At 67.2% G+C, this 55252-nt stretch carries 56 protein-coding genes (2 of these 56 running past the window's edge); 27 read left to right on the forward strand and 29 right to left on the reverse strand.

Going from position 1 to position 55252, the window contains the following annotated elements; translation table 11 throughout:
- From P5W99_RS23305 to phaP, 7 genes are all read left to right on the forward strand, one after another.
- Window positions 1-826, forward strand: the 3' portion of a protein-coding gene (locus P5W99_RS23305; RefSeq protein WP_421025744.1) for a UDP-glucuronic acid decarboxylase family protein. It extends 233 nt beyond the left edge of the window; 826 of the gene's 1059 nt are visible here — the last part of the coding sequence; its start codon lies off the left edge, out of view; it ends in the stop codon at window positions 824-826.
- Window positions 827-883: 57 nt separating this feature from the next.
- A complete protein-coding gene (locus P5W99_RS23310; RefSeq protein WP_434663171.1) occupies window positions 884-1519 on the forward strand; it encodes a UdgX family uracil-DNA binding protein in 636 nt (211 codons plus the stop codon).
- A 203-nt stretch (window positions 1520-1722) separates the two neighbouring features.
- A complete protein-coding gene (locus P5W99_RS23315) occupies window positions 1723-2190 on the forward strand; it encodes a DUF3005 domain-containing protein (protein WP_434663174.1) in 468 nt (155 codons plus the stop codon).
- Window positions 2187-2447: a DUF1488 domain-containing protein gene (locus P5W99_RS23320; protein WP_421025747.1), complete on the forward strand. Its 261-nt coding sequence runs from the start codon at window positions 2187-2189 to the stop codon at window positions 2445-2447. Before P5W99_RS23315 ends, P5W99_RS23320 begins: the two co-directional genes overlap by 4 nt.
- Window positions 2448-2929: 482 nt before the next feature.
- Entirely contained in the window at window positions 2930-3463 is a 534-nt protein-coding gene (locus P5W99_RS23325; RefSeq protein ID WP_421025748.1) for a hypothetical protein, read from the forward strand.
- A gap of 223 nt (window positions 3464-3686) precedes the next feature.
- Window positions 3687-3884 (forward strand): hypothetical protein, encoded by a 198-nt coding sequence (locus P5W99_RS23330; RefSeq protein WP_421025749.1) that lies wholly within the window; start codon window positions 3687-3689, stop codon window positions 3882-3884.
- 65 nt (window positions 3885-3949) lie between these two features.
- On the forward strand, window positions 3950-4510 hold the full coding sequence (gene phaP / locus P5W99_RS23335) for a TIGR01841 family phasin (RefSeq protein ID WP_421025750.1): 561 nt from the start codon (window positions 3950-3952) through the stop codon (window positions 4508-4510).
- A gap of 130 nt (window positions 4511-4640) precedes the next feature.
- On the opposite strand, the gene P5W99_RS23340 is transcribed toward phaP, so the two are convergent.
- The 8 genes from P5W99_RS23340 to P5W99_RS23375 form a co-directional block, all read right to left on the reverse strand.
- Complete coding sequence (locus P5W99_RS23340) at window positions 4641-4796, reverse strand: DUF3309 family protein (protein ID WP_421025751.1); 156 nt, start codon at window positions 4794-4796, stop codon at window positions 4641-4643.
- A 139-nt stretch (window positions 4797-4935) separates the two neighbouring features.
- Complete coding sequence (locus P5W99_RS23345) at window positions 4936-6156, reverse strand: MFS transporter (protein ID WP_421025752.1); 1221 nt, start codon at window positions 6154-6156, stop codon at window positions 4936-4938.
- A 253-nt stretch (window positions 6157-6409) separates the two neighbouring features.
- A complete protein-coding gene (locus tag P5W99_RS23350; RefSeq protein WP_434663180.1) occupies window positions 6410-7435 on the reverse strand; it encodes an SDR family oxidoreductase in 1026 nt (341 codons plus the stop codon).
- Window positions 7436-7653: 218 nt separating this feature from the next.
- On the reverse strand, window positions 7654-11739 hold the full coding sequence (locus P5W99_RS23355) for a CheR family methyltransferase (protein WP_421025754.1): 4086 nt from the start codon (window positions 11737-11739) through the stop codon (window positions 7654-7656).
- 188 nt (window positions 11740-11927) lie between these two features.
- Window positions 11928-12497: a chemotaxis protein CheB gene (locus tag P5W99_RS23360; RefSeq protein ID WP_421025755.1), complete on the reverse strand. Its 570-nt coding sequence runs from the start codon at window positions 12495-12497 to the stop codon at window positions 11928-11930.
- Between the two features lie 135 nt (window positions 12498-12632).
- Entirely contained in the window at window positions 12633-12914 is a 282-nt protein-coding gene (locus tag P5W99_RS23365) for a hypothetical protein (protein WP_421025756.1), read from the reverse strand.
- Window positions 12898-13344 (reverse strand): DUF3564 family protein, encoded by a 447-nt coding sequence (locus P5W99_RS23370; RefSeq protein ID WP_421025757.1) that lies wholly within the window; start codon window positions 13342-13344, stop codon window positions 12898-12900. The genes P5W99_RS23365 and P5W99_RS23370 overlap by 17 nt, the downstream gene beginning before the upstream one ends.
- Before the next feature lie 241 nt (window positions 13345-13585).
- Window positions 13586-14542: a hypothetical protein gene (locus tag P5W99_RS23375; RefSeq protein WP_434663185.1), complete on the reverse strand. Its 957-nt coding sequence runs from the start codon at window positions 14540-14542 to the stop codon at window positions 13586-13588.
- Between the two features lie 264 nt (window positions 14543-14806).
- Between P5W99_RS23375 and P5W99_RS23380 the strand changes: the two genes are divergently transcribed.
- The 4 genes from P5W99_RS23380 (at window position 14807) to P5W99_RS23395 (ending at window position 18278) form a co-directional block, all read left to right on the forward strand.
- Entirely contained in the window at window positions 14807-15169 is a 363-nt protein-coding gene (locus tag P5W99_RS23380) for a hypothetical protein (RefSeq protein WP_421025758.1), read from the forward strand.
- 201 nt (window positions 15170-15370) lie between these two features.
- Window positions 15371-15625 (forward strand): hypothetical protein, encoded by a 255-nt coding sequence (locus P5W99_RS23385; protein WP_421025759.1) that lies wholly within the window; start codon window positions 15371-15373, stop codon window positions 15623-15625.
- Window positions 15626-15701: 76 nt separating this feature from the next.
- Complete coding sequence (locus P5W99_RS23390; RefSeq protein ID WP_434663190.1) at window positions 15702-17750, forward strand: ATP-binding protein; 2049 nt, start codon at window positions 15702-15704, stop codon at window positions 17748-17750.
- Between the two features lie 102 nt (window positions 17751-17852).
- A complete protein-coding gene (locus P5W99_RS23395; protein ID WP_421025761.1) occupies window positions 17853-18278 on the forward strand; it encodes a hypothetical protein in 426 nt (141 codons plus the stop codon).
- Between the two features lie 30 nt (window positions 18279-18308).
- Here the strand turns inward: P5W99_RS23395 and P5W99_RS23400 are convergent, their stop codons facing one another.
- Together P5W99_RS23400 and P5W99_RS23405 are read right to left on the reverse strand one after the other, a co-directional pair.
- On the reverse strand, window positions 18309-19001 hold the full coding sequence (locus P5W99_RS23400) for a helix-turn-helix domain-containing protein (RefSeq protein WP_434663193.1): 693 nt from the start codon (window positions 18999-19001) through the stop codon (window positions 18309-18311).
- Between the two features lie 145 nt (window positions 19002-19146).
- Window positions 19147-19368: a dodecin family protein gene (locus P5W99_RS23405; RefSeq protein WP_421025763.1), complete on the reverse strand. Its 222-nt coding sequence runs from the start codon at window positions 19366-19368 to the stop codon at window positions 19147-19149.
- 175 nt (window positions 19369-19543) lie between these two features.
- On the opposite strand from P5W99_RS23405, the gene P5W99_RS23410 reads away from it, so the two are divergent.
- On the forward strand, window positions 19544-20527 hold the full coding sequence (locus tag P5W99_RS23410; protein WP_434663196.1) for a glycosyltransferase family 2 protein: 984 nt from the start codon (window positions 19544-19546) through the stop codon (window positions 20525-20527).
- Here the strand turns inward: P5W99_RS23410 and P5W99_RS23415 are convergent.
- The 3 genes from P5W99_RS23415 to P5W99_RS23425 form a co-directional block, all read right to left on the reverse strand.
- On the reverse strand, window positions 20524-21267 hold the full coding sequence (locus P5W99_RS23415) for a PIG-L family deacetylase (protein ID WP_421025765.1): 744 nt from the start codon (window positions 21265-21267) through the stop codon (window positions 20524-20526). The two genes, P5W99_RS23410 and P5W99_RS23415, sit on opposite strands and share 4 nt — an antisense overlap.
- 186 nt (window positions 21268-21453) lie before the next feature.
- Complete coding sequence (locus P5W99_RS23420; RefSeq protein ID WP_421025766.1) at window positions 21454-21885, reverse strand: CBS domain-containing protein; 432 nt, start codon at window positions 21883-21885, stop codon at window positions 21454-21456.
- Window positions 21886-21954: 69 nt separating this feature from the next.
- The gene (locus tag P5W99_RS23425; protein WP_421025767.1) at window positions 21955-22440 is read right to left on the reverse strand and encodes a GNAT family N-acetyltransferase; all 486 of its coding nucleotides are present in this window, start codon (window positions 22438-22440) and stop codon (window positions 21955-21957) included.
- A gap of 190 nt (window positions 22441-22630) precedes the next feature.
- On the opposite strand from P5W99_RS23425, the gene P5W99_RS23430 reads away from it, so the two are divergent.
- The 5 genes from P5W99_RS23430 to P5W99_RS23450 all read left to right on the forward strand — a co-directional run bounded on the left by P5W99_RS23430 (window position 22631) and on the right by P5W99_RS23450 (window position 26763).
- On the forward strand, window positions 22631-23143 hold the full coding sequence (locus P5W99_RS23430) for a PRC-barrel domain-containing protein (RefSeq protein ID WP_421025768.1): 513 nt from the start codon (window positions 22631-22633) through the stop codon (window positions 23141-23143).
- Window positions 23144-23190: 47 nt separating this feature from the next.
- Window positions 23191-24123, forward strand: a complete 933-nt coding sequence (locus tag P5W99_RS23435) for a hypothetical protein (RefSeq protein WP_421025769.1) — start codon at window positions 23191-23193, stop codon at window positions 24121-24123.
- Window positions 24120-24863 carry a gluconate 2-dehydrogenase subunit 3 family protein gene (locus P5W99_RS23440; RefSeq protein WP_421025770.1) on the forward strand — a complete coding sequence of 248 codons (744 nt, stop codon included), beginning with the start codon at window positions 24120-24122 and terminating at the stop codon, window positions 24861-24863. Before P5W99_RS23435 ends, P5W99_RS23440 begins: the two co-directional genes overlap by 4 nt.
- A complete protein-coding gene (locus tag P5W99_RS23445) occupies window positions 24853-26514 on the forward strand; it encodes a GMC family oxidoreductase (RefSeq protein ID WP_421025771.1) in 1662 nt (553 codons plus the stop codon). Before P5W99_RS23440 ends, P5W99_RS23445 begins: the two co-directional genes overlap by 11 nt.
- A 96-nt stretch (window positions 26515-26610) precedes the next feature.
- Complete coding sequence (locus P5W99_RS23450) at window positions 26611-26763, forward strand: DUF6496 domain-containing protein (RefSeq protein ID WP_167556472.1); 153 nt, start codon at window positions 26611-26613, stop codon at window positions 26761-26763.
- A gap of 218 nt (window positions 26764-26981) precedes the next feature.
- On the opposite strand, the gene P5W99_RS23455 is transcribed toward P5W99_RS23450, so the two are convergent.
- Complete coding sequence (locus P5W99_RS23455; protein ID WP_434663203.1) at window positions 26982-27536, reverse strand: DUF4142 domain-containing protein; 555 nt, start codon at window positions 27534-27536, stop codon at window positions 26982-26984.
- Window positions 27537-27706: 170 nt separating this feature from the next.
- On the opposite strand from P5W99_RS23455, the gene coxB reads away from it, so the two are divergent.
- The 4 genes from coxB to P5W99_RS23475 are packed head-to-tail and all read left to right on the forward strand — an operon-like array spanning window position 27707 to window position 33282.
- Window positions 27707-28912, forward strand: coding sequence for a cytochrome c oxidase subunit II (gene coxB / locus P5W99_RS23460; RefSeq protein WP_434664477.1), 1206 nt, complete (start codon window positions 27707-27709; stop codon window positions 28910-28912).
- Window positions 28913-28925: 13 nt separating this feature from the next.
- Window positions 28926-31571, forward strand: coding sequence for a cytochrome c oxidase subunit I (gene ctaD, locus P5W99_RS23465; RefSeq protein ID WP_434663206.1), 2646 nt, complete (start codon window positions 28926-28928; stop codon window positions 31569-31571).
- Window positions 31568-31990 (forward strand): hypothetical protein, encoded by a 423-nt coding sequence (locus tag P5W99_RS23470; RefSeq protein WP_434663208.1) that lies wholly within the window; start codon window positions 31568-31570, stop codon window positions 31988-31990. The genes ctaD and P5W99_RS23470 overlap by 4 nt, the downstream gene beginning before the upstream one ends.
- Complete coding sequence (locus P5W99_RS23475) at window positions 31981-33282, forward strand: c-type cytochrome (RefSeq protein WP_421025775.1); 1302 nt, start codon at window positions 31981-31983, stop codon at window positions 33280-33282. The genes P5W99_RS23470 and P5W99_RS23475 overlap by 10 nt, the downstream gene beginning before the upstream one ends.
- 91 nt (window positions 33283-33373) lie before the next feature.
- On the opposite strand, the gene P5W99_RS23480 is transcribed toward P5W99_RS23475, so the two are convergent.
- Complete coding sequence (locus P5W99_RS23480; protein WP_434663213.1) at window positions 33374-33823, reverse strand: hypothetical protein; 450 nt, start codon at window positions 33821-33823, stop codon at window positions 33374-33376.
- Between the two features lie 207 nt (window positions 33824-34030).
- Between P5W99_RS23480 and P5W99_RS23485 the strand changes: the two genes are divergently transcribed.
- Window positions 34031-34750 carry an MgtC/SapB family protein gene (locus tag P5W99_RS23485; RefSeq protein WP_421025777.1) on the forward strand — a complete coding sequence of 240 codons (720 nt, stop codon included), beginning with the start codon at window positions 34031-34033 and terminating at the stop codon, window positions 34748-34750.
- Window positions 34751-34965: 215 nt separating this feature from the next.
- On the opposite strand, the gene P5W99_RS23490 is transcribed toward P5W99_RS23485, so the two are convergent.
- Both P5W99_RS23490 and P5W99_RS23495 read right to left on the reverse strand, forming a co-directional pair.
- Window positions 34966-36762, reverse strand: coding sequence for a thiamine pyrophosphate-requiring protein (locus tag P5W99_RS23490; RefSeq protein ID WP_421025778.1), 1797 nt, complete (start codon window positions 36760-36762; stop codon window positions 34966-34968).
- A gap of 108 nt (window positions 36763-36870) precedes the next feature.
- On the reverse strand, window positions 36871-39099 hold the full coding sequence (locus P5W99_RS23495; protein ID WP_434663217.1) for a catalase: 2229 nt from the start codon (window positions 39097-39099) through the stop codon (window positions 36871-36873).
- A 271-nt stretch (window positions 39100-39370) separates the two neighbouring features.
- Here P5W99_RS23495 and P5W99_RS23500 point away from each other — a divergent pair, with 271 nt between their 5' ends.
- The 4 genes from P5W99_RS23500 to P5W99_RS23515 are packed head-to-tail and all read left to right on the forward strand — an operon-like array spanning window position 39371 to window position 44380.
- On the forward strand, window positions 39371-39919 hold the full coding sequence (locus tag P5W99_RS23500) for a (2Fe-2S)-binding protein (RefSeq protein WP_434663220.1): 549 nt from the start codon (window positions 39371-39373) through the stop codon (window positions 39917-39919).
- Window positions 39916-40935, forward strand: coding sequence for an FAD binding domain-containing protein (locus tag P5W99_RS23505; protein ID WP_434663223.1), 1020 nt, complete (start codon window positions 39916-39918; stop codon window positions 40933-40935). The genes P5W99_RS23500 and P5W99_RS23505 overlap by 4 nt, the downstream gene beginning before the upstream one ends.
- On the forward strand, window positions 40932-43286 hold the full coding sequence (locus P5W99_RS23510) for a xanthine dehydrogenase family protein molybdopterin-binding subunit (RefSeq protein ID WP_434663225.1): 2355 nt from the start codon (window positions 40932-40934) through the stop codon (window positions 43284-43286). Before P5W99_RS23505 ends, P5W99_RS23510 begins: the two co-directional genes overlap by 4 nt.
- On the forward strand, window positions 43283-44380 hold the full coding sequence (locus P5W99_RS23515; protein ID WP_421025783.1) for an enolase C-terminal domain-like protein: 1098 nt from the start codon (window positions 43283-43285) through the stop codon (window positions 44378-44380). Before P5W99_RS23510 ends, P5W99_RS23515 begins: the two co-directional genes overlap by 4 nt.
- A gap of 45 nt (window positions 44381-44425) precedes the next feature.
- On the opposite strand, the gene P5W99_RS23520 is transcribed toward P5W99_RS23515, so the two are convergent.
- From P5W99_RS23520 to P5W99_RS23535, 4 genes are read right to left on the reverse strand one after another with little or no spacing between them, the layout of a single operon-like run.
- On the reverse strand, window positions 44426-45004 hold the full coding sequence (locus tag P5W99_RS23520; RefSeq protein ID WP_434663229.1) for a hypothetical protein: 579 nt from the start codon (window positions 45002-45004) through the stop codon (window positions 44426-44428).
- Window positions 45005-45038: 34 nt separating this feature from the next.
- The gene (locus tag P5W99_RS23525; RefSeq protein WP_421025785.1) at window positions 45039-45314 is read right to left on the reverse strand and encodes a DUF1488 domain-containing protein; all 276 of its coding nucleotides are present in this window, start codon (window positions 45312-45314) and stop codon (window positions 45039-45041) included.
- Between the two features lie 31 nt (window positions 45315-45345).
- On the reverse strand, window positions 45346-45897 hold the full coding sequence (locus P5W99_RS23530) for a type 1 glutamine amidotransferase domain-containing protein (RefSeq protein WP_434663233.1): 552 nt from the start codon (window positions 45895-45897) through the stop codon (window positions 45346-45348).
- A complete protein-coding gene (locus tag P5W99_RS23535; RefSeq protein WP_421025787.1) occupies window positions 45882-46274 on the reverse strand; it encodes a hypothetical protein in 393 nt (130 codons plus the stop codon). Before P5W99_RS23535 ends, P5W99_RS23530 begins: the two co-directional genes overlap by 16 nt.
- 198 nt (window positions 46275-46472) lie before the next feature.
- Here P5W99_RS23535 and P5W99_RS23540 point away from each other — a divergent pair, with 198 nt between their 5' ends.
- Window positions 46473-46964 (forward strand): PRC-barrel domain-containing protein, encoded by a 492-nt coding sequence (locus P5W99_RS23540; protein WP_421025788.1) that lies wholly within the window; start codon window positions 46473-46475, stop codon window positions 46962-46964.
- Window positions 46965-47030: 66 nt separating this feature from the next.
- Here the strand turns inward: P5W99_RS23540 and P5W99_RS23545 are convergent, their stop codons facing one another.
- From P5W99_RS23545 to P5W99_RS23580, 8 genes are all read right to left on the reverse strand, one after another.
- Window positions 47031-47294, reverse strand: a complete 264-nt coding sequence (locus P5W99_RS23545; RefSeq protein ID WP_421025789.1) for a hypothetical protein — start codon at window positions 47292-47294, stop codon at window positions 47031-47033.
- Between the two features lie 17 nt (window positions 47295-47311).
- Window positions 47312-47863 (reverse strand): ferritin-like domain-containing protein, encoded by a 552-nt coding sequence (locus P5W99_RS23550; protein ID WP_421025790.1) that lies wholly within the window; start codon window positions 47861-47863, stop codon window positions 47312-47314.
- A 90-nt stretch (window positions 47864-47953) separates the two neighbouring features.
- Window positions 47954-48679 carry an endonuclease/exonuclease/phosphatase family protein gene (locus P5W99_RS23555; protein ID WP_421025791.1) on the reverse strand — a complete coding sequence of 242 codons (726 nt, stop codon included), beginning with the start codon at window positions 48677-48679 and terminating at the stop codon, window positions 47954-47956.
- A complete protein-coding gene (locus tag P5W99_RS23560; RefSeq protein ID WP_434663237.1) occupies window positions 48676-50871 on the reverse strand; it encodes a VTT domain-containing protein in 2196 nt (731 codons plus the stop codon). Before P5W99_RS23560 ends, P5W99_RS23555 begins: the two co-directional genes overlap by 4 nt.
- Window positions 50872-51107: 236 nt before the next feature.
- Window positions 51108-51977 (reverse strand): alpha/beta fold hydrolase, encoded by an 870-nt coding sequence (locus tag P5W99_RS23565; protein ID WP_421025793.1) that lies wholly within the window; start codon window positions 51975-51977, stop codon window positions 51108-51110.
- A gap of 64 nt (window positions 51978-52041) precedes the next feature.
- The gene (gene mhpT, locus P5W99_RS23570; RefSeq protein WP_421025794.1) at window positions 52042-53289 is read right to left on the reverse strand and encodes a 3-(3-hydroxy-phenyl)propionate transporter MhpT; all 1248 of its coding nucleotides are present in this window, start codon (window positions 53287-53289) and stop codon (window positions 52042-52044) included.
- 93 nt (window positions 53290-53382) lie between these two features.
- Window positions 53383-54417, reverse strand: coding sequence for a 4-hydroxy-2-oxovalerate aldolase (gene dmpG / locus P5W99_RS23575; RefSeq protein WP_421025795.1), 1035 nt, complete (start codon window positions 54415-54417; stop codon window positions 53383-53385).
- A gap of 4 nt (window positions 54418-54421) precedes the next feature.
- A protein-coding gene (locus P5W99_RS23580) for an acetaldehyde dehydrogenase (acetylating) (RefSeq protein ID WP_421025796.1) crosses the window boundary here: on the reverse strand, window positions 54422-55252 show its 3' portion. It continues 120 nt past the right edge of the window; only the last 831 of its 951 coding nucleotides appear in the window; its start codon lies beyond the right edge, outside the window; it ends in the stop codon at window positions 54422-54424.

Consider the following 55252-nt stretch of genomic DNA (forward strand, 5'->3'; position numbering starts at 1 on the left):
CGCTTGCCCGGCCTCGCCGATCCACTACCAGCACGACCCGGTGCAGACCACCAAGACCAGCGTGCATGGCGCGATCAACATGCTGGGACTCGCCAGGCGCCTGCACGCGAAACTGCTGCAGGCTTCCACGAGCGAAGTCTATGGCGACGCGCGCCGGCATCCGCAGACCGAGGACTACTGGGGGCACGTGAATCCGGTTGGACCGCGCGCGTGCTACGACGAAGGCAAGCGTTGCGCCGAAACGCTGTGCATGGATTACCGCCGCCAGCACGGGCTCGACGTGCGCATCGCGAGAATCTTCAATACGTATGGGCCGCGAATGCATCCGCGCGATGGCCGCGTGATCTCGAACTTCGTGATGCAGGCGCTCGCGGGCGAGGCGCTGAGCGTCTACGGAACCGGATCGCAGACGCGCTGCTTCTGCTACGTGGAGGATCTCCTCGACGGGCTGATGCGATTGATGGAGCTAGAAACGGCGCCCGACGGCCCCATCAACCTTGGCAATCCTGACGAAATTTCGATGATCGATACGGCGCGCCGCGTCATCGCGCTCGCGCACTCGGACTCGAGCATCGCGTTCAAGCCCTTGCCGCTCGACGACCCTTGCCATCGCCGCCCGTCGATCGACAAGGCGCGTGCAGTGCTCGGCTGGCAGCCGCATACCACGCTCGACGCGGGCCTGAACGCGACCATCGCGTATTTCCGCCGCCTCGCCGATAGCGCGGCCCCGCCCTGCGAGCGCAGGACAGCCGCTTCCGTTCCGGCTTCCGTTCCCGTTTCAGCGCCAGTTTCAGCGGCCGTTTCAACGCCCGTTTCGCTCCGATGAACACGGCAAGCGATGCGCCACCCACTGCCGTCCTGAATCGATACGGAGTCCCCTTCGATGACGAGAACCACGCCGCCGTCACGCATGCGACGCGCCGATGAGGTCGATCCGCACCAGCAGCCGGCCTCGCTCGACGAGTGCCGGCGCTGCGGGCTCTGGCGCGACGCAACCCAGCCCGTGCCCGGCGCGGGCGGCAGTCCGGCCACCCTGATGCTCGTGGGCGAGCAGCCCGGCGACAAGGAAGACCAGGCCGGCCTGCCCTTCGTCGGTCCGGCGGGGCAATTGCTCGATGCCGTGCTGAAAGCGGCGAACATCGGCCGCGAGACGGTGTACGTGACCAATGCGGTCAAGCATTTCAAGTGGGAGCTGCGCGGCAAGCGCCGCTTGCACAAGACGCCGGCGCAGCGCGAAGTCGAGGCCTGCGCATACTGGCTCGAGCGCGAACTCGCGCGCGTCAGGCCAAAAGTGGTCGTCGCGCTCGGCGCCACCGCGTTGCGCACGATTCTCCACGATCCGCACGCGCGCCTGAACACGCATATGGAGCACACGGCGCACGTTGGCGAGTTTGCCGTGCTGGCCACGTGGCACCCGTCGTACGTGCTGCGCGCGCCGACTCCCGACGCGAGGGAGCGCGCGCGTGAACAAATGGTGCAAGCGCTGCGCCGGGCCCGCGCGCTCCTCGGCCGCGGCTAGCGCAGCCGCGCCTTCGACGCGGGCAGCCGATGCGCACAGCAGGCGTGCCGTCCGCGAAGCGTCGCGAGGATCGAAAAGCGCCGCTCCCCTTGGCGAAAGAGGTCCTGCGAGCGGTCACCGCCGGTCGGGCACGCGCCCCGCGAAAAACGCGGAACGCGCGATGCGGCAACCTCAGCACCCCATTTTCAACCCAGGAGGCCCGCATGCCACGCACCATACAACTTCCGAAGCAAGACATGGCTGAGCGCATGCCTGCGCAGACGCCCGAGGAACGCGCGTCCGACCCCGTGGCCGACGCCAGCCGCAGAATCCGCAGCGTGGAGGTGGCCGGCACCGCCGCGAGCGGCACGACCGTCGATGCCGATGGCAAGACGCTCGAAGCACGACGCAACGTACAGGGTCGCAGGGACAACATCATTACCTCCAACGCGACACTGGAAAATCACGTGGCGGTTCAGGCGGACGGGCTAGGCGGTTTCGACAGCCGCACCGTGGGCCCCGTGCCGCGTATCGGCACCTTGCCTGGCTATCGCGTCGAGATACGCGGCCACGTGCACGTTCCCGACCCCAACGGCGGGCATACCGATGTCATCGTGAGCCTGGAGCCGCAAAGCCCGCAAAACCCGCAAAGCGCGATTCACGCGCGCAAAAACCACGGAGGATCGCAATGAAGATCGAATTCACGAATCGCCGTCATGCCGTATCGGCTTCGCGGGTTGCATTCGAGGCGGTAGTGGACGGCCGCGCCGTATGGTGCAGCGTGTCGCTCGATGCGCTCAACGACCGCTTCGGCAACTCGGACGTTTCGGCGCATGCGCTGGTGAGCGCCTTCGACGCCAATCGGCCGAGGATCGAGCGAGCGACACGTGAGGTGCTCGAGAAAAACCACGCTCAGTCGGTGGAGCTGGAGACGCGCGATTTCAAGTAGCCGCGAAGCGATACCACTTTCGTCATACCAGGGCAGAGCCAAGCTGCTTTTCCGCCCTGGCCATGGCCGGCAAGCGATGTTCGAAATCTGATCGTTACGGACAACGCCTGTCGCGATGCCGGCTTCTATACTGCACTCGTCTTGCTGCACTCGTCTTGCTGCACTCGTCTGCTGTTGCAGAGGTCTATCGTCGGAGCGTTCCCATGTTCAATGCAATGCGCCGGGGTAACCTCGGGCCGCTGCCATGTCCCTCGTGTGGGACCCCTTTCGATGAGTCCACGGATTGCTGCCCTGTGTGTGGCGCGAGCCCGCTCGACGCGAGCTTGCGCGAAGCCGCCGCGTATCGTTCGGCAACGCCCTATTACGCGTTTACATGTGCGTTGGCGTTTGCGCTCCTGTTCACCGCCTTGGGGCTTTCGCTTCGCCATCGACACGAACGGGCTCTCGAAATTGCGGCAGCACCGCTAGCCACGGAGCCGCGCGTGTTCGCCGTTGCGGCGCCCGGCACATCGAACGGCACGGAATACGCCATGCCCGCGTCGGTACTGCACGACCGTCCCGTAACGGAATCATTCGATGCCGCCCATGCGGGCGGCATCGAGCATTCCGCCGGCTCGCGAGCCGAGCTCACCGTGACGCGCAAGGCTCAAACAGGCTCGCACCTGCGCCTCGCCGACAGTCTTCGCCACGGGCATCTCAATCTCGCGAGGAACAACCTTTGGGCGGCGCGCAAGAACATCGCCGCAGCGCTTGCCGTGCAGCCCGGCAATCACGAAGCGCAGCAGATGCGGGCAGATCTCGTTTCGAGGGAACATGAGCGCGCCTACCTGCTCGCCTATGCCCGGCTGTGCGCCCGCGATGGACAGTGGGGCTGCGCGAGGGATAACGCGGCCTACGCGCTGGGCGTCGATGCATCGAGCCGTGCCGCACGTCGACTACTCTCGCGAGCGAACGCCGCCCAGCAGGCGGGTTTCATCAACACTGATGAGTCCGATGCAAGGGGCATCGTTCGATGAGCGGCCCGCCGCAAGATCGTGAACGGTGGGGTGTCCGTAAAGATCGCTATACGGGCGTTTTGCAGCAGCGAATGCCATTGCATAATGCTCCTCCCTGATCATGATTCCTCGACGCCCCTATCGAATTCACGAACCCGGATTCCGTTACCGATCGTTCGTGATGTTTTTGCAGTGAGCTATTACCAGGATTGAAAAAAAACCAGTCCGAATATTGGAGACAGACATGCTCAGCCCCCACGAATTCGCTACTCTCATGCTAGTCAAGGATTCACCGGACCAGATCGATCTCGGCCGTGAGGATCTGAACGCCTTGCTCGAACGCCAACTCGTCGCAATGGAGCAACTGGCCTCGGGCATCCATCGGCTTTGGCTGACCAACGACGGAGACTCGCTGCTTCAGTCCATGCGACCAGAACACTGAGCGCTCTCCCGCACACGTTTTCACGTTCCTGCCCCCCGCATGCCTTCCCCGAAAGGAGTCTCATCATGCAAGTCCAGGAGTTGGTTTCCAACATGCAGCAATCCCGGGTCGAAATGTTCATCGAACTCGGCAACGCGTTCGCCGACGGCATCGACAAGCTAGTACACCTGAACATGCAGGCGACCCGCTCCCTGCTCTGCGCCACGCACGACTTCTCGCAGCAGGCGATGTCCACCAAGGAGCCGTCCGAATGGATGACGCTGCAGGACACTTTCGCCGCCCCTGCTGCGCGGCAGGTGCAGGACTATAACCGCCAGTGGCTCGATATTGCGGCCGCAACGCAAGGCATCTATGCGCGCTGCGCGCAGGCACAACTGGAGGAATACGGCGAGCGGACGCGAACATGGCTGCAATACTTCGCGCAAAGCGCTCCGCAGGGCTCAGGGCCCATCGTGGCAGCGCTCGATTCGGCCATCACCGCCGTCAACGGGCTCTACGGGTCGCTGCAGCAAACCGGACAGCAGGCGCTCGAGGCCGCACGCACTAACGTCGACATGGCCACAACCGCAGCGGCGAAGTCGGCCAGGCGCACGGCAGAGCTGACGGACCAGGCAACGAAGCGTTGACAACCTGCCCGGCGGCCTTGATCCGGTCTAGCCGCTTGTCCGCCGGCGATTTCCATCCTGTTGCCAGGGCGTGGTCCAGAAGGCGTCAGCCCGCCGGACACGCATGCCATGAAATGCGGTTCCGGTGAGGCTAGATCGTTCCCGTCAGCACGAGCACCAGCACAACGACGAGTACGATTCCCAACGTGCCGGATGGCGCATAGCCCCACGAGCGGCTATAAGGCCATGCAGGAAACGCGCCGACCAGCAACAGAATGACGAGTACCAGAAGCAAGGTGCTGAGCATAATGCCTCCGCGATCTATCGAATGATGACACCCCAATGCGAGCAACTCGGGTGCCCAATAATCGGGGACGCGTCGCACGCCTTGCTGCACGGCGCCGCTTCGTTTTCGCGGATCGTTATCCTTACCGTATAGCGCCGCATTATCGGGAACGGCGCTGACGCGCACCAACGGCAAGCGCAGCCAAAGCAAGCACGGCGGCGAAGGCCGCGAACGCCACATTGGCCCACAGCGGCCCGATGCGGAGGGCGAACAACGAAATGCAGACGACCGGCAACGCGTTGCCGCTGTAGCAGCACAACAACCATGCGGCCAGCAGCCCCGCGCGCTGGCTCGCGGGCGCGATCAGATTGGCTTGCTGCAGGCTGCCGCGAAAGCCAAGCGCCGTGGCTACGCCACACAGCGCGGTCGCGGCGACCAGCAGCGCGAGCGATGCGGCCGCCTGCGCCCACAGCAGCATGGCGAGGCTCGGCAGCAGCAGCCACAAACCGGCGGACATGGCGACATGCGCGGCGAATCGCGGCGCCAGCACGACGGTCAGCGCACCCGCGGCGAAGAGCTCGGCGATCACCAGCCCGCTCCACGCCGGGCTGCCCAGATGCAGGTCGCGCGCGAGCAGATTGGGCAGCAGCGCGGCGTAGAAGCCGAGCAGCGCGAAGGTGGCGAACGCGGTAACGGCCGGCGCGACGAACGCCCCCCACAATGCTCGCGGCACGGCGATCCGTGGCTTGAGCGCAGCCGGCGAAGCCCCTTGCAATGCGCGCTCATGCTTGCGCTGCACGGTTTCGCACGCGTGCGCCACCCAGGCCCCCATGCCGGCGAGCGCGAGCAGGTAGACCACGAACACCGTGTGAAGCGGCCAGGGAGCAAAGCGCGCGAGCAATCCCGATATCAGCACGCCTGCCGCGAGGCCCGCCAGATTGACCGCTGCGGCAAGCCGGCTCGCGCCGGCCTTGTCGGCGGAAGGATGCAGCTCGGCGATCCATGCCGTCGCGGTGGCCGCGCCCACGCCAATGCCGAGTCCGCTTGCTGCGCGCGCAACGAACAGCAGCACCGGATCCACGGCGCACAGGAACAGCACCGTGCTGAGCCCCGCCATCGCAAGGACGGCCAGGCTCACGCGACGGCGCCCGGCCTGGTCGGACACGCCGCCGAAGAACAGCAACGCGCCCAGGTTGCCGATCACGTAGGTCGCGTAGATGAGCGTGGCGGTCAGGTCGGCGAGACCGAACGCGCGCTGATAAAGCGGATAGAGCGGCGTGACGAGCGTGCTCCCCGCGTAGAGCACGCCCAGCAGCGCGGCCGCCACGACAAGCGAGGCGCGACGCTCCAGCGTCGCCCGATAGTGCAGGCGCATCAGCATCGGCCTCTCCCAGAATGCCCCGCCGTGCTGTTGCGCAAGGACTGTTCCGCTGCAACGCTCCGGTCGTGCCGTTCATGCACGGGCTTCATCAGGTATGCCAGGAAAAAACAGGCGTCGCGACGCAGTTCGTCGAGCCTTCCGCGAGCCGCTTCAAGCATTACGCGTAATCGCTACAAACCGCGCCCGATCCGAAATGCGGGTCCCGTTCGTTCAGGGGACCCGACCGGGAGCCCTTGCGAGGGCCGCGCGCGCGTCACGACCGCAGCCTTCCATTGCGCCGCGCACCCCACAGAGCCATGCCGAAAAGACCGAGCAGGCCGAGCGCCACGCCGCCCTTGAAAGCCTGCGCGTGGCGCTCGGTAAAAAGCGGCGCGCCCGCGCTGCGCGCTTCGTCGTCGAAGCGGCCGTGCGCGCCGAAGTCGCCCGGCACCGGCGCGTAGAGATTATCGGGCGCATCGCTCGCGCGCGGCTCGTCGGTCAGTTGCCCGCGATAGCCTGCGCTCGCCAGATAGCGGTCGACCAGGCCGGGTGCCAGCAGATCCGCCGCAATCGCGCGCGCCGTGGACCAGCCGAGCCACAGCGTGCGCCGCCGGTGCTCGGCCGCAAAGCGGATCGCGCGCGCCGCGATTTCGGGCTGATAGACCGGCGCAACAGGCCGCGCGCGCTTGCCCGTGCGATTGGCTGCCCAGTCGAATTGCGGCGTGTTGATGGCGGGCAGATCGACGAGCGAGAGATGCACGTCGAGGCCGTCGTGCAGGATTTCGGAGCGCAGGGAGTCGGTGAAGCCGCGCACCGCGAACTTCGCGCCGCAGTAGGGGGCCTGCAGCGGCACCGAGCGCGACGCGAGCGCGGACCCCACGTTGACGATCGCGCCGCCACGGTGTCTGCGCATGCGCGAGAGCGCCGCCATGGTCCCGTAGACCTGGCCGAGATACGTGACCTGGGTGGCCCGCTCCACGTCGCGCGCGCTCAGCGCCGAGACCGGCGCAAATACCGTTGCCATCGCAACGTTCACCCAGACGCCGATCGCGCCAAGCTCGTTCTCCACGCGCGACGCCGTGGCCTCGACCGCCTGTGCATCGGCCACATCGGTCGGGATTGCGAGCACTCGCACACCGTAGCCGCGCAATTGCGCGGCGGCGCGCGCGAGGCGGTCGGGTTCGCGCGAGAGCATCGCCACGTCGTAGCCCGCACGCGCGAATTCGTCGGCGACGGCGCGGCCCACGCCGGCGCCGGCTCCCGTGACCACGACAATCCTGTTTTGCGTTCGCGTCGTCATGACATGGCACTCCTGCAGTGGGATGCAGGGTTTTCGCAATGCTCATGCCATGTCCGACCCGCCGCGCGCTTCCCGCGGCATCCCGTGCAAAACGGTTTGCAGCAAAGGCCATTCCCCGGCGACCGGGGGGACGCCCTCACGCCGTCATGCGGCCTGCGATTCGACGCAGGCCGCAAGACGATTCAGCGCCGGAGTCAGCCGCGCAGTCAGCCGCGCAGTCAGCCCCGCCGCAAGCGGGCCACGACCGCCAGCAGATCGTCGAGCAGCACGGGCTTTTTCAGGTGGGCGTTGAAGCCGGCATGCTCGGCCTGGCGGATTTCCTCCTCGTGGCCATAGCCGCTCAGCGCAATGCAGATCACCGATTTCATTGCCGGCTCCCGGCGCAGCTTTTCGATGAACTCGACGCCATCCATGCCCGGCATGCCCAGGTCGGACAGCACGACATCGGGCGCGCGCCCATCGAGCATCTCCAGCGCCTGCGCGCCGCTGGTGGCCGTTTGCACCGTCGCGCCCTCGCCTTCGAGCAGGAGCCTGAACGTTTCGACGGTGGTCGGATCGTCGTCCACCATCAGGATGCGCAACCCGTGCAGCGATTCGGCGGCCACGTCGCTGTCGGCCTGCGCCTGCTCCAGGGCCCGATGCGTGGGCAGCGTCACCGTAAAGGTCGTGCCGCGTCCGACGCCTTCCGACTCCGCACGCACCGCGCCGCCGTGCAGCGTCACGAGATCCCTCACCAGCGCGAGCCCAATGCCGAGGCCCGCGCGGCGCATGGTCGAGTCGCGGCTTTGCTGATACATCTCGAAGATGTGCGGCAACAGCGCGGGCTCGATCCCGCTGCCCGTATCGGCTACCTTCAACACGGCTTCCGCATGCTCGTTGACCTGCAGCGAAACGTTCACGGCGCCGCGCTTCGTAAACTTCAGCGCGTTGCTGATCAGGTTCCAGACGATCTGCTCCACTCGCGTGAGGTCGGCGTGAACGATCACGGGCGCCTCGCTCATCGTGACGTTGAGCGCAATGCTGCGCTCCTGCGCTTCCTCGCGCACGGCGTTGCACACCCGCTGCACGATCTCGCGCATGTCCACGGCCGTGCGCACCACCGAGAGCTTGCCGGTGCGCACGCGCGAGATGTCGAGCAGGTCGTCGATGATCTGCGCCTGGCCGATCACGGTGCGCCGGATCGTATCGGTGGCGCGCGAGAGATTGAGGTTGCGCCGCGTCTCGGGCGCGCGCGCGATCAGTTCCGCGCTGGCCGAAATCAGATTGAGCGGATGCTTGAGCTCGTGCGACACCACGGCGAGAAACTCGTCGCGGCGGCGCTGGGCATCGCGCTCGCCCGCCTCGCGCGCCGCTTCGATGCGTGCGCCGTGGGCCTTCGAGGTGGTCGAGCTGAATTCGCTCAGGTCGCGCGCGATCTTCGCGAAACCGCTGACGCCGGGCGCGTCCAGACGCGAAAGCACGCCGCTCGCAAAGAAGCGGCTGCCGTCCTTGCGCACGTGCCAGCGCTCCTCCTCGGTGCGGCCATTCAGGCGCGCCTCGGCGAATTCGCGCTGCGCGACGTTATTGGTGCGGTCCTCCTCGGTCGAGAGCAGATCGGCGGAGTGGCCGATCATCTCCGCCTCGGTGTAGCCGAAAATGCGCTCCGCGCCTGCGTTCCAGCTCGTGACGAGGCCATCGTCGTCGAACGTGATAATCGCGTAATCGCGCGTTCCCTCGGCCACGATGCGCATGCGCCGCTCGCCTTCGCGCAGCCGGTCCTCGGCCTGGCGGCGGTCCGTGATGTCGATGAACGAAAGCACCGCGCCGTCGATGCGGTCCTCGGTCGTGCGGTACGGCACGAAGCGCGCGAGATACCAGCGGCCGTCGTTGCTTTTCAGCTCCCGCTCGATGAGGCGCAGCGAGTCGAACGCCTCGGCTGCGTCGTCGGCGAGCTTGTCGTATTCGAGCCGATGCGTGATGTCGAGCAGCGAGCGTCCGATATCGGACGGAATGATGCTGAATACATCGGTGGCGCGCGGCGTATAGCGCTTGATGCAAATATTGCGGTCTACGAAGATCGTGCCGATATCGTTGGCAGCGATCAGGTTCTGCAAGTCGTCGTTGATCTTGCCGGTTTCCTCGACCTTCGACTTGAGCTCCGCGTTAACGGTGGTCAGCTCCTCGTTGATCGATTGCAGCTCTTCCTTGCTGGTTTCGAGCTCCTCGGTGGCCGAGCGCAGTTCCTCGTTGATCGCCTGAAGCTCCTCGTTCGACGCCTTCAATTCCTCGGTCGAGGTTTCCGACTGCTCGATGGTCGATTGCAGCTGCTCCTTGGTGCGCTGCAGCTCGCGCTCGAGCTGGCTGATGATCGGGTCCTTCTGGGAGTCGCCCGGCGCGGATTCCGACCCGCTCATGCTGTCTTCCACTTCGTCGAACAGCACGAGCACGAAGTCGGCGTTGGCTTCGGGATCGTGCACGGGACGCGTCGTCATGTTGACGATATACGAACGGCCGTCGCGGTCGATGCGCACGCGCCGCGCCTCCACGCTGCGGTTCGTGTGCAAGGCCTGGTAGATTGCCGTGCGCAGCTCCACGCGCAGCTCGGGACGCACCGCGGCGATGAGGTTATGCGAGGGCTCGCCGCCGGAATACTGCAGGAAGCGCCCGGCGCGATCGGACAGATGCACGATTTCCGACTCGCGGCTCACCAGCACGCTGGGCGGCGCGTGCTGTTCGACGAGGCGCTGATGCAGATCGCCGAACGAGAAGCGCCGGCGGCCGGGCGGCTGCACCGTCATCACGACGGGCCGCGCATTGAGCGGCCCGGAAAGCGAGACCGGAACCGGCGTGTCGCCGCGCACCGCCATGTTCGCGCGGTAGATGCGGTTGCGCTTGTCCACGACGCTGAACATCGAGCTGACGCTATCCGCGGACTCGGAGCTGCCGAGAAAAAGAATGCCGCCCGGACGCAGAGCGAAATGAAACATCTTGAGAACCTCGACCTGCGCTTCGCGGTCGAGATAGATCAGCAGGTTGCGGCAGCAGATCAGGTCGAGGCGCGAGAACGGCGGGTCGCTCAGCACGTTGTGATGCGCGAACAGCATGTGCTCGCGCAATTCCTTCTTGATGCGATAGTGCGTGCCGTCTTTCGAAAAGAACTGGCGCAACCGGCCAGGGGTGAGATCGTTCACGATGGCATCGGGATAGAGGCCGGTGCGCGCGAGGGTGATCGCCCGCTCGTCGATGTCGGTGGCGAAAATCTGGAAGGAGGCGCCCTCGGGCACCTTGGCCGCGCGCTCCTGCAGCAGCATCGCCAGCGAATAAGCCTCTTCGCCGGTCGCGCAGCCGACTGACCACACCCGAATGCGGTCCTCCTCGCTGCGCCCTTCGAAGATCGCCGGCAGCACATCGCGCTCGAGCACATCGAACGCTTCCTTGTCGCGGAAGAAGTTCGTCACGCTGATCAGCATGTCCTGCAGCAGCGCCTGGGTTTCTTCCGGATGCAGGTGGAGGTAGTCGCGGTACGACTGAAGGTCGGTGATGCCGTTCACCTGCATGCGGCGCTCGATCCGGCGCATGATGGTCGCGCGCTTGTAATGCCGGAAATCGTGCGCCGTGCGCGTGCGCAGGATCACCATGATCTCGCGCAACGCACGCTCGGCGGTTTCGTTGGCGAGATCCTCGCCGCGCTCGTCGGGTTCGAGATTCGGCAGGTGAATCTCTTTCGCGGTCAGCCACAGGTCCATCAGCCGTTGCGGCATCTCCGCCGCGGTGAGCACGAAATCCACCATGCCGGTGGCAATCGCACTGCGCGGCATGCTGTCGTATTCCGCTTCGGCGGGGTCCTGCGCGAACGTGATGCCGCCCATCTCCTTGATTCGCGCAAGGCCCGCCGCCCCGTCCGAGCCCGCGCCGGACAGCACGATGCCGATCGCGCGCTCGCGGTGCGCCTCCGCCAGCGTGCGGAAGAACACGTCGATGGCGGCCCTGCGCCCCTGGTCCGGCCTGGTCGGCTCGACCCGCAAATAATCGTCGACCATCGTGAGCTCGAACGACGGCGCAATCACGTAAACATGATCGGGCTCGATGGACGTGGGCTGGGTCACCGCCAGCACGGGCATGGCGGTCGCCTTCTGCAACAGCTCCGGCAGATCGCTGACATGGTCGCGCGCCAGGTGGACCACGACCACGAATACCATCGAGGAATGGGCAGGCAAGGCTTCGAAAAACTCCAGAAGCGCATTCAACCCGCCAGCCGATGCACCGATACCAACGACCGGATGCCTCGCCTGCCCAGGTAGATTGGGCCCGCGCTTTTTCGCCATAGCTGGCTCGTCCTTTGAAAGATAACGTGCCTGCCGCTGCACGGGCGCAGGCACCATAGACCGCCATTATCCCTCCAGCCATGGCCGATGAGACAGCGAAAGTACTTCCGGTTGATTGCGGGTTGCGGGTTGCGGGTTGATTGCGCCCGCGCGGCGCGCCCTGGGCGAGCTGCGGGCCCGCGGGCACATCACACCACGCGCATCCCGCGCGTAAGCGCCACGAGCCTGCCCGCGAGCTGCGCGACCGGCAGGACGTAGTCCGCATAAGGCTCCGCGCGCATGGGCATTTCGCAGGCGAACGCTTCGGCCGGGTCCTGGACGATCGTGACCCCGCCACAAGCGTGAACGGCGGCCAGACCCGCCACGCCGTCCCTCAGGAAACCCGTCAGGATCACGCCGACCACCCGCCCGCCCATCTCCGCAGCCGCGCTCTCGAAAAGCGGGTCGATGGCGGGACGCGCGAAGTTGCGCTTGGGGCCTGCGTCGAGCCGCACATGCCCGTCTTCCACCAGCATGTGCCGGTCGGGCGGCGCCACATAGATTCTGCCGTGCACGAAGGTTTCGCCGTCGCTTGCATGCACGGCGCGCAACGGGCCGGCACCTTCGAGCAGCGAGGGCAAGATGCTTCCGTGCGCGCCCACGTGCTGCACGATCGCGATGGCGGCGCACAGGTCGGCTGGAAGCTGCGATACCAGAGTGCGCAGAACGTCGACGCCGCCCGTCGACGCACCAATCGCTATGAAGTCACGGCAAGTCAAGTTCGCTCCATGAGGGCAAGCGTATTAGTGCGCATTTGCCGTGCCCGATGGAGATTTTTCTTCGTCTTTGCGCCGTGGCGCTTTGCCCCCTGCTTCGCCTTTCTTCGTCCCTTCTTTGCCCCCTCTTTGCGCAGCTCAGAAGTGCGCCAGCGCCGTATAGATCGCCACGAGACCAGCAAACATCACGACGGACGGCATCAGCCCGGAAATCATGCTCTGCCGCGTGCGGCAGACCGCATCCCACAGGCTCAAGGCACCGCCGCCAAGCCCGAGCACGCCCACGAGAAGACCCCCGAAGCGATACTGCGCCCACGCGCCCGGGGCCACGCAGAAGTACCAGGCCAGCGCGCCGAAGGCCGCCGCCAGCAGCACGATCGAGCCTGTCAACAATCGCAGATCGCTACCCGGAAGGTTCATCGTCGTTCCCCAGCTTCCCGGCGGGCCCGGTCCGCGCGCCGCTCAGTGGCCGCCACGCGCGCAGCGCCTGATGGCCAGCAAACAGCGAATCCTCTGCATTGATCGGCCCGCGCTCCACGGCCTGCAAACGCCAGCAGCCCAGCATCTTCGTCTGCGCCGGGTCGGATGGCCACGTTGCCCGCCCCTGCGCGGCGCTGATCTCCTGCCTGCGCGTCACGTTGAGCCCCCGAATCTCGCACAGGGGCCGTTCACCCTCGGGAGCGCAGAGCGCCAGCTCGCCATCGATTTCCCGAATCTCGCCCCACGCCGGCAGCTTCACGCCTTCGTGCGATTCACGCGACCAGCGCTTTTGCTCCATGTCGAGCCATAGCACGGCAAAGTCGTGATTGATGGTCGGGTCCGAACCGTTGATCAGAATAGTCAGCCGCATGAACGACTCCTGCGAACGCATTGGGAAAGGAACGGGAGAAAAGCGGGAAAAGTAGTGCGAAAAAAGCGCGAAAAAGCGCGAAAAAGGGGGATCGCCGCAAGCCCCTCGGGGCGGTGCTGAGCCTGCAAAATGGTTCTTCGCGCCGCCCTCGGCAAAGCAATTCAGTATATGAGGACGCTTCGATCCACGGCATGTCCGTAACGGATGCATACCGGACACCCTTCGGCGCCGGTTTCATCCGTTACTGCCCCGTCTGTTGGCGCTGGTATTCCGCCTGTTTCATCTGCATATACTGCGATCGATCGATTTCGTGAAGCTGCCGCGGATATTGCTCGCTGGCGCTGAACCAGCGGCTCAGGCGTTGCATGAGCCGCGCGCCGGACGCGCCTGGCGGCTCGCCGAGCCAGGCGTCGATGGCCAGGTAGTAACGCATCGTGTTGCGCTCCACGAGCCCGCGCACTCCGTCGACGTACTCGGGTTGTGCCGCGGAGGGCGCCGCGATGTTGGTGAAACCGACCTTGCCGCTGCCGAAAGTCGCCAGATAGCCTTTCATGGCAAGGCGCCCGAGTGTGCCGTAGCTATATGCGTAGGTCAGGTGGAGGAAGGTGCGATCGCTGCCGAGCGAGACCGCTTCCAGAACGATCTGATAATCCCGGGTGTTCAGGGGTCCGCTGTCGGCGTGGAGTCCTACGCGGAAGTATCCCGGGCCCATGACGGCCGCGTCGTAGCCGAATTGCAGACGATAAGTGGAGGCCAGCTCTTCGGCGGCTTCCTTCTGGCTGACGTTGACGGTCAGCATGTTGCCGCTGCCATCGGCGGAGACGCGGCAGTATTTGATATTGGGATGCAGGATCAACACGTCGCACCAGTTCGCCGGGCTTTTCGCCGGATCGTTCAGGGCCTCGTCGACGGTCGCGAACGGGTAGTCCATTACGGCGTAGATTTCTCCGGTGACCGTGGAGGGCGATTCCCGGGAGTCGAGATACAGCCTGCGATGAAACGCGTTATGGTCGAGTTGGGGTTTCAGGCTCTGGTAGGTGGCGCGCAAGCGGGCAGCATCTTCGGTTGCCGGGGCCAACGGCCCTGCGCATGCGAGGCGGCATGCCGCGAGAACGATCAATGCGCATATCGTCCTCCAACCATCGACAAATCCTCCATGGCGATTCGCTGCCTTGCCGGGCTTCAGTTCGGTTGCCATTGCGGTTCCCCCCGTTGGTCAACGTCGCTTGATGTCTATCGGTTTGCGTGCCCGCTGCTCGAGATGACCTCGCGCGCAGTCGCCAGCTTCGGCCAAGAACGCCTCGCCCTCTTGAAGATGGCACGCTTGCCCGCGTTCCTGCGCAGGTCCGAAATGGCCACGTTACGGACACGCAGCCAGTGTGTACTTTTTTCAGCGAAGGGACGACGATAAGTACTTCAACGCACCTATAAAAATAGCCTGCTTTGCATGACCGAGACAAACATGCCGAACCCACCGCTGCTGCAGTTCACGGCGGGCGGACGCCAGGCGGCGCATCGGCATTCGCCTGAAAAAAATAGTCGTTTGGGGAAAGCCATGCATTCGCACGATGAAACGATGCTCGAACTGGTGCACATCCGCACCATGGTGCTGCGTCTGGAGCAGCTCATTCAGCATGAGAATATCGGCCGGCACACAACGGCCGTGACATCGCCAGACTATTGGCGCGGCCGCGTGAATGCCATCGCTTGCGGTGCGCCGCAATTGCAGCCGCAGACCGGCGCGCTGCTCGAACGGCTCGACGCGATCGATGCCGCACTCGCGAACCGCTGCGCAGGCAAGCATCAAGCGGGCTTGCAACCATAAAGGGTTCACAAAGACGCATCGGCCGCAAGGGCGGGAACGTCAGTATCGACAGCGGCGCGAGCAACGCATTCGCCCGTAACGCGTGATATACGAACATCGGCATGGACTGCCATTCGGCGTTCCCTGGCCTATGCTTCAATAGGGTTTTTTCCGGCTGAAGACTCGCAGGAAGGGGACATCAACGTGCTCATGCAAAGGCTTATGATCCGCGCCACTCAAGGCAGGCTCCAGGTGATTCCGGTCTGGCAATGCCTCTCCAGGCATGGCGCAAGAGTTTGCCGCTGGAGTGTGCGCGTCGAGCGCAACACGGGTGTGGAATCGATGACTGTCGACATTGCCATTGCCGGGCCACAATGCACGGCCAATATCATCGCAACGCTGGGCGAGGCGCCGTTGAATCTGTCGGTGACCCCGCTTCCTTCCGCGGTGGTCCCCGATCCCCGGGCTCTGGCTTGAAGCTGCGTTCGCAGCAACCGGTTCATTCCTGTTATCCGCCTCGCGATCCGCAGGCGCTAAACGACGATGAACGACAATGAACGATGCTCAGGAGACGAATGCCCGTGTCGCGGCATACCTTTGCGCGCGCCGGCGGCAACTGACACGGCACTGGCTGCGCGACGTACGCAAACGGATCCGCCTCAAGCCGGTCAGCCATGAAGCGGTCACCGGCCTGATCGATCAGTTGCCGGCGCTGTTCGACGAGCTGTGCGCGATGCTGGAGCAAAGCGGATCCCCGCGGGCGAGCGCGCTGCGCGCGGCAAACGACGCCCGTCGGCATGCACAGGAACGCTGGCAACAGGGGTTCGCGCTCGATGAGCTGTACGCCGAGCTCGACGTGTTGCAGCGATGCGTTCAGGCGAGCGTCCGGAAATATTTCCTCAGCGCCCCTTCGCGCCAGCATCAACCGGCCACGCACGCAACGATCGAGGCCTTTTTCAGCGACGCGATCCGCACGGGCATCACACAGTTTCAGTCCCAGGCGGATCGCCGTGTCAACGAGGCAATCGGCGAGCGTGACCGCGCCCTGGCCGGGCAGCACCGCAGCGAGGAACGACTGCGCATCGCGACCGAAGCCGCCGGCCTCGGCATCTTCGAATGGGACCCCGAGACGGATAGCGCCGTCTGGGAGAACGAGCGGATGTACGAGATCACCGGCCAGCCCCCGGAATGCGGGCCGCTCAGCGCCCGCCAGTTCACCGGGCTCCTTGCCAGACCGGAGGATTCGGCACGGCTGGACGAGGCGCTGGATGCGGCATTCGCCGGCCATCACGAGATGCACGCCACGTTTGAAATCCGCCGGCTGAAGACGCAGGAGCGCCGCCATGTGGAAATCTGCGCCCGCTGCCTGCTCGATGCGACGGGGACGCGGCAAGTCGTGGCCGGAACCCTGGCCGACATCACCGACCGTGTGCAGGCGGAAGACAAGCTCAAACAGGCGGACCGCCGCAAGGACGTGTTTCTCGCGACGCTGGCGCACGAGTTGCGCAATCCGCTCGCCCCCATCCTGAACGCGGCGAGCTTTCTCCGGCGCCGCGATATTTCGGCGCCGCAGCTGCGGTGGCTGCAGGGCGTCGTCGAGCGACAGGCAAAACACCTTGCCAGCCTGATCGACGATTTGCTCGATCTTTCGCGCATTTCGGCGGGAAAGATCCGCTTGCGCCGCGAAGTGTTCGACATCAGGATCGCCATCGAGCGCGCGATCGAAATCAACGCCCCGGCAGCGGCCCGGCACGGCCATCGGCTGGAGGTCGACGGCATTGCGCACGGCCACCCGGTGTTCGTGCGCGGCGATCCCACGCGCCTCACGCAGGTGCTGGCAAATCTGCTCGACAACGCCACGAAATACACGGCCGACGGCGGCCATATCCGGCTGAGCCTCGACGAGACGGACAAAGAAGTGCACGTGTGCGTGGAGGACAACGGCATCGGGATGGAGCCGCACAGCATCGCTTCGATGTTCGAATTGTTCGAGCAGGCCGCCGAAGACAGCACGAAGGGAAAATCCGGGCTGGGCATTGGCCTGTCGGTAGCCCGGTCGCTGGTGACGATGCATGGCGGCACCATCCACGCAACCAGCGAAGGCCGCGGCCAGGGCAGCCGCTTCGTGATCACGCTGCCGGTCTGCCACGCGCCCGCCCGCATCGCGGTGCCAGCGCCGCCTGCCGGCAACGGGTCCGCCGCGCGCCGCCTTCGCGTCCTGATCGTGGACGACAACGACGACGCATCGAGCTCCCTGGCCGCCGTGCTGGAACATCACGACGTGCATACCGCAAGCTGCGGCGAACAGGCCCTGGCGATGGCGGACAGGCTCAGGCCGCAGGTCATCATCCTCGACCTCGGCCTGCCGGACGTGAGCGGTTACGAAGTGGCCGAGCGGATTTCAGGCCGCAAGGCGGGCGTCAACGGGAACCGCCGCCCCGTGCTCGTGGCGCTGACGGGATACGGCCTCCCCGACGATGTCGAGCGCTCGCGGCAGGCGGGTTTCGATCATCACATCGTCAAGCCGGCGCGTCCAGAGGAAATCGCCATGCTGCTGGAGGAGATTGGCAGAGCCGTGCCCCAGGCGGCGCCGGAACAGTAAGCATCCCCCTTCCGCATGGGCACATCGCATGCGCGCGATGAGCCGTGACGGCGTGGCCTCGCGCCCTTCCGTCTCCCCGCCGCCGCATTGACTCAGAGGCCGATGATGATGGAAACCGCTCATTCTCCATACTCTCGGCACGCCCTGCGCATTCAAAGCGCCACCGCGTGGACCGCGCTCTTCGCCGTGCCGCTCATCTGGATGGTGCACCTCGTCGTGTGCCTGGAGCTTTTGTCGACGGCATGCGCAGGCGGCGTCACCCAGAGCGGCGAACTTCCGTGGGACGAAGTCGAGCACTTCATCGACTTCGTTTCCGCGGTGGCGTTCGCCGTGTGCCTGGCGCTCGCGATTGCCACGGGACGCGCCTGGCGGCGTCTCGCCTCGCAGGCGAACAGCAAGTCCCAGTCCGCGTGCTTTGTTGCGTGGTGCAGCGCGACCGCAGCCGTCGTCTTCACGGGCGCGCTGGCATTCACCGCCTGTGTGCTGATCGCCGCGCCTTTCGACAGTCTCTGTGCGCCGTTCCAATAAACGCCGTGCCCCCTGGTTCGACGGCGGCCATCAGACGCTGCTTTTCTCCGCTGTGTCGGGCGCCGCCGTTGACGCGCGGATGCGCATGATGGTTTGACGCGAGGTTCCCAAACGACGCGCGATCTCGCTTATCGACGTGCCTTTCGCGAGCAAGTCCATAACCTCCTCCCGGTCTTGCGGCGAAAGCGAGCCGGGGCGGCCCGTGGAGCGTCCGCTCTCTTGCGCGAGCTTCAGGCTCGTGCTGCTGCGCTCGCTGCGGGTTCGCGCTTCCAGCCGAACGACCGCCTCGAGCATCTTGATCGCGTGAGATTCCGGATGGCCAGCCAGATCCAGCTTGCCGAACTCAATGCAGCGCACGGCAATCTTTTCCTTGTGGCATTTTTGCAGCGTCGCAAGCACGTCTCTGGCGCCGCTTCCCAGACACGCCAGGTCCAGCACGACCAGTTCGTCGCCGGGCACCGCGCGCCGCAACAAGCCGTTGAGCACCGTGCGCTGCTCCGTGCCGACGAACGGACCCACGTGCTCGACCGCTACACGGCTGAGCGCGACGGTGTAGCCGGCCTTGTCGAGGCGGATCAGTTCCTGCTCGGGGAAATGGCGGTCGCTCGGGCCGTTGATGTAGAAGTAAGTTTGCGGCAATTGACTCTCCGATACGGCGCTCGCGGCAAGGCGCGGGCCCTGCCGCAAGCGGGCCTCGACCGCCAGCCGGTTGTCGAGCAGCACGGGCTTTTTCATGTGGACGTCAGGCCGGTATTCTCGGCCTGCTGGATTTCCGCTTCGTGACTCGACAGCCGGCGCATGCATGCGCATTGCGCATTTATCGTACCCGCCCCTCACCGTGAGCTGGAGGGGCGCCCGCGCGATCTTCTCAGTGCTCGTATTTGAACGACACGGACACCCGGGTCCGATATTCCACGACCTTGCCGTTGTCGATTTTGAGGTCGAGCTTACATACCTCGGCAATTCGCAAGTGACGCAGCGAATCGGCTGCGGCTTCCACCGCATTCTTTGCAGCCTCCTCCCACGAATTCGGACTCGTTCCGATGATTTCCGTGACTCTGTAGACACTGGGATCCGTGCTGGTGGTCATGAACTTTCTCCGTGTTGAAATGGGCGACGGTCCAGGTAGCGCATCGCGTGTGCCTCGCGAAAGCGTCAGCTCGAGCCGCGCCGGCTTGCACGCGCTGCTGCAGGGCTCCAGGTGCCGCGGGAATGACGGTTGCACGAGAAAGCCGGCTCATGCCGGCGAACCCGTGGAGGCCAAGGTGCAGCACAGATTCTTCAATCCCTTGATCAGCGTGGTGGTGCTCACCCGCAACCGGCGCGCGGAGGCCGTGCGCACGGTGACTGCCCTGCTGCGTCTGCCGGAGCGGCCCGAGGTCATCGTGGTCGACAACGGCTCGACCGACGGCACGCCGCAACTGCTTGCCCATGTCTGCCCCGGCTTGCGGGTGCTGCGCTGCGGAGCCAATCTGGGCGCCGCCGGGCGCAATGTGGGCGCCGTGCAGGTGCGCACGCGCTACGTCGCGTTCAGCGACGACGACACCGAATGGCAGCCCGGCGCCCTCGCCGATGCGGTCGAGTTGCTCGAACGGCATCCACGCATCGGCACGCTGTGCGCGCGCGTGGTGGTCGGCGAGGCGCGAACGCTCGACCCCACCTGCGAGCGCATGGCCGCGAGCCCGCTCGCGGCCGCCGACCATCCGCTGCGCCGTCTGACCGGATTCATGGCGGGCGCCGCGGTGTTTCGCACCGCCGTCTTTCGCGAACTGGGCGGCTATGAGCCGCAGCTTTTCATCGGCGGAGAAGAAGCGCTGCTCTCGCTCGACGTGCTGCAGGCCGGCTACGACATCGCCTACGCGCCTTCGCTCGAAGTGCATCACCGCCCTTCGCCGGTGCGCGACAGCGCATTGCGCCGGCGCGTGCTGGCGCGCAACGCCGCGCTCGTCGCGTGGCTGCGGCTGCCGCGCCGCGAGGCCATGGCCGCGACGTGGCGCGCGCTGGCGAGCGCCTGCAAGGAAGCCCGCCCGAGCGACGATCTGCGCGCGCTCGTGCGCGGCATTCGCTGGGCCGCGCGCCGGCGACGCCCCGTCGCCGCACGCGTGCTGCGCCTGCGCGAGGCCGTGTGCGACGCGGAGCGCAGGCACGCCGCGCCGCGGCCGTCGCTGTTGTCGCTGTTGTCGCTGTTGTCGCTGTTGTCGCTGTTGTCGCGGCCGTCAGCGTCGTCATGCGATCTGGAGCAGAACTAGATGCGAGGCGCGACACGCCAGTAGCGCTCCGCCCGCGCCGCGTCGGGCGGATAGCGGCGGAACGCGCGCAACTGGCTCGCGTAAGCGAGGACGGCGCGCCGCTTGAGCGCCGCAATCCATCGTCCGGGCGACGCGCCCAGCGCGTGCGGGCGCCATGGGCTGGCGCACAGCCGCGCCGCTTCAATGCGCGCCAGCCCCTCGTCGAGCACGCCCGGGATGGCGCGGTAGATGGCGTCCTCGTAAGCGATGCATTCGGCCATGCGCCGCGTGCGCAGCAGCAGCCGGCACGCCGCGCCCACGCATTCGTGATCGCTATGCCAGAGCCCGAGCGGGAACACGGGCAGATAGCGTCCGTGCAGGCCAACCTGCTCGAACGCTTCGGCCAACGCCGCGGCGATCGCTTCGGGCCGCGCCGCCGCGCCGTACTGCGCGTCCGGGAATCTCAGCCACAGTGGCTTCGCGCCGCAATGAGCGAGCGCGCATTCGTCTTCGCGGCAGCGCACGCGCATGGCTTCGTGCGAATCGCGAAAGCCGCTTGCTTCGTCCCATGGCGTGCATCTCGCAATGGCCGGTTCGCCCGCGAACACGGTGCAGACCACCGAGCCGCCAAACCTCGCGAGCAGGCTGCCGCAGCCGAGCACTGCATCGTCGAGATGCGGCGAGACCACGAAGAGACGCGGCATGCCGCGCGGCGCGGGCAGCGTTCCATCGCGGGCACAGAGGGGCGGCGGGTGCGGCATGGGGGTCCTCAGCCAGCAAGGCAGTATGCCCGCTGCGTGCAAGCGTCAGGCCCATGCGCATGACGCATGACGCACCATGCACCGATGCGGCAGCGCCGGCGCGGCCCGCGTAGCGGGCGGCCGGCGCCGCCACATGCCGTTTCATGGCTTACGCGTAGCTTCTACAACCCCGCCGATGCGTCGCGCTTACCCCCGGCGATCGGGCTGCGAAGGCGAGGACACCGCGCGCAGCACCGACGAGCGGTCGCCCTCCGCCCAGGTTGCGAGGTCGCCAAGCGACACGATGCCGATCAGTTGCCGGTTGCGGTCGAGGACCGGCAAGCGCCGGATCTGGCGGCTGACCATCTTCTGCTCGGCGACGCTCACGTCGTCGTCGCCGTAGCACCATTCGACGGTGTCGCTGAGCGCCTCCAGCACCGGCGACTCGGGTCCCGCACCCGCCGATACGCCGCGCACGACGATGTCGCGATCGGTCAGCATGCCTACGAGACGCGTGCCGTCGCATATCGGCAGCACACCCACGTTGAGGCGATCCATGATTTGCGCCGCTTCTTGCAGCGAGGCTTCGGGTGGTAGCACGTCGGCTTCACGTGTCATGACTTCTGCGATCGTGGTCATGATGGCTCCTTCTTCGGTTGGAGGTAATCGGCCTGCGCAAACGAAGCCGCATCGGCTATGCCGAAGCTTTCAGGAGCACTGTGCCGGCGCGAGCGTCTTGCCAAGGCAGCGAACGCCAGCCGCGCCGATGTATTCACCGAACGGCTCGATGGTTTCGTAGCCATGCCGCTGATAGAAAGCCACCGCACGGCGATTCGCTGCGCGCGTTTCGAGGATGACGCGCCGGTAGCCCATCGAAACGGCCACGTCTTCGAGAAACTGCAGTATCGCGGCGCCCGTGCCCGGACATTGCGGGCGCCGGTAAATGCGCTTGAATTCCGCGATCTCGAACGAATAGCGCCGCAAGGCGCCGCAGCCGATTGCATGGCCGTCGATCGTGCGCGCCACCGCAAAGGCGCTGCGCGAACGCTGCACGTCCTCGATGCTGAATCGGGACTGCGCGCCATCCGCGCTATAGAGCGCGAGCATGGCGCTCAGCTCGTCGAGCATCGCGCGCGCGTCCAGCGTGCAAGGGTTTTCTTCGCGCACCACGGCAACAAGTGACAGGTCGCTCATACCCGGTGCCCTCCTTTTCATATCGTCAAACCGTGGGCACGCAAGGATGGTGCCGCGCCCGCGCGCGCCCTTCCGGGCCCGCCGGTTGCGAAACCCCGGTTGTCACATCCGTTACGTCCGGCGGCCCGCCGATGCCTGGGCGGCCGCCGAGCGGATTCCTGCACCCTTGCGTCCATTTGAGGAGCACATCATGGTTTTGAATCCCGCTTCGAATCCCGACTCCCGGCAAACCGGCGCGCGCATCGTCGGCGAGGGCAACGAAACCGCGGCCGGCCCCGGCCCCTATGTCATGGCGGCGAATACCCTGGAGGGCGACCGCGTATTTAGTTCGGATAACCAGGAGATCGGCAAGATCAAGGAGATCATGCTGGAAGTCGCCAGCGGACGCGTCGCCTATGCCGTCATGTCGAGCGGTGGGTTCCTCGGCATCGGCGACAAGCTGCTCGCGCTGCCTTGGTCCGCGCTCACGCTCGATGCCACCAACAAGCGCTTCTTGCTGAACGTCAGCGCGGAACGGGTCAAGCTCGCGCCGGGTTTCGACAAGGATCACTGGCCCGCCATGGCCGATCTCGAGTGGAGCACGAGCGTGCACGAGTACTACGGCACGCCCGGGTACTGGGAAAACGGCCTGCTCGCGAAGCGCGGCGAAGACGTGCCGCCCGAATCGCCGGGGCCGATCGGAGGCGACGGCCGCGAACTCTGACTTCGGCGGCCATCGCCGGACAGGTGACAGGCCAGGGAGATCACGTCATGACACAAGCGGCTCGCCTCGCCACCGGGATCGTCAGCGTGGCGGCAGGCACGGCGCTCGCGCTCTGGTCCACGCGCGACCTGCGCCATGCGCAGCACGCGGGCGCGTCCGGCAAGCACGTGGCCGCCGCGCGCGCGTTCAGCCACGGCGCTGCGCTGCTCGCGCTGTCGACCCTCGCCGATAGCGCGATGGAACACTATCGCGGCGGCTTCGAGAATCGCGCGATGTATCTCGCGCCGAGCGTCGCGCTCTGCTCGCTCGCGGCGGCGCTGCACGGCGGCTCGGACCCGCGCGCCGGCTCGCAGCGCCTGCGCCACGCCATCCAGATCGGCAGCGCGGCCACCGGCGCGGCGGGCACCGCGTTCCATCTCTACAACGTGACCAAGCGTCCTGGCGCACTGAGCTGGCACAACCTCTTTTACGCCGCGCCGCTGGGCGCGCCTTTCGCACTGCTGCTCTCCGGCGTGCTGGGCGCCGTCGCCGAGCCCTTGCGAGACCAGCCGGAGCACGACCCGCGGCTGTTCGGCGTGCCCGCGGGCAAGGCGCTCGCGCTGGTGGCCGGCGTGGGTCTCATCGGCACGGCAGCCGAGGCAGCGTTGCTGCATTTTCGCGGCGCATACCAGCATCCGGCGATGTACGCGCCCGTCACGATCGCCCCCGTGGGCGGCGCGCTGCTGCTGCACGCCGCCCTCGCGCCGCCGAGGCACGCCGCGCGGGCCAGCGCGTTCGCGCGCGCGTGGCTGCGCATCACGGCGGCGCTCGGCTTCGCGGGTGCGGGCTTTCACGCGCAAGGCGTGGCGCGCGCCCAGGGCGGCTGGCGCAACTGGTCGCAGAACCTTTTCGCCGGCCCGCCGCTGCCCGCGCCGCCGTCGTTCAGCGCGCTGGCGCTCGCCGGGCTCGCCGCGCTGCGCATGAGGGAGACAGAACGATGAGCCGAACCACGCGCTACCCCGGTTACGACGTGCTCGCCAAGCGCGACACGCCATCGTGGGATGCGCCTACGCGCGCCGTGATCGACGCGCGTCTGGCGACGCCTCGCGCGCCGCGCTATCTCGACGCCGCGCGCTGGCAAACGCTGCTGGCGCTGTGTGCGTGCATCATCCCGCAGGACGGCGAAGGAGGCGGCGAAGGATGCCGCGAAGGAGGCGAACCGCACGAGGGCATGGCGCCGGCCGTGCCGATCGCCGCGCTGCTCGACGGCAAACTGCTTGCGGATCGCCGTGACGGCTTTCGCGACGCGCGCCTGCCGCCGTTGCGCGAGGCGTGGGACACGGGACTCGCCGCGCTCGACGCCGAAAGCGAAGCCGCGTTGGGCGAACCCTTTCACCGCCTCGGCAGCGCCGACCGCCTTGCGCTGATCACCCACATGCAGCACGGCGAACTGCGTTGCGCAGCGTGGCATGGCATGCCTTGCGGCGTGTTCTTCGCCAAGCGCGTGCTGCACGATCTGAGCGCCGCGTACTGGTCGCATCCGGCGGCCTGGAGCGAACTCGGCTTCGGCGGGCCGGCGAATCCGCGCGGCTACGTGCGTCTCTATTTCAATCGGCGCGACCCGTGGGAGGCCGTCGAACTGCACGAGGCCGAACAGGACGACACAGCCGGCAACGCCGACGAGGCCAGCAAGGCCCCTGCACGCGCGGCCGTGCTCCGGGAGAACCAGCGTGTGCGCTGACGTGCGCACTGTCGCTGACGCGCGCGCAGCGCCGCGCGGCAGGCACGGCCGGGCGCCGGATGTGTTCCGGCGCGGCGGCTGGCTGCCGATGCGCGAGTACGCGCCCGACGACATGGTGGATTTCGCGATCGTCGGCACCGGCGCGGGCGGGGCCACGCTCGCATGCAGGCTTGCCGAGGCCGGCTTTCGCGTCGTGGCATTCGACGCGGGCGCGTGGTGGCGTCCGCTCGAGGAGTTCGCCTCCGACGAAACCGATCAGACCAAGCTCTACTGGACCGACGAGCGCATCTGCGACGGCGAGAATCCGCTGCAGCTCGGCAGCAACAACAGCGGCAAGGCGGTGGGCGGCAGCACGGTGCACTTCGCGATGGTGTCGCTGCGCTTTCGGCCCGAGTGGTTCCAGGCGCGCACGCGGCTCGGCTACGGCGCCGACTGGCCGCTCGACTGGCGCGAGATGTGGCGCTACTACACCGAAGTCGAGCGGGCGCTGGGCATCGCGGGGCCGGTGCGCTATCCGTGGGGCCCGAAACGGCCGCGCTACCCGTACCGCGCGCACGAAATCAATGCGGCGGGCCTCGTGCTCGCGCGCGGCTGCGAGGCGCTCGGGATTGGCTGGTCGCCCACCCCGCTCGCCACGCTCTCCGCGCCGCGCGGCGACGCGCACCAGTGCGTCTACCGCGGCTTTTGCGTCACGGGCTGCTCGACCAACGCAAAACAAAGCGCGCTGGTCACCTGGATTCCGCGCGCCGTGCGCGCGGGCGCCGAGATCCGCGACCTCGCGATGGTGGGCCGCATCGAAACCAACGCGCAGGGTCGTGCGAGCGGCGTGCATTTTCATCGCGAAGGACGCTGGCAGTTCCAGCGCGCGCGCAATGTGGTGGTGGCCGGCTACGCCATCGAAACGCCGCGCCTGTTGCTGCTCTCCGCGAATGCGCGCTATCCCGACGGACTCGCGAACAGCACCGGGCTCGTCGGCAAGAACCTGATGGTGCAGACCAACCAGGCCGCCTGGGGCACGATGGACGAAGAGATCCGCTGGTACAAGGGGCCGCCCTCGCTCGCGCTGACCGAGCACTGGAATTACGAGGACAAGGGCAAGGATTTTCACGGCGGCTACTGCTACATGAGCCAGGGGCCGCTGCCGCTCGTGTGGGCGGCGACGCAAACGAGCCGTGGCCTGTGGGGCGACGCGCTGATGGACGAGATGCGCCGCTACAACCATCAGGCCGGGCTGAAGATGGTGGGCGAAACGATGCCGCAGGAACGCAACCGCGTCACGCTCGCCGACGAGAAAGATGCACTCGGCCTGCCCATCGCGCGCGTGACGTGGTCGATGTGCGAGAACGACCGGCGTCTCGTGTGCCATGCGCTCGACCACATGAGCCGCGCGCTCGACGCGGCGGGCGCGCACGACATCTGGACTCAGGACGACGACACCTGCCACCTGAACGGCACCGCGCGCATGGGCAGCGACGCCCGCACGAGCGTCGTGAACGCCGATTGCCGGAGTTGGGACATTCCGAATCTGTGGATCTGCGATGGGTCCGTGTTTCCTACCGTGGGCGGCGTGAATCCGTCGCTCACGATTCAGGCGGTGGCCTGCCGCACGGCCGATCGCATCGGTGTGCTGGCGGCGCGCGGAGAGTTGTGAGCAATGGGCGGTGCCCCGCGAACCGCGATGCGAGGCACGCAGGCACACAGGCACGCCTCATGCCTCAATACAGGTGTTTCTCACAGGAGGACCATCATGCCACTTAGCAAGGGAAAAACCCGCGAAGCCATCTCGAAGAACGTCAAGACGGAAATGAAGCACGGCAAATCGCAGAAGCAGGCGGTGGCCATCGCCTTGAATCAGGCCCGCAAATCGGGCGCCAAGATTCCGAAGAAGCATTCGAAATAGCGTCGCGCGGTCCACATCAGCATTGCGCGAAGAGGAGCGGCGGCTGAGAACGCGGTCCGGCAGGTGATGATCCGGGCAACGGGCCGCCGATCCTCTACAACGCAACGAAATTTCAATGCCTCACGGAGAACTTGCAACGCTTACCTGGCATGCTCACCTGGCATGCTCACCTGGCATGCTTGCCTGGCACACCTGGCTGGCATGCTTGCCTGGCAAACTTACTTGGCCGCCGTTGTACTCACCCCCACTTTCTGCGCAAGCGACTGCGCCATGCGGTAGTGCTCCTCGATGGTCGGCAGCGCCTTGCGCGCGGCCTTTTTCAGGTCGTCGTTCTGGCCATCGGCAATTTCCTTCTGGAACGCCTGCACCGCTTCCTTGTGGCCTTGCAGCCCCAGCTTCTGCGCATAGGCCTGGTCGAATGCCGTGTCCTTGAGCGGGCGCAGCGCATCGAGCACCGAGGTATCCGAATTCTTCACCGGCACCGTGACGCCATGCGGCGCCGCGATCTTCAATTGCGCCGCGAGCTTGGTGTGATCGAACGCCATATGCCGCGCGAACGCGCGCACGTCCTTGTTCTCGGTGTTATGCATGGCTAGCTTGGCCGCATCGATTTCGGTGGACGGCGACATCGATGCCGCCTGCACGAACGCACGGTCAGCCGAAGGCAATGGATTGGCCGCGGTGGTCGAGGCGGCTTCGGTCTGCTGCGCCTGAACGCACAACGGCGTGCCGCACGCCAGGGCGCCGGCGATGACTGCAAGGGCGAATTTCATAGGCTGACTCCGGTTGGGCGCGCCGCCGCGCCGGCCAGGGCCGGCAGCGGCACGCGGGACATGACGGTACGAATGTGTAATCGAGGCGCATGGAACACCCCGCGGGAAGACCCAGCGGCGCCATGCCGCCCACCCACTCGGTCACGCAACCGGCATGCCAATACTCGCGCATCCGCGCGCCGCATCGGGCACGCGCTCTGCGCTCGTGGCAAGGCCGTTCAGCACCGCTCAGGAGAACCGCCCATGCCTCTCGCACAGCCGGCCCTGCCATTGGAGCAGCCGTGAGTCCGGCCTGGCGGCTTCGCGACACGTGGGCGCGCCCATGGGCGGCGGCCGCCGGCGCGCTCGGCTGCGCCACGGCGGCCAACGCCTGCCGCGCGGCCACGCCGCTTGCGTACTTTCTGCATAGCGCAGGGCCGGCTTCAGCGCCTGTGAAGCTGCTGGGCTGGGGGCTCGCGGCACTGTGCGTGGTCGTCTGCGTGGCGATCGCCGTGCTGCTGGCGATGGCGCTGCGCGCCACTCGCTCGTCGTGGGACGCGTCGCGGGCGCCAGACGAAGCCCTTACGGCGGAACAGCAAACGGCAGCACAAACGGCAGAACGCAAAGCGGAGCGAACCGCAAACCGCTTCGTGGCCATCGGCACCGCCGTTTCGACGGTGCTCCTGCTTGGCGCGCTCGTGGGCATGCTGCGGGTGCTGGCCATGGTCGCGGACCCGCCGCGCGCGAGCGCGCTCACCGTGCATGTCACGGCCTACGACTGGTGGTGGAAAGTGACTTATACGACGTCCTCCGGCGCCGCTTTTGCAACGGCCAACGAGATTCATATTCCCACCGGCGCGCCGGTGCGCGTCGACCTCGAAAGCGCCGATGTCGTCCACGCGTTCTGGGTGCCGGCCCTCGCCGGCAAGACCCAGGCGATCCCGGGGCAGATCAACCGGCAATGGATCGAAGCGGACCGGCCCGGCGTCTGGCGCGGCCAGTGCACGCAGTTCTGCGGGCCGCAGCATGCGCACATGGCGCTCGAAGTCGTGGCGCAGGCGCCCGACGCCTTCGAACAGTGGACCCGCGCCCAGGCGCAGCCCGCCGCCGCGCCCGGCAATCCCGCCGCGCAGCGCGGCGCCGGGGTGTTCGCGCAGCACTGCGCGGCCTGCCACGCCGTGCGCGGCACCGAGGCCACCGGCGCGCAAGGCCCCGACCTCACGCATCTCGCGTCGCGCCGGCTGATCGCCGCGGGCGCGCTCGCCAATACCGCCGCGAACCGGCTCGACTGGATCGCCCATGCGCAGCAGATCAAGCCGGGCTCGCTGATGCCCTCCATCGCCCTCACGCCCGCCGAGGCCAGCGACCTGGGCGCCTGGCTCGACACGCTCCATTGACCGCGCCCGCGCCATGAATCTTCGTTCGGCATCCTCTTCATCAGGCCGCGCCACAGTGCCTTCCCGCCCGCGCGCGGCACGCTTCTCGCGCGTGCCCGAAACCGGCACCGCGCCGCTCGACGAGCCCACCTTACGCCGCCTCGAAGCCATCTGGGAGACGCGCCCCGGCTGGCGCGGCTGGTTTTCGACGGTCGATCACAAGACCATCGGCCTACGCTACCTCGTCACCGCTTTCGTGTTCCTGCTGCTGGGCGGCGCAGAGGCGCTCGTCATGCGCGCGCAGCTCGCGCAGCCCAACGAAACGCTGCTCACGCCGCAGCAATACGACCAGCTCTTCACGATGCATGGCGTGACGATGATCTTTCTCTATGCGCTGCCCGTGCTGAGCGGCTTTTCCAACTATCTGTGGCCGCTCGTGCTCGGCTCGCGCGACATGGCGTTTCCGCGCCTGAACGCGCTGTCGTACTGGATTTTTCTGGGCGCGGGCATGCTGCTCTATGCGAGCTTTCCGCGCGGCCAGGGCGCCAATGCGGGCTGGTTCAACTACGTGCCGCTCTCCTCGGCCGCCTACGATCCCGGGCCGAACATCGACGTCTACGCGCTCGGCATGGTGCTGCTCGGCATTTCCACGACGGTGGGCGCGGCCAACTTCGTCATCACGTTCTTGCGCATGCGCGCCAGCGGCATGTCGATCGCGCGGCTGCCGATCCTCGTCTGGGGCACCTTCACGGCGTCGTGCGCCAATCTCCTCGCGGTGCCCTCCGTGAGCCTCGCCTTCTTCATGCTCTGGTTCGACCGCAACGCGGGCACGCACTTCTTCGACACCAGCGCCGACGGCCGCCCGCTGCTCTGGCAGCATCTGTTCTGGATCTTCGCGCATCCGTGGGTCTACGTGGTCGTGCTGCCGGCCATGGGCATCGTCTCCGAAGCACTGCCGACTTTCTGCCGGCGGCCGATCGCGGCCTACGCCGCCGTCGCGCTCTCGACCGTGGCGACCATGCTGGTGGGCTTCGAGGTCTGGCTGCACCACATGTTCGCGACCGGCCTGCCGCCGCTCGCGCTCGCGTTCTTCGGCGCGGCGAGCATGCTGATCTCGGTGCCGAGCGCGATTGCGGTGTTCGCGTGGATCGCCACCATCTGGACCGGCAAGCCCGTGTTCAAAACGCCGTTTCTCTACTTCGCGGGCTTCGTGCTGATGTTCACCGTGGGCGGCGTCTCGGGGGTGATGACGGCCGCCGTGCCGCTCGACTGGCAGCTCACCGACACCTATTTCGTGGTCGCGCACCTGCACTATGTGCTGCTCGGCATCAACGTGTTTCCGGTGCTGGGCGGGCTCGTCTACTGGTTCCCGAAGTTCACGGGACGGCTGATGCACGAGCGCTTCGGGCAATGGACGTTCTGGGTGCTGTTCGTGGGCTTCAACCTCGGCTTCTTTCCGATGCACATCTCGGGACTGCTCGGCATGCCGCGCCGCGTCTACACCTATCCCGAGGGCATGGGCTGGGACACCGCGAACCTCGTGACCACCATCGGCGCGTTCGTGTTCGCCATCGGCATTGTCATGTTCATCGGCAACGCGCTCGCGAGCATGAAGCGCGGCGAGCGCGCCGGGCCGAATCCGTGGCGCGCGGCGGGCCTCGAATGGTCCACCTCGTCTCCGCCGCCGCCGTACAACTTCGCGGTCCTGCCGAGCGTGCGCTCGCGCGATCCGCTGTGGGCAAGCGGCGCGCACCTCGCGCGCCCCGGCTATCTGCTGCATCGCGGCCGCGAGGCGCTCGGCATCACGCCGCTGGGCGGCGAGCCCGACGTCATCCTGAAGATGCCCGACGATGCGTATTCGCCCTTCGTGCTCGGTGTGGCCGCAACGTTTCTGTTCGTCGGGCTGCTGCTGCATTCGGCGGCGCTCACGGGGCTCGCCGCGCTCGCCTGCGCCGCCGCGCTGCTCGCTTGGCTGTGGCCGCGCAAGGAGCTCGGCCAGCGCGAGCCTTTCGTACCTCAACCGGCACCTCAGCCCGCGCCGCCCGCCGGGAATCCCGATCTCGACCCGGAAACGCCCGGCAGCGACGACGAAAGCCTCGCGCTGCCCGTGGGCAGCGCCGGCGAGCATGCGGGCGGATGGTGGGGCGTGCTCACGCTCGTGGTCACGGAAGCGGCGCTGTTCGGCTATCTGATCTTCTCCTACCTCTATCTCGCCTCGCAGAGCGCGCAGCCATGGCCGCCCGAAGGCCTGCCCAAGCTCGGTGTGAGCGGCCTGAACACCGCGATTCTGCTCGCGAGCAGCGGGTTCGTCTGGCTCGCCGGCGCATGCGTGCGGCGCGCGCGCACGCGGCCCGCGTTCTGGTCGATGGCGGTGGCCGTCGCGCTCGGCTGCGCATTCGTGGGCATCCAGTTTTCGGAATGGCACGAGCGGGCCTACGGCATCGCATCGCACCTCTATGGTTCCCTTTACTTCACGATCACGGGCTTTCACATGGCTCACGTGATGGCCGGCGTGGTCATGCTGGTCTGGCTCGCCATCTGGATCGCGCGCGGCTATTTCGATGGCCGCCGCGACGCCGCGCTCAACATCGGCGGCCTCTACTGGCACTTCGTCGATATCGTGTGGCTCTTCATTTTCAGCGTGCTTTATCTCTCGCCTTACTGGTTCAGGAGCCGATGATGGAATCCGCCGCCGCATCCGGACGCGCCGCGCCGGCGCGCTTGCTGCACGTCGCCGCCTGGTATGGTCTGCTCGGCGTGCCGTTCGTCTGGATGGGGCATGTGCTGGTGTGCATGAGCCTCGTGGCAACGGCCTGCGTGGGCGGCGTCACGCAGCACAACGCCTTGCCGTGGAGCATCGTGCACGGGCTGCTGGCGCTGGCGTCGTTCGCCGCGTTCGTGCTCGCGCTGGCCGGCGTGATCGGGGCGCGCCGCGCCAGGCGCAGCGCGCTCGCGCTGCGCGGCCCGCAGCGCAATACGCTGCACTTCGTGGCCTGGTGCGGCGAGGCCGTTTCCATCGCCTTCACCATCGGCCTCGTGTTCACGATATCGGTGCTCGTGGCGTTGCCGCTGCAGCACCTGTGCGAATCATGGCGATGAACCGGCTTGCCGCGCTGCTGTGCGCCACCGCGCTATGCGCCGCCTGCCACCAGGGCGGCAGCGAGGCGAACGATGCGCGCAAGCCGCCGCCGGACCCGGCGCAGATCGCGCGCGGCAAGCAGCTCGCGCAGGCCGGCGATTGCGCCTCGTGCCACGATTCCGCACAACACCAGCCGTTCGCGGGCGGCCTGGCTATCTCTTCGCCTTTCGGCCCGATCTACGCGAGCAACATCACCCCCGATCCCGTGCATGGCATCGGGCGCTACACCCCGGCGCAATTCGCAGCGGCGCTGCAACGAGGCATCGCGCCGGACGGCAAGCGGCTCTATCCCGCCATGCCCTATCCCTCGTTCGCTGCGCTCGCCCCGCGCGACGTGGACGCGCTCTATCAGTACTTCATGTACGGCGTCGCGCCGGTGCCGAACGAAGTGCAGGCGACGCGTCTGCCGTTCCCGTTCAACCAGCGCTGGGTGCTGTTGTTCTGGCGCCTCGCGTTCTCGCGCCACCGCCGCTACGAGGCGCAGCCGGGGCAAACGGCGCAATGGAACCGCGGCGCATGGCTCGTGCAGGGGCTCGGCCACTGCGGCGCATGCCACACGCCGCGCGGCCCCGCCTACAACGAGATGGGCTACGACGAACGCAGCCCGCTCTATCTCACCGGCGGTGTGACCGACAACTGGTTCGCGCCGAACCTCACGGGCGACCCGGGCAGCGGCCTCGGGCGCTGGAGCGCGAACGACATCGCCGCGTTCCTGCGCAATGGTCACAACGCGCGCGCGTACGCATTCGGCGCGATGGCGCCCGTGGTGGGCGCGAGCACGCAGTACCTGAGCGACGACGATCTGCACGCCATCGCGATCTATCTGAAATCGCTGCCCGCCCATGCGCGCAGCGGCGCTTATGACGACACCGTGGCGGCGCGCGACGCGACCCGTCAGGTGCTGCAAGACGGCGTGCCCGAGCGGCCCGGCGCGGGCGTCTACCTTGCGTACTGCGCGAAATGCCATGGCGCCGATGGACGCGGCAAGCCCGACAAGGCGCCGCCGCTAGCAGGCAGCACGCTCACGCTGGCGGCGAATCCCACCAGCGCGCTGCGCCTCGTGATCGAAGGCAGCGAGAGCCCCCGGACCGCCGGCGGCGGCGCGCCGCTCAAAATGCCCGGCTTCCGCGCGAAATTGACCGACGGCGAAATCGCCGAGGTCTTGAGCTTCGTGCGCGGCGCGTGGGGCAACAACGCCGCGCCGGTTGCGCCCGCCGAGGCGACGCGCCTGCGCGAAGCGATCCGGCAATAGCGGCTGGCGCGTGCGCCGGTCTCGCGCAGTGCGGCGGGCGGCGCGCGCCCGTCATGCGCGGCACCCCGCCCGGCCCCGGAGGCGAGCGCGGCTAGTCGCCGCTGCTGCCGTTGCTGCCAGTGTTGCCGTTGCTGCCGCTGTTGCCCGGCATGCCGGCAGGGGGGGTGCGCGTATCGCCCATCTCGGCCGCATTGCCGGAATGGCTCGACCCGCTCATATCCGCGGGCCGCTTAACGTGCTTCTTCGAATGCGTCCGGTGGGCGTTCGGGTTCATGGAACTCGATGAACTGGTGACCGCAGGAGCCTGCTCGACACCCTGCGTGTTTGGCGGATAGACGCCGGTCGACTGGCCGCCGGCCGACCCTTCGACGCCGCCGCCCGCACCCGCGGCGCCGCGCGCGCCCGCACTACCACCCGCACTACCGCCCGCACTACCGCCCGCGCCCGCACCTGCGCCGCCTGCGGTCTGCGCGAGCGTAGCCCCGGACGCGGCCAGAATGGCGCTCAGTACAGCTGAAATGATCAATCGATGTCGCATCATGATTTGTGCTCCTTATCAACGTGGCTGAGAAAAACGTGTCCGGCACGGGAGAAGCCGGGCATCCCACGTCTTCTTTCCCGCACGCGGTGTGCCTCCGCGCGCGCATGCGCATCGACGCTTCGGCGCGCACGATCCATGCAGACGGCACGGCCTTTGCGCGCCGGCCATCATGGCCCCCGCGCGCTCGCCCTACCCGGAGATGCATCGATGAATCCCATGCCGATGGTGCTCACCTGGCCCGATTTCGCCGGCCGGATTGCCGTCGCCGTCGTCGCGGGCGCGCTGATCGGATGGAATCGCGGCGAGTCCGGCAACGCCGCCGGCCTGCGCACGACCTTGCTCGTATGCATCGCGGCCTGTCTCGCGATGCTTCAGGTGAACGTGCTCCTGCTCCAGCACGGCAAAGCCCACGACTCCTTCGTCGTGCTCGACCTGATGCGGCTGCCGCTCGGAATTCTTTCCGGGGTGGGCTTCATCGGTGCGGGCTCGATTCTGCACAAGGACGGCCTCGTGCAAGGCGTCACCACGGCGGCCACGATGTGGTACGTCACGATGATCGGTTTGTGCGCGGGCGGCGGCCAGTACGTGCTCGCGCTGGCGGGCACCGTGCTCGGCATGATCGTTCTGCAGACCCTCCAGCGGGTGGAGCGCCGCTTGCCGCGCGGGCGCCGCGCTCACGTCACGCTAGGCCACGATGCCGGCGACGATCCGCGCCAACGGCTCGAAGAAACGCTGCGCGGCCGCCGCTGTCTCGTGGTGCCGCTGGGCGTGGCGCGCGAAGCGGGCGAAGGTGTCCCGCACGGACGCCTCAACGCGTCATTTGAAGTGCGCTGGCAAGCCAGCCCCAACGACGAGGCCGTCGAAAACGCGCTCTCGGAACTCGTCGCGCGCATGCACGATGAATCGTCGTGGTCCATCGAGCGTTGATGGGGAGCGCTTTGTTCACTGCGCTTTGTTCACTGCGCTTTGTTCACTGCGCTTTGTTCACTGCGCTTTGTTCACTGCGCTTTCTTCGCCGCGCTTTCTTCACCGCGTTTTTCCCGCCACGGATGCGCCCCGGCACATGAAGCAATTACGCGTAATGCCTGAAATGGGGCACATGACGGCTTGCGCGCCCGGTGCCCTCGATGAACTCAGTGCACTCAGTGCTTCTTCCCCGGCATCACCGAAGCCACCACTTGCCGCGCGGTATTCGCGATCACGCTGCCCTCGGCGGGGTCGCCCTCCATCAGCGCGCGCGCGAAGTGGCGCGCCTGCTCCATCGTCACGTGCGGCGGCAGCGGCGGCACCTCCGGATCGGTCTTCACTTCGATCACCACGGGACGCTGCGCGGACAGCGCCTGCTCCCACGCCTCGCCCAGGCGGGCGGGATCGTCGACGTAGATGCCCGTGAGCCCCACCAACTCCGCAAAGCGGTGATAAGGCACGTTCGGGATGTCCTGCGAAGCCTCGAATTTGGGATCCCCCATCATGACGCGCTGCTCCCACGTGACCTGGTTCAGGTCCTCGTTGTTGAACACCGCGCAGATCCAGCGCGGATCGGCCCACTCGTGCCAGTACTTCGACACGGTGATGAGCTCCGCCATATTGTTCATCTGCATCGCGCCGTCGCCCACCAGCGCGATCACGGGCCGCTGCGGATGGGCAAGCTTGGCGGCGATCGCATACGGCACGGCCGCGCCCATCGACGCCAGGCCGCCCGAGAGCGAGCACATCATGCCGCGGCGGATCTTGAGGTCGCGCGCGTACCAGTTCGCGCACGAGCCGGAGTCGCTCGTGACGATCGCGCCATCGGGCAAGCGCTGCGATAGCTCGGTCACCACGCGCTGCGGGTTGACCCGGCCGCCCGTTTTTGCCAGCGCGCGTTCGTCGAGCACGCGCTGCCAGCGCTCGACCGCGTGCACGATGCGATCGCGCCAGCTCTGCGCGTTCTTCTGTTCGAGCCGCGGCAGCAGCGCGCGCAACGTGGCCGCGCTATCGCCCACGAGACTCACTTCCATCGGGTAGCGCACGCTCAACATGCCGGGGTCGATGTCGATCTGCACGGCGCGCGCGTCGCCTTCCTTCGGCAGGAACTCGGAATACGGAAAGCCCGAGCCGATCATCAGCAACGTGTCGCAGGCCGACATCATCTCGTCGGTGGGCCGGGTGCCGAGCAGGCCGATCGAGCCCGTGACCCACGGCAAGTCGTCGGGCAGCGCGGCCTTGCCGAGCAGCGCCTTGGCCACGCCCGCATGCAGGCGCTCGGCCACGGCGATCACTTCGTCGGTGGCGTCGAGCGCACCCGCGCCCACCAGTATCGCCACCCGGTGCCCGGCGTTGAGCACCGCGGCCGCGCGCTCGAGGTCCGCCTCGCGCGGCACCACCTCGGGCGCCGCGTAGCCCACGCCCGAGTGTGCGGTGCCGTGCTTGCGCGGGGGCGACTCGTAGTCGAGTTCCTGCAGGTCGTTGGGCAGCACGATGGCCGTGACCGTGCGGCGCGACAGCGCGATGCGCACCGCGCGGTCCACCACGTGGCGCACCTGTGCCGGCACGCTCGCCTGCTGCACGTAGGCGCCGGCCACGTCCTTGAACATCGAGACCAGATCGAGCTCCTGCTGGTAATGCGCGCCGAGCGCCGCGCGCGCCTGCTGGCCCACGATGGCGAGCACCGGCATGTGGTCGAGCCGCGCGTCGTAGAGCCCGGTGAGCAGATGCGACGCGCCCGGCCCGGAGGTGGCGATGCACACGCCCAGCTCGCCCGTGAATTTCGCGTGCGCGCTCGCCATGAACGCCGCCATTTCCTCGTGGCGCGCCTGCACGAAGCCGATCTTGTCCCCGGCGCGCCGCAGCGCGCCGAACACGCCGTTGATGCCGTCGCCTGGATAGCCGAAGATGCGCCGCACGCCCCACTCGTGCAGACGCTCGACGATGAAGTCGCTGACCGTGGTCGTCGCCATTTCTGCTTCTCCCGATAGATGTCCGAACAATGGTCGTCGCGCAAGCAGCGGGCCTGGCACGGTGTTGCCGTCTCGCCGCGGCGCGCCCGCGCTCACGCGCTCACGCGCTCACGCCGCCACCGACTCCGCCTGCGCCGCGCGCGACCAGATGCGGTGCTGGCCTGCCGCGTCGATGAACGCCCGCAGCACATTGGCCACGTCGGCAGCGTCGCCGTGCGCCACCCCATCGGCAGGATCGGGCAGTTGCGCCGCGCTCAGCACGAGCCGCCCCGCGTCCGCCGCGCCAATCGCCTTCAGGTGCTTGAACGCCTCGCTCACGAAGTGGCGAGCGTCGCCCGATTGCGCGAGCGTCTGCGCGGCCTGTTCGCCGCCGGGCAAGAACACCGCATCGAACATCACCGAGGGCATGCCCCCGATCGTCGCGTCGGGCACGAGGCCGTCGATCGCTTCGAACGTGGGTGCCACCAGCAAGGCCTGCGCGCCGGCCATCGACAACGCCTCGCGCAACTGCCGGATCATCGCGCCGTCGCCGCCCGGCGCGCTCAGCAACGCGATCTTGCGCGTCGCGATGCCGGGCTTCACGCGGTTGAGCAGGCTGAGCGCCGGCGAAGCAGGCGGCTGCGGCCTGCCCGCGCTGTTGCGTGCGCTGTTGCGTGCGCTGTTGCCTGCGCTGTTGCCTGCGCTGTTGCCTTCGCTGCCGCCTTCGCTGCTGCCTTCGCTGCTGCCTTCGCTGCTGCCTTCGCTGCTGCCTTCGCTATTGCCAGGCTTGCTGCCGGCCTTGGGCGCGGCCATCCCGAGCGCGTTCGCCACGCGCGCGGCGAGATCGGCGTCGATGTTCGCGAGAATCTCGTTGACGGTGCGCTCGCGTATCTCCGGCTTCGTCACCTTGCCCAGCTCGAACGCGTAGGCGGCCACGATATGCGCCTGCTCGGGCTCGGACATGCTCCGGTAGAACATCGTGGCCTGCGAGAAGTGATCGGCGAACGAGTCGCTGCGCACGCGGATTTTCGCGCCCTCCATGCGCTCCTGGTAGCTTTCGAAGCCGCCGGCATCAGGAGGCGTCTCTTTCGGCCAGCCCTCGCTCACCGAATTGGGCTCATACGACGCCTGGCCGACCGCGATCGTCTGCCGGTGCATGGCGTCGCGCTGATTGTTGTGGAACGGGCAGACCGGCCGGTTGATCGGAAGCTCGTGAAAATTGGGTCCGCCCAGACGGCTGATCTGCGTGTCGGTATAGGAGAACAAACGCCCCTGCAACAGCGGGTCGTTCGTGAAATCGATGCCCGGCACGATATGGCCCGGATGGAACGCCACCTGCTCGGTCTCGGCGAAAAAGTTGTCGGGATTGCGGTTGAGCGTCATCTTGCCGATGAGCTTCACGGGCACCTGCTCCTCGGGCACGAGCTTGGTGGGGTCGAGCAGATCGAAGCCGAAGGCATGCTCGTCCGCTTCTTCGATCACCTGCACGCCCAGCTCGAACTCGGGGAGATCGCCGCGCTCGATCGCCTCCCACAAATCGCGCCGATGAAAATCGGGGTCCTTGCCGGCGATCTTCTGCGCCTCGTCCCAGACCAGCGAGTACGACCCCAGCACGGGACGCCAGTGCCATTTGATGAAGCGCGCCTTGCCCGCCTGGTTGACGAGCCTGAAGGTGTGCACGCCGAAGCCCTCCATGGTGCGCAGGCTGCGTGGGATCGCGCGGTCCGACATCGCCCAGATGACCGTGTGCGCGCTTTCCGGAACGAGCGAGACGAAGTCCCAGAAGGTGTCGTGCGCGGTCGCGCCGGTGGGCATTTCATCGGGCGCTTCGGGCTTCACGGCGTGCACGAAGTCGGGAAACTTGACCGCATCCTGAATGAAGAAGACCGGCACGTTATTGCCCACCAGGTCGAAGTTGCCTTCCTCCGTGTAGAACTTGGTGGCAAAACCGCGAATGTCGCGCACGGTGTCCGCCGAGCCGCGCGGCCCTTGCACCGTCGAAAAGCGCACGTAGACCGGGGTGATTTTGGCCGGGTCCTGGAGAAATGCGGCGCGCGTAAGCTCGGCCTGCGATTCGTAGACCTGAAAGATGCCATGCGCCGCCGAACCGCGCGCGTGCACGATGCGCTCGGGAATGCGCTCGTGATCGAAGTGCGTGATCTTCTCGCGCATGATGAAGTCTTCGAGCAGCGAGGGGCCGCGCGGGCCCGCGCGCAAGGTGTTCTGGTTATCGGCAATCTTCACGCCCTGGTTCGTGCGCAGCGCCTCGCCCTGGGCGCGCGAGCGAAACGCGTCGAGCTGCCAAGACTTCGCGTCGGCCGGCGCAGGCTGGCCGCGAGATGGTTTGCGATGTGGCATCGAATGCTCCTCGTGAGTGGACCTGTGTGCCTCGCAAGCCGTGTACCGCTGTTGCGCAAGCCCGGGCAAGCTCATTGCTCACCTCACTGGACCGGCGCGCGGCGCCACGCCGCGCGCCGCGTCATTTCCCGGACCGCTGCAACGCCGCTGCAACGCCGCTGCAACCGCGGGCTGCAAACCGCGGGCTGCAACCGCGCTGTAACCGCAGCCCGTAACGGCCGCTGAACCCCAGCCCGTAACCGAATTTGAACCGAGCCCGAACGAGTCAGCCATGCACACCGCCACTCCCCCCCGCCTGCACGACGTTCCAACCGCTCCCGACCCCGATGCGGTTGGCGTCGTCCTCACCATCAACGGCACGCGCCACGCTTTGACCCTGGAGCCGTGGACGAGCCTGCTGGACCTGCTGCGCGAGCGCTTTGCGCTGACCGGCACCAAGAAAGGTTGCGACCACGGCCAGTGCGGCGCCTGCACGGTGCTCGTGGATGGGGTGCGCGTCAATGCGTGTCTCGCGCTCGCGGCCGCCCACGATGGCGCCGCCATCACGACGGTGGAAGGCCTCGCGCACGGCGACACGCTGCATCCGGTGCAGCAGGCCTTCGTCGACCACGACGCGTTCCAGTGCGGCTACTGCACGCCGGGCCAGATCTGCTCCGCCGTGGGCCTGCTCGCCGAGGGCCACGCCCATTGCCGCGACGACGTGCGCGAGCAAATGAGCGGCAACCTGTGCCGCTGCGGCGCGTATGTGAACATCGCCAACGCCGTCGACGCCGTGCGCCGCGCGCAGGCCCATGCCGCCGGCGAGGAGGATGCGCCATGAACCGCTTTTCGTGGATGCGCGCGACGAGCGTGGCCGAGGCCGTGCGCCTGCATGCCGTCCTGGACGACGCCCAGTTCCTCGCGGGCGGCACCAATCTCGTCGATTTGATGCGCGAAAACGTCATGCGGCCTGCCGCGCTCATCGACATCACGCGGCTGCCGCTGCGCGGCATCGAGCCGACGCCGCAAGGCGGGCTGCGCATCGGCGCGCTGGTGAGCAACAGCGCGCTCGCCTGGGACGCGCGCGTGCGCGAGCGCTACCCCATGCTCGCGCAGGCCATACTCGTGGGCGCTTCGGCGCAGATCCGCAATGCCGCGACGCTCGGCGGCAATCTGCTCCAGCGCACCCGCTGCCTGTACTTCTACGATCCGGACACGCGCTGCAACAAGCGCACGCCCGGCAGCGGCTGCGCCGCGCTCGACGGCGTGAACCGCATGCACGCGATCCTTGGCGCGAGCGAGCACTGCATCGCGACGCATCCGTCCGATCTGTGCGTCGCGCTCGCGGCGCTCGATGCGAGCGTGCACGTCGCGGGACGCCGGGGCGAGCACACGCTGCCGTTCGATTCCCTGCACTGCCTGCCCGGCGATACGCCGCATCGCGAGACCGTTCTCGACCAGGAGGCGCTCATTACCGCCGTCGAGTTGCCGGCGCAAGGCTATGCTCGGCACTGCACGTATCTGAAGGTGCGCGATCGCCAGTCGTATGCCTTTGCTTTGGTATCCGTAGCATTGGGCCTGCACGTGGAGGACGGCGTGATACGTGCGCTCGGCTGCGCGCTCGGCGGCGTCGCGCACAAGCCGTGGCGCGACCGCGCAGCCGAAGCGCAGCTGATCGGCCACGCAGCCGACGACGCCCATGCGCACACGCACTTTGCCGACGCCATCGTGGCGCGCGCCGACCCGCGCCCCGGCAACGCCTTCAAAGTCGAGCTCGCCCGCCGTGCCATCGTGCGCGCATTCGAGCGCGCGCTCGCGCGCCAGCCAGCGCAGAACGCCGAGGAGGACGCAGCATGAGCACCGATCGTCATGTCGCAACACCCGCCGCGGCGGCCCGCGCGCCGCACGCTCAGGCGCGCATCGGCGCGCCGCTGCCGCGCGTGGACGCCCGCAGTAAAGTCACGGGCGCCGCGCGCTATGCGGCCGAATTTCCGGCTGCGGGACTCGTGCACGGCGTGGTCGTGAACGCCCCGTGCGCGCGCGGCGAGATCGTCGCCATCGACGCCTGCGCGGCGCAGGGCCTGCCCGGCGTGCTGCTCGTGCTGACGCACGAAAACCGCCCGGCGCTGGCCGTCGACGACGCTGCCTGGAAAGACCAGATCGCGCCGGGCGGCAAGCCGTTCCGGCCGCTCGGCGACGCGCGCATCCGCTATGCGGGCCAGCCCGTCGCGCTGGTGGTGGCCGAAACGCACGCGCTTGCCGAGTATGCGGCGTCGCTCGTGCGCGTGCGTTACCGCAGCGAGCCGCATCAAACCGATCTCGGCAGCGTGCTGCGGGACGCCGTCATGCCGTCGCTGGAAAAAGGCGGCTTCGAACCGCCGCCCGCGCCGCGCGGCGACGCTTACGAGGCGCTCGCGCACGCCGACGCGCGCACCGACGCGTTCTACTCCACGCCGGTGGAATTCCATCAACCGATGGAGCCGCACGGCTGCACGGTCGTGCCCTCGGCGGACGGCCGCTTCACCGTCTATGAAAAGACTCAGGGCGTGCGCAACACGCAGCGGTACTTGATGCACGTGTTCGGTCTGGCGCAAGACCGCGTGCGGGTGATTTCGCCGTTCGTGGGCGGCGCGTTCGGCTCCGGCCTGCGGCCGCAGTATCATCTGCCGCTCGCCATGATGGCCGCGCGCAGCTTGCGCCGCCCGGTGCGCGTCTCGCTCACGCGCGCGCAGATGTTCACTTTCGGTCATCGGCCCGCTTCGGTCCAGCACGTCGCGCTCGGCGCGCGCCGCGACGGCCGGCTCGAAGCAATCATCCACGAAGCCGTGGGAGAAACTTCGCAATTCGAGGATTTCACGGACGTGGTCGTGAATTGGGCCGGCCAGCTCTATCGCGCCGATCACGTGCTGCTCGGCTACAAGCTCGCGCGCCTCGACGTCTACACGCCCATCGACATGCGCGCGCCCGGCGCCGCCCAAGGGCTGTTCGCGCTCGAGTGCGCGATGGACGAGCTCGCCGTGACGCTCGGCATGGACCCGCTCGAGCTGCGCATCCGCAATTATTCGGTCGACGATCCCCAGAAGCAGCGGCCGTTTTCGAGCAAGGCGCTGCTCGAGTGCTACGCACAGGGCGCGGAGCGCTTCGGCTGGGGCGCGCGCGTGGCCGCGCCGCGCTCGATGCGCGACGGCCACGAGCTGGTGGGCTATGGCATGGCCACCGGCATCTGGGAGGCGCTGCAAACCGAAGCCAGCGTGCGCGCCACGCTGCGCCCCGACGGCGTGCTCGCGCTCGCGAGCGCCACGGCCGATATCGGCACCGGCACGTACACCGCCATCTCGCAGATCGGCGCCGACGCCCTGCACATGCCGATTGAGGACGTGCGCTTCACGCTCGGCGACACCTCGCTGCCGGACGCGCCGATCGAAGGCGGATCGTGGACCGTGGCGTCGGTGGGCAGCGCGGCCTGGGTCGCCTGCCGGCAACTGCGCGCACGGCTCGCGCAGTTGCTGGTCGAGCACGGCGGCGTGGGCTTCGCGAACCTCGACGCCGATACGCTGAGCGAGGCGCTCGCGATCGAGCGCGGCGAAGTTCGCCTGCGCGGCGGCACCCACGGTGAAACCCACGGCGATACCCAGGACGGCGCACAGCAAGCCGAAAGCGCGGCGCGCATCGCCATTGCCGACCTGCTCGAGCGCGCGGGCATGAAGACGCTCGAGGAGCAAGTCACGCTCAAGCCCGATGCGCAGCGCTCGCGCTATTCGCTGGCGACGCATTCGGCCGTGTTCGCCGAAGTGCGCGTGGACGAATCGCTCGGCCAGGTGCGCGTCGAGCGCGTGGTGAGCGCGGTGGCCGCCGGGCGCATCGTCAACGCCGCGACCGCCGCGAACCAGGTGGCAGGCGGCGTGGTGTGGGGCATCGGCATGGCGCTGCACGAGCGGGCGCAGTTCGATCACGCACTCGGCCGCGTCATGAATCACAACCTGGCCGACTACCTCATGCCAGTCAATGCCGACATCGGCGACATCGACGTGCTGTTCGTCGATGAGCACGACGACGTCGTGAACCCGCTCGGCGCGAAAGGCGTGGGCGAGATCGGCGTGGTGGGCGTGGCCGCGGCGATTGCGAACGCGATTTATCACGCCACGGGCAAGCGCGTGCGCGCATTGCCGATCACGCTCGATTCCCTGCTCGAGGTCCCTTCGCCATGAAGCGCTCGCCCGTCTCGAACCTGCGCGTGCAGGCCTATACGATTCCCACCGACCGCCCCGAGGCGGACGGCACCATTGCCTGGCGGGCCACCACGCTCGTGGTCGTGCACGCCGATGCGCTGGGTCAAACGGGCATCGGCTACACCTATGCGCATGCGAGCGCCACGGCGCTGATCGCCGGCGTGCTCGCCGACGCCGTTCGCCAGCACGACCTTCATGACATCGGCCGCATCAACCTCGAGATGCAGCGTGCCGTGCGCAACCTCGGCCGGCCCGGCCACGCGGCGCGCGCGATCTCGGCCGTCGATGCCGCGCTCTGGGACCTCAAGGCCAAGGTCTTCGGCGTGCCGCTCGTCGCGCTGCTGGGCGCCCAGCGCGAGAGCGTACCCGTGTACGGCAGCGGCGGATTCACGAGCTACGACCTCGACACGCTCGCGCGGCAGTTGCGCGGCTGGGTCGAGCAGGACGGCTGCCAGTGGGTGAAGATGAAGGTCGGCTCGCAGCCCGGCGACGATCCGGCGCGCGTGGCAGCGGCGCGGCGCGCCATCGGCGATGCGGGGCTGTTCGTCGACGCCAACGGTGCGTATGCACTCAAACAAGCGCAACGGCTGGCGGCCGCCTTCGACGCGCAGGGCGTGCAATGGTTCGAGGAGCCCGTTTCATCGGACGACCGGCGCGGCCTTGCGGCGCTGCGGGCGGCGCTGCCGCCCGCGATGGCGCTGGCCGCGGGCGAATATGCCTGCACCGCCGACGACTTTCGCGCGCTGCTCGAAACGCACGCGGTGGACGTGCTGCAGGCCGATGCTTCGCGTTGCTGCGGCATCACCGGCTTTCTCCAGGCCGATGCGCTCTGCGACGCGTGGCACATCCCGCTCTCGGCGCACTGCGCGCCGGCGCTGCACCTGCACGCGGCTTGCGCGGCGAAGCGCGTGGAGCACATCGAGTGGTTCCACGATCACGCGCGCATCGAAGCGATGCTGTTCGACGGCACGCCGCGCCTGCAAGACGGCCGGATCGCGCCCGATCTGGCGCGGCCCGGCTGCGGGCTGGCATTGCGTCACGCCGATGCGAAGCGCTACGCCGTGATGTCGTGATGTCGTGATGCCGTGACGTCGCGCGATGGCGCGACGCGGGCCGGTTCACAACCGCATCGGCTCGACCGTCCGGGTCGGGTCGAAGTCGGCCCATTGCCCGTTCTGCCAGCGGCCGTTCGCGCGCTCGACCTCCATGCCGCCCGCTTGCTCCAGCACCTGCGCCGCGTTTTGCTGGGTCTGCGGACTCACGTGGACCGCCACGAGCACACCCGATTCGCGCGCCTTCGGCGTGCCGTCCGGATCGTGCCCGATGTCGGGCGGGCGTCCGCGGCCGCCGCCGCGCGTTTGCCAGAGCGCGCCAAGCAAGGTGCCGACATAGGCGCCCACGCCGGCGGCCACCGCCAGCACGAGCAGCGAGCGCAGAAAGAGCCATGAAAACACCAGGGCGCAGACAAGGCCGAGAATCGCACCCCCGGCCGCGCCCGCACCCGCGCCGAGCGACGTCCAACGCGACTGCGGATCGGCATAGCGGTCGCCGCCCACCGCAAAACGGGCGTGCTGGCCACCGGGGTTCACGTAGAACAGCGACAGGTCCTCATCCACGAACCCGTGGTTATGGAGCTTGTCGATGGCCGCTTCGGCGTGATCGAACGTCGTGAAGCGGCTCGCAACGATCAAAGACATGGCAAACCTCCCTGGATTTCAATTGCCGCCTGGCTCAGTCGTCCTCCGCGCGAAAGTACCCGCTATGCAGCACCACGGCGCCGTGGGTCTGTGCGATCGCTTCCGTGCACGCGGCGTGGATGCGCGCCAGCCCCCGCGCGAACGCATTGCGCAGCGGCTCCTCGCGTGCCGAGTCCGCACCGAAATGGTCTTCGAGCGCCTCGGCCGTAATGGCGCAGTCGAGCGGCGCGCCGTCCACCTCGGCCACGAAGCGCATCAGCAGATTTGCGCCGTCGAACCGCGGCGGCTCGCTCCGGTATCGAATGTGCATTTCCCGATTCCTCCCAATGCCTTAAAGGCTGCTAGAGCGGAGCCGACGTCGCGAGGCAGGCGATCAGCTCCGCGTTGAACGCCGGCAGGTCGTCGGGCTTGCGGCTCGTCACGAAATGCCCGTCGCGCACCACGCGCTGGTCCACCCAGGTGCCGCCCGCGTTGCGTATGTCGTCCTGCAGCGAGGGCCAGCTCGTCATGGTGCGCCCGCTCACGATTCCCGCCGAGACCGCCAGCCATCCGCCATGGCAGATCGCCGCGACGGGTTTGTGCGCGGCGTTGGCGGCGCGCACAAACTCGCGCGCCTCGGGAATCATCCTGATCGCGTCGCCGTTGATCACGCCGCCGGGCAGCACGACCCCGTCGTAGTCGTCGGCCTTCGCCTGCGCGAACGTCTGGTCGACCTTCACGCGGTTGCCCTTGTCCAGGCGGCGAAAGCCCTGAATCTCGCAGCCCTTTTGCGAAATCACATCGACCTGGGCGCCCGCTTCGGTCAATGCCCGCAACGGTCCCGTCAATTCGGATTCCTCAAATCCGTCAACGGCGAGAATCGCTACCTTGCAGTGCTTCAATTCATTCGACATCGCTGTTCTCCTTGAACGGGTTCATATTGCTCGACGTCCATCTGTCGCTGAGAAAGCTTCAGGTTCCCGGCCCAGCGCGGCGCGGCGCCGTCGAGGCACACGGTCCCGTCCGGCGGATGGTCGAACAGGTCATCTCGCGCGGCCTGGCCAATCGCGTCTCGCACCACGTCGGCATGGTTGGTGTAGTGATTCGCTTGCGCGATGCGGCGAGGAACGTCGAAGGCAATCCGCGCCGCCCCTTTTCCATCGGATCTGAAGATCACGACTACGGGCAGGGCAAGCGTGCCGATGAACATGGCGCGGTGCTCCACCTCGCCATGATCGAGCCCGATAGCGAAAAAGGTGAATTCGACGGAGTCCAGCAGCAGTTCGTCCACGACGCATCGCCTGTAAAGATGCATACCCTCGAAACCGCATCGGCCATGCCCGGGCGCTTCAGGCATACGCGATGCGGAGTCATGAGGCGTGACAACGCGCATCCTGGAGGCAACCCGTCTGCCTTCGCAGCGAACAAGCGTTGCACACCCCGTTTCACACCCCGTTTCACACCCTTACGATCAATTCAGGAGTCCATTATGGCCATAACCACCTCCCAAACCGGCGCGCACATCGTTGGCAAAGGCAGCCAAACCGCAGCCGGCCCCGGACCGTATATCATGGCGTCGAGCACGCTCGAAGGCGACCACGTATTCACTTCGGATAACGAAGATGTTGGCAAGATCAAGGAGGTTATGCTTGATGTGGAGCGCGGAAAAATCGCCTACGCCGTCATGTCGTGCGGCGGCTTTCTCGGCATCGGCGACAAGCTGATGGCGCTGCCCTGGGCTGCGCTCACGCTCGATACGACCCATAAATGCTTCATCCTCAACGTAACGAGCGAACGCATCAAGACCGCGCCGGGATTCGACAAGGATCACTGGCCGGTCATGGCCGACATCGGCTGGGCCACGACACTGCACGAGTACTACGGCACGCGTGCGCACTGGGACGAGCCCGTTTCGCCAACCGGCGAGGAACCGTTACGCGAGCCGCCCGTGCCGCCGGAAGCAGGCGGCGTAAAGCTCTAGCAGAACGAGCGCGCGGCGCCGCAGCGGGTACGGCGCCCCGAACGAAGCGCGTGGGATTGCGCCGGCCTACCTTCCCCTGCGCTTCGTCGAATTGGTATTCGCGATGGCATCGTTCTGCGTGCGCCGCTGATAATCGTCGCCGCCCCACCGGTCGGTGTCCTTGAGTCCCCGCCGTAGGTCGCGATACCCCTGCTTGCCGACGCGTCGCGGCTCCGCTTCCTCTTGCGAGTGCGGTTCCTGGTCGGCTTCATGCGGCAGCAAGGGATCGCTGGTGTGCGCGTCGGTCGGCTTTCCCTGACCGATGGTCGAGGTCTGGCGAGAGAGCTTCATAGCGGTCTCCGAAATGGCTATGCACGCTTTCCGGCGGGCAGTCCTGCCAGCAGCTCCGCCATTTCATCGGCGTGCTCTTCTTCCTTGGCAAGAATGGTTTCCATCACGCGACGCGAGGTCGGGTCCCGGTCGGAAAGGTACTGAATGATCTCGCGATAGCTGTCGATGGCGATGCGCTCCGCAACCAGGTCTTCGCGAACCATGGAGACCAGCGTATCGCCTTCGACGTACTCCGCGTGACTGCGCGTGCTCAAGTCGTCGGGCGAGAAATTCGGTTCGCCGCCGAGCTGCACGATGCGTGCCGCGATCTGGTCGGCATGCTGCTGCTCTTCGTTCGAGTGCTCGAGAAATTCGTCGGCAATGCTCTTCGACTCCAGACCGGTAGCCATGAAATGATGCCTGCGGTATCGCAGCATGCATATCAGCTCGGTTGCGAGCGCGTTGTTCAGCAATTCGAGCACGGCATCGCGGTCGGCGTGGTAGCCAGGGGTGACCGCGCCCTGCACAATATTCTCGCGCGCCCGTTTGCGGATCACTTCGAAGTCGGTCATGGAAGGCTTCTGTGACATGGAGTTCTCCATCGGGGTTGGATTCAAAACGCGTCGGGACCGGCCGGCAATGGGCAAAAACCGGCGGCCTCCACGTCGATAACACGCGCATCACCCATGCCCGGGCGCAAGGCCGTCGGCCGAGATGCGCGCAACCAGCGGCAGATGGTCGGAGGCGACGCGCGCTTCGCCGTCGCGATGCACGCGCACGCTTTGCAGCCGGCTCACCGGGTGCATCCAGATGCGATCGAGCGCGAACACCGGCCACCATGAAGGAAACGTGGCGGGCGCGGGCGCGGCGCGAAAGTGCGCGGTGAGCAGGCGCAGTGCGTGCCGCCACAGAAACCACTCGTTGATGTCGCCCGCGAGCACCACCGGCAACACAGGCCGGTCGAACGCGGCCAGCAATTGGGCGATCTGCGCGTACCGCTCGCGCCCGCTCAGGCCGAGATGCGTCGCGACGACGCGCAACGGCTCGCCGCCATGCAGGATATCGACGTCGAGCGCGCCGCGCGGTTCGCGGCTGCCGAACGACAGATCGATCGTGCGCGTCTCCCTGATCGGGCAGCGCGTGAGCACCGCGTTGCCGAAGCGCCGCGCGGGCAGGTCCAGGGTCGGGCCGGCCACCGCCTGCCAACCGGTTGCGCCGCTCAGGACGGCCAGCACGTCGAAGTGGGAAGCGCCGCCCAGCGGCACCTCCTGCAATGCGACCACATCGGCATCGATATCCTTGAGCACGCGGGCGATACGTTCTGGCGCGTACCTGCGATCCGTGCCCACCGCGCCGTGAATGTTCCAGGTGACGATGCTCAGCGGCGCTTGCGCGGGCCCGTTCATTCGCGCGGCCTCAAAAGGCGCTGCAGCATCAGGGCAAGCCCCACGAGCAGCGCGCCGATGGCAACCAGCAATCCGATCGTGCCGGGCCCCGGATGACGCAGGGCGGCAGCCAGCTGATGGGCAAACAGGGTGCCCAGCACGATGCCGGGCGTCATGCCGATCAGCGTGCCGAGCAGGTAATCTCCCGGCCCGATATGCGAGGCGCCTGCCGCGAGATTGACGAGCGAGAACGGGGCGAGCGGCACGACGCGCAGCACCACCACGGCGGCAATGCCCTGACGCGCCAGGCGTTTGGACAGCCGGTCCAGCCGCGAGCCCGCATGCCGGCGCACCGCGTCGCGCCCCGCCCAACGGCCGATGGCGTAAGTGACGAGCGCAGCGAGCAGCGAGCCCGACAACGCATAAAGGCTCCCCGCGAACGCGCCGAACAACAGTCCTGCGCAGACGATCAACACCGTAACCGGCACCGACGCGACAGCGGCCAGCGCATAGGCGCCAATCACGAGCACGGGACCGAAGGGCGCCGCCGCGAGCGAGCGCGCCGCCTCGCCGATGCGCGCGAGGCTCAGGAAGCGCGCGAGCGGCGTGTAGTGCCAGGCAAGCGCCATTGCCGTTGCCAGCAGCGCGCACGAGCCGAGCACCAGCAGACGTGCGGTAATCGAACGGCCGCCGCGTCCCGGCACGAACTCGCGCACCACTTCGTCGGGCACCGCCGGCCGTTCGGGATCGACAACCGCGCTCTCCGGAACCCACTGGTCAAGTCCGGACGACACGCGCGGCTCGAGCGTGCGCAAGGCGCGCCCGCCCCCGGAGAGGCTCGCGACGACGCGATGGATATCGCCGTCGAACTGCGCGAACGCGCGCTCCACTTGCGAGCGGTGCGCACCCAGATGCTCGGCGAGCAGACCGTTGCGCGCCGCCGCGATGACCGCCCGCACACGTTCGTTGCCGGCAGCCTCCAGCGCGATGTTGCATTCGGTATCGAGCACCATCGAGCGGTTGTTGAGATTGGCGCTGCCGATCACCAGCAGTTCGTCGTCGACCGTCATCAGCTTGCTATGAACGTTGATGAACGCGTCGCCGAGACCTTCGACCCATGGCGAGTAGTACCGTAAGCGATCCTTATGATCTGCTTCGCGCAGGCGCTGATACAGGCGCGCTCGCAGCGTGCCCATGGTTGCCGATTGCAGCCACCCCGTTTGCCGGCAGGGAAGCACGGCGGCGACGGCGGGCGCATCGGGCTGGGCGAGCCGTTGTGCCAGCGCGTCGCCAATCGTGCTCGCGGTGAAGTATTGGTTCTCGATATAGATCGTCTTGCGCGCGGCCCCGATCGCGGCCCCATAGAGCGCGCGGATGTGCTGGCAGCCCCCGTGCCCCGCATGCGGCGCGGCCGTGAGCGCGATGCCGAGCCAGACGTCCTCGACGTCCGCGGCAAAGTCCGGCGGCCACGGGTCCGCTGCGTCCTGTGCGGGCGGCCCGGCGGCGCTGGACGCCGCCGTCCGGTGAGCGGGTGCGCGGCGCGCCGCCGTATTCGCCAGGATCCAGCGCTCTTGCGCGAGCACGCCCACGATGCGCGCGGCGTCGCCATCGAACATTGCCTGCACGTCGTGAACGGGGCCATACATCTGCCGCGGCCCATTGCAGCGGCGCGGCTCGCACGGTGCGTGCGCGCGCGTGTCCCAGCGCGAGCGCGTGAGGTCGATCCCGCCCACGAACGCGAGCCGGTCGTCCACCACCACGACCTTCTGGTGATGCGACGCACCCGGCGGATGCCGCCCGTCGAGCCGGAATTTCAGGCGCCCGCCGCTGCGCCAGTCCAGCTTGTAAGCCGGCAGCCATTCGCGCTCGAACGCATAGAGCATCGCGAAGTCCCAGGCGAGGATGTGCACGCGCAACGCCGGGCGCTCAGCCACCACGGCCGCCAGAAAATCGCCCAGCGTGTCCGGATAGCCATCGCCCGCACCACCCGGCACCAGTTTGACGCGGCTGTCGATGTCCCAGCCCACGATGGTCACGCTGCGCTGCGCGCGAACGATCGCCGCGCGCACAGCGGCGAAATAATCCTCCGCGTCGACCAGCAGCCGCAGGCGTGGCGCGTGACGAATCGAGTGACACGTCTCGCCAGGACGCAGCAGCCGCGAATGCGAGGCGGGTCCGGCCGTGGCGCCGGTTGCCTTCGCGTCCTGATTCATCAGTACTCCTCGTGTGCGGATGCGGCTGCGGATAACGCCAGTCATCCGGCCGCATCGTGCCCACGTTTTCGCAACAACCGTGCCTGTGGAGTTCGTCCCCGCGCAACCGGGCCGCAGCGCCAAGCCGCCCGCGCGCTCTCGGCGCGCAGGCGGCAATCGTGCCGGCACCGCGCGAGCGCGATATTGCGCAAGGCTTGTGCCGAACGGGCCTGCGCCCGCCCCCAGGCGCCGCACTCTCAGTGCTTCAAAAAGTCGATCACCATGCGATTGAACGCTTGCGCATGCTCCCATTGCGCCCAGTGGCCACACCGGTTGAACACATGCAGTTGCGCGTTCTGCATGCCAGCCAGCAGGCGCAGGCCGATATCCATCGGCACGAAACGGTCGTCGCGGCCCCAGATCACCAGCGCAGGTGCAGCAATTTCGCCCAGGCGCGGGCCATAGTCGCTGAACTGCTTCGGGAACGCGGCGAGGCTCTTCACGAAGTTCTCCAGGTGATCGCGGCGCGCGAGCATGTTTTCGAGGCGAGTCTGCATCAGCTCGTCGGTCAACGCGCTCGCATCGTAGACGAACACGTTCATCATGCGCTTCAGGTTCTCGATCGTCGGATCGCGATAGAGACCTTGCAGCAGCTTGATGCCTTCGGTGGGCATGGGCGCGAAACTGCTCGGGCCGCCGGTGCCGCCGCCCATCAGCACGAGCTTGCCCACGCGCTGCGGGTTCTCGAGCGCGAAGGCCACTGCGCTGTGGCCCCCCATCGAATTGCCGAGAATATGCACGCGCTCGATGCCGATCGCATCGAGCAGGCCCTTGAGCACGCGCGCGTTCAAGTCCGAGCGCGAGCTGGTGCAGACGATCGGGTCGCTCTTGCTCCAGCCCGGGCAGTCCATCAGGATCACGCGGTAGCCGGCCGCGACGAGCGGCTCGACATTGCGGTTGAAGTTGGCCCAGCCGCTCGCGCCCGGACCCGAGCCGTGCAGCATCACGACCGTTTCGGCGCCCTCGCCCGCATCGTTGTAGTGAATCTGGAACTCGACCTCGCCGTCCTTCACGCGAGCGAACTTGCTCGTCGAGGCTTCGGTGATTGTGTGTGCAGTACCCGTCATGATGACCATCCCTTAAAACGTCAACCCGATACGGGAGAAGGCGCACGCCTCCTCCCCTTCAATCTCATGCGCCCTGTGCGCCTGGCGCGCCGTGCTGCTTGAATGCGCCCACCACGCTGAGCGCCGCGAGCGCCGCCGCCACGACGAGCGGAATGCTCGAGCCCACGAGCATCGACGGGCTCTGGCCGAGCGCGAACAACTGGCCCGCCACCAGCGGTCCGAGAATCGAGCCGAGGCGCCCCACCGCCACCGCGGCGCCCACGCCCGTGCCGCGCACTTCCGTGGGATACGCGTGGCCTGCCAGTGCGTAAAGCACCGACTGGCTGCCGACGATAAAAAAGCCGCACAGCAGGCCGCCGAGCGCCGTGGCGCTTGCGCCCCCCGCACTCGCGAGCACGGTGAGCGCGGCCACGATACCCACATACATGCCGATTACCGTGCCGCGGCGTCCGAAGCGATCCATGATGGTTGCGATGGCAACGGCACCGACGCCGCCGCCGATGTTGAACAGCATCAGCACGAGATTCGACTCCACGCGGGTCAGGCCGCGCGCGAGCACCATCGAGGGCAGCCAGTTCATCAGGAAGTACAGGACGATGAGCGTGCCGAGGTAGCTGATCCACAACGCAATGGTCGTGCGCGCGCGGCCCTGATGCCAAAGCGCTTGCGCCACGCCCGGCGTGCCTTCCTTCGCCACCGTCGACGCCTTCGCGGCCACGAACTGCCGTGATTCGCGCAGGAACAGACCGAGCAGCGGCACCATCACGATCGGGCCGAGGCCGCCGACATAGAACACGTGGCGCCAGCTCGCGTCGCCCGTTCCCAGCATGCCGATCACGGCTGCGATCGCCGCGCCAAACGGCATGCCGCAGTACATCGCGCCCACCGCCGTGCCGCGCTGCTGCGGGCCCGCCGCCTCCGAGCACAGCGCAATCAGGTTGGGCATGGCCGCACCGAGCCCCAGGCCCGTGAGCAGACGCGCGACCAGCAGGCTCTCGAAGCTCCACACCATCGTCGTGGCGAGCGAGAAGAGCCCGAACAGCGTCACCGACCACATGAGCACGCGCTTGCGGCCAAGGCGGTCGGCAAGCCGCCCGCCCAGCGCCGCGCCCGGCAGCAGGCCGATCGCGCCCGCGCTGAACGCCCAGCCCATTTGCGCCACGGCGAGATGAAACTCCTTCGCCATGCGCGGCCCGGCTACGCCCGCCGATTGCAGGTCCAGCCCCTCGAGCAGCGCAATCGCCAGACACAGGGCAATGGTTGCCCTGCCGCTCGTTCCACTTCCTTCAGCACCACTGTTTCGCGACGTCATAAAAGTCTCCGTATCTCTATGCGAGCCGCTCTTTCCGGCGGCTATCCATGACAGCGCCGCGCACCCCTTGCAGGCCGTGCGCGGCGCCCCTGATCAGGACTGCAATGCTTCCATGCGATTCTTCAGATCGAGCGCCACATCGACGATCATGTCCTCCTGGCCGCCCACCATCCGGCGCTTGCCCAGTTCGACGAGAATGTCCACCGTCTTCAGGCCATACTTTTTCGCTGCCACTTCCGAGTGGCGCAGGAAGCTCGAATAGACACCGGCATAGCCGAGCGCGAGCGTTTCGCGGTCCACCCGCACCGGGCGGTCCTGCAGCGGACGCACGATGTCGTCGGCGGCATCCATCAGCGTGTAGAGGTCGGTGCCGTGGTTCCACCCCATGCGCTCCGCCGCGCCGATGAACACTTCGAGCGGCGCATTGCCCGCACCCGCACCCATGCCCGCGAGCGATGCATCGATGCGATCGCAACCTTCCTCCACCGCGACGATCGAGTTCGCCACGCCGAGCGAGAGGTTATGGTGCGCGTGCATGCCCGTTTGCGTTTCGGGCTCGAGCACGGCTTTCACCGCGTGAAAGCGCTCGCGCACGTCGTTCATCGTCAGCGCGCCGCCCGAGTCGACCACGTAGATGCAGGTCGCGCCGTAGCTTTCCATCTTCTTTGCTTCGGCGGCGAGGTTTTCCGGCGTGGTCATGTGGCTCATCATCAGGAAGCCCACGGTGTCCATGCCCAGCTCGCGCGCGTACTCGATGTGCTGCTTCGAGATGTCGGCTTCCGTGCAGTGCGTGGCGATGCGCACCACGCGCGCGCCCGCGTTGTACGCAGCCTTCAGGTCATGAATCGTGCCGATGCCGGGCAGCAGCAGCGTCGCGATCTTCGCGTGCTCGACCACGTCGGCGACGGCCTCGATCCATTCGAGGTCGCTGTGCGCGCCGAAGCCATAATTGAAGCTCGAGCCCTGCAGGCCGTCGCCGTGAGCGACTTCGATGCTGTCCACCTTCGCGCGGTCCAATGCGCGGGCGATGTCCTGCACGTTCTGGATCGAGTACTGGTGGCGAACGGCGTGGCTGCCGTCGCGCAGCGTCACGTCGGAGATATAGAGTTTCTTGCCCGGATTGTTCATCGCCTTAGGCTCCTTGCATGCTCAAGAGCGTTTTCGCCATGCGTTCGGCGGTGGCGAGCGCGGCGGAAGTCATGATGTCGAGATTGCCTGCGTATGCGGGCAGATAGTGCGCGGCGCCCTCCACTTCGAGGAACACCGAGGTTTTCAGGCCGCTGAACTGGCCGAGGCCCGGAATATTGAGCGGCGCGCTCGCGGGAATTTCGTCGAACTGCACCTTCTGCTTGAGGCGGTAGCCAGGCACGTAGGCATGAACCTTCGCAACCGTCTCTTCAATCGACCGCTCGACTTTCTCGCGGTCGACCATTTCGGATAACGTATAAACCGTGTCGCGCATCATGACCGGCGGCTCGGCGGGGTTCAGCACGATGATCGCCTTGCCCTTCGCGGCGCCACCCACCACTTCGATAGCCTTCGAGGTCGTTTCGGTGAATTCGTCGATGTTCGCGCGCGTGCCGGGGCCCGCCGACTTGCTGCTGATCGATGCGACGATTTCCGCGTAGTGAACCTTCGCCACGCGCGACACCGCGGCAACGATGGGGATCGTGGCCTGGCCGCCGCAGGTGACCATATTGACGTTGAGCGCGTCGATATGCGCGTCGATGTTCACGACCGGCACGCAGTACGGGCCAATCGCGGCCGGCGTGAGGTCGATCATGCGGATGCCGGGCTTGTGCGAGCGCAGCAGCGCATCGTTCTTCACGTGCGCGCCAGCGGAAGTCGCGTCGAATACGAAGTCGATGTCGTTGAACACGGGCAGGCGCGTGAGGCCGACCGCGCCTTCATGGGTGGTCGCCACGCCAAGGCGCGCGGCGCGCGCGAGACCATCGGAGTTCGG

The sequence above is a fragment of the Paraburkholderia sp. A3BS-1L genome, from assembly GCF_051125215.1.
Classification (GTDB): Bacteria; Pseudomonadota; Gammaproteobacteria; order Burkholderiales; family Burkholderiaceae; genus Paraburkholderia.

Excerpts from the sequence above, each read along its gene's own strand:
- P5W99_RS23310 (WP_434663171.1), top strand. The coding sequence starts at position 884 with ATGACGAGAACCACGCCGCCGTCACGCATGCGACGCGCCGATGAGGTC.
- P5W99_RS23315 (WP_434663174.1), top strand. The coding sequence starts at position 1,723 with ATGCCACGCACCATACAACTTCCGAAGCAAGACATGGCTGAGCGCATG.
- P5W99_RS23320 (WP_421025747.1), top strand. The coding sequence starts at position 2,187 with ATGAAGATCGAATTCACGAATCGCCGTCATGCCGTATCGGCTTCGCGG.
- P5W99_RS23330 (WP_421025749.1), top strand. The coding sequence starts at position 3,687 with ATGCTCAGCCCCCACGAATTCGCTACTCTCATGCTAGTCAAGGATTCA.
- phaP (WP_421025750.1), top strand. The coding sequence starts at position 3,950 with ATGCAAGTCCAGGAGTTGGTTTCCAACATGCAGCAATCCCGGGTCGAA.
- P5W99_RS23340 (WP_421025751.1), bottom strand. The coding sequence starts at position 4,796 with ATGCTCAGCACCTTGCTTCTGGTACTCGTCATTCTGTTGCTGGTCGGC.
- P5W99_RS23345 (WP_421025752.1), bottom strand. The coding sequence starts at position 6,156 with ATGCTGATGCGCCTGCACTATCGGGCGACGCTGGAGCGTCGCGCCTCG.
- P5W99_RS23350 (WP_434663180.1), bottom strand. The coding sequence starts at position 7,435 with ATGACGACGCGAACGCAAAACAGGATTGTCGTGGTCACGGGAGCCGGC.
- P5W99_RS23355 (WP_421025754.1), bottom strand. The coding sequence starts at position 11,739 with ATGGCGAAAAAGCGCGGGCCCAATCTACCTGGGCAGGCGAGGCATCCG.
- P5W99_RS23365 (WP_421025756.1), bottom strand. The coding sequence starts at position 12,914 with ATGAACCTTCCGGGTAGCGATCTGCGATTGTTGACAGGCTCGATCGTG.
- P5W99_RS23370 (WP_421025757.1), bottom strand. The coding sequence starts at position 13,344 with ATGCGGCTGACTATTCTGATCAACGGTTCGGACCCGACCATCAATCAC.
- P5W99_RS23375 (WP_434663185.1), bottom strand. The coding sequence starts at position 14,542 with ATGGCAACCGAACTGAAGCCCGGCAAGGCAGCGAATCGCCATGGAGGA.
- P5W99_RS23380 (WP_421025758.1), top strand. The coding sequence starts at position 14,807 with ATGCCGAACCCACCGCTGCTGCAGTTCACGGCGGGCGGACGCCAGGCG.
- P5W99_RS23385 (WP_421025759.1), top strand. The coding sequence starts at position 15,371 with ATGATCCGCGCCACTCAAGGCAGGCTCCAGGTGATTCCGGTCTGGCAA.
- P5W99_RS23390 (WP_434663190.1), top strand. The coding sequence starts at position 15,702 with ATGAACGATGCTCAGGAGACGAATGCCCGTGTCGCGGCATACCTTTGC.
- P5W99_RS23395 (WP_421025761.1), top strand. The coding sequence starts at position 17,853 with ATGATGATGGAAACCGCTCATTCTCCATACTCTCGGCACGCCCTGCGC.
- P5W99_RS23405 (WP_421025763.1), bottom strand. The coding sequence starts at position 19,368 with ATGACCACCAGCACGGATCCCAGTGTCTACAGAGTCACGGAAATCATC.
- P5W99_RS23415 (WP_421025765.1), bottom strand. The coding sequence starts at position 21,267 with ATGCCGCACCCGCCGCCCCTCTGTGCCCGCGATGGAACGCTGCCCGCG.
- P5W99_RS23420 (WP_421025766.1), bottom strand. The coding sequence starts at position 21,885 with ATGACCACGATCGCAGAAGTCATGACACGTGAAGCCGACGTGCTACCA.
- P5W99_RS23425 (WP_421025767.1), bottom strand. The coding sequence starts at position 22,440 with ATGAGCGACCTGTCACTTGTTGCCGTGGTGCGCGAAGAAAACCCTTGC.
- P5W99_RS23430 (WP_421025768.1), top strand. The coding sequence starts at position 22,631 with ATGGTTTTGAATCCCGCTTCGAATCCCGACTCCCGGCAAACCGGCGCG.
- P5W99_RS23435 (WP_421025769.1), top strand. The coding sequence starts at position 23,191 with ATGACACAAGCGGCTCGCCTCGCCACCGGGATCGTCAGCGTGGCGGCA.
- P5W99_RS23440 (WP_421025770.1), top strand. The coding sequence starts at position 24,120 with ATGAGCCGAACCACGCGCTACCCCGGTTACGACGTGCTCGCCAAGCGC.
- P5W99_RS23450 (WP_167556472.1), top strand. The coding sequence starts at position 26,611 with ATGCCACTTAGCAAGGGAAAAACCCGCGAAGCCATCTCGAAGAACGTC.
- P5W99_RS23455 (WP_434663203.1), bottom strand. The coding sequence starts at position 27,536 with ATGAAATTCGCCCTTGCAGTCATCGCCGGCGCCCTGGCGTGCGGCACG.
- ctaD (WP_434663206.1), top strand. The coding sequence starts at position 28,926 with ATGAATCTTCGTTCGGCATCCTCTTCATCAGGCCGCGCCACAGTGCCT.
- P5W99_RS23470 (WP_434663208.1), top strand. The coding sequence starts at position 31,568 with ATGATGGAATCCGCCGCCGCATCCGGACGCGCCGCGCCGGCGCGCTTG.
- P5W99_RS23475 (WP_421025775.1), top strand. The coding sequence starts at position 31,981 with ATGGCGATGAACCGGCTTGCCGCGCTGCTGTGCGCCACCGCGCTATGC.
- P5W99_RS23480 (WP_434663213.1), bottom strand. The coding sequence starts at position 33,823 with ATGATGCGACATCGATTGATCATTTCAGCTGTACTGAGCGCCATTCTG.
- P5W99_RS23485 (WP_421025777.1), top strand. The coding sequence starts at position 34,031 with ATGAATCCCATGCCGATGGTGCTCACCTGGCCCGATTTCGCCGGCCGG.
- P5W99_RS23490 (WP_421025778.1), bottom strand. The coding sequence starts at position 36,762 with ATGGCGACGACCACGGTCAGCGACTTCATCGTCGAGCGTCTGCACGAG.
- P5W99_RS23495 (WP_434663217.1), bottom strand. The coding sequence starts at position 39,099 with ATGCCACATCGCAAACCATCTCGCGGCCAGCCTGCGCCGGCCGACGCG.
- P5W99_RS23500 (WP_434663220.1), top strand. The coding sequence starts at position 39,371 with ATGCACACCGCCACTCCCCCCCGCCTGCACGACGTTCCAACCGCTCCC.
- P5W99_RS23505 (WP_434663223.1), top strand. The coding sequence starts at position 39,916 with ATGAACCGCTTTTCGTGGATGCGCGCGACGAGCGTGGCCGAGGCCGTG.
- P5W99_RS23510 (WP_434663225.1), top strand. The coding sequence starts at position 40,932 with ATGAGCACCGATCGTCATGTCGCAACACCCGCCGCGGCGGCCCGCGCG.
- P5W99_RS23515 (WP_421025783.1), top strand. The coding sequence starts at position 43,283 with ATGAAGCGCTCGCCCGTCTCGAACCTGCGCGTGCAGGCCTATACGATT.
- P5W99_RS23520 (WP_434663229.1), bottom strand. The coding sequence starts at position 45,004 with ATGTCTTTGATCGTTGCGAGCCGCTTCACGACGTTCGATCACGCCGAA.
- P5W99_RS23525 (WP_421025785.1), bottom strand. The coding sequence starts at position 45,314 with ATGCACATTCGATACCGGAGCGAGCCGCCGCGGTTCGACGGCGCAAAT.
- P5W99_RS23530 (WP_434663233.1), bottom strand. The coding sequence starts at position 45,897 with ATGTCGAATGAATTGAAGCACTGCAAGGTAGCGATTCTCGCCGTTGAC.
- P5W99_RS23540 (WP_421025788.1), top strand. The coding sequence starts at position 46,473 with ATGGCCATAACCACCTCCCAAACCGGCGCGCACATCGTTGGCAAAGGC.
- P5W99_RS23545 (WP_421025789.1), bottom strand. The coding sequence starts at position 47,294 with ATGAAGCTCTCTCGCCAGACCTCGACCATCGGTCAGGGAAAGCCGACC.
- P5W99_RS23550 (WP_421025790.1), bottom strand. The coding sequence starts at position 47,863 with ATGTCACAGAAGCCTTCCATGACCGACTTCGAAGTGATCCGCAAACGG.
- P5W99_RS23555 (WP_421025791.1), bottom strand. The coding sequence starts at position 48,679 with ATGAACGGGCCCGCGCAAGCGCCGCTGAGCATCGTCACCTGGAACATT.
- P5W99_RS23560 (WP_434663237.1), bottom strand. The coding sequence starts at position 50,871 with ATGAATCAGGACGCGAAGGCAACCGGCGCCACGGCCGGACCCGCCTCG.
- P5W99_RS23565 (WP_421025793.1), bottom strand. The coding sequence starts at position 51,977 with ATGACGGGTACTGCACACACAATCACCGAAGCCTCGACGAGCAAGTTC.
- mhpT (WP_421025794.1), bottom strand. The coding sequence starts at position 53,289 with ATGACGTCGCGAAACAGTGGTGCTGAAGGAAGTGGAACGAGCGGCAGG.
- dmpG (WP_421025795.1), bottom strand. The coding sequence starts at position 54,417 with ATGAACAATCCGGGCAAGAAACTCTATATCTCCGACGTGACGCTGCGC.